General features: G+C 34.1%; 44 protein-coding genes and 3 tRNA genes (2 of these 47 only partly in view). 22 read left to right on the top strand and 25 right to left on the bottom strand.

What is annotated here, in order from left to right:
- Positions 1-1,783 carry the 5' end (the start) of a T9SS type B sorting domain-containing protein gene (locus CHB81_RS04900; protein ID WP_089350775.1) on the bottom strand. Its footprint begins 5,474 nt before the window's first position, so the window shows 1,783 of its 7,257 coding nt (coding positions 1-1,783); the start codon lies at positions 1,781-1,783; its stop codon lies beyond the left edge, outside the window.
- A gap of 164 nt (positions 1,784-1,947) precedes the next feature.
- Between CHB81_RS04900 and CHB81_RS04895 the strand changes: the two genes are divergently transcribed.
- On the top strand, positions 1,948-4,182 hold the full coding sequence (locus CHB81_RS04895; RefSeq protein ID WP_089350774.1) for a radical SAM protein: 2,235 nt from the start codon (positions 1,948-1,950) through the stop codon (positions 4,180-4,182).
- Here CHB81_RS04895 and CHB81_RS04890 read toward each other — a convergent pair whose 3' ends face one another.
- From CHB81_RS04890 to CHB81_RS04880, 3 genes are read right to left on the bottom strand one after another with little or no spacing between them, the layout of a single operon-like run.
- Positions 4,183-4,947, bottom strand: coding sequence for an MBL fold metallo-hydrolase (locus tag CHB81_RS04890; RefSeq protein ID WP_089350773.1), 765 nt, complete (start codon positions 4,945-4,947; stop codon positions 4,183-4,185).
- A 56-nt stretch (positions 4,948-5,003) separates the two neighbouring features.
- Entirely contained in the window at positions 5,004-5,687 is a 684-nt protein-coding gene (locus CHB81_RS04885) for a response regulator transcription factor (protein ID WP_089350772.1), read from the bottom strand.
- The gene (locus tag CHB81_RS04880; RefSeq protein WP_089350771.1) at positions 5,684-6,946 is read right to left on the bottom strand and encodes a sensor histidine kinase KdpD; all 1,263 of its coding nucleotides are present in this window, start codon (positions 6,944-6,946) and stop codon (positions 5,684-5,686) included. Before CHB81_RS04880 ends, CHB81_RS04885 begins: the two co-directional genes overlap by 4 nt.
- 161 nt (positions 6,947-7,107) lie before the next feature.
- Between CHB81_RS04880 and CHB81_RS04875 the strand changes: the two genes are divergently transcribed.
- The gene (locus tag CHB81_RS04875) at positions 7,108-7,521 is read left to right on the top strand and encodes a DUF1573 domain-containing protein (protein WP_089350770.1); all 414 of its coding nucleotides are present in this window, start codon (positions 7,108-7,110) and stop codon (positions 7,519-7,521) included.
- 188 nt (positions 7,522-7,709) lie between these two features.
- Complete coding sequence (locus tag CHB81_RS04870; protein ID WP_089350769.1) at positions 7,710-9,290, top strand: murein L,D-transpeptidase; 1,581 nt, start codon at positions 7,710-7,712, stop codon at positions 9,288-9,290.
- A gap of 109 nt (positions 9,291-9,399) precedes the next feature.
- Here CHB81_RS04870 and CHB81_RS04865 read toward each other — a convergent pair whose 3' ends face one another.
- Positions 9,400-9,900, bottom strand: coding sequence for a C40 family peptidase (locus tag CHB81_RS04865; protein WP_089350768.1), 501 nt, complete (start codon positions 9,898-9,900; stop codon positions 9,400-9,402).
- A 221-nt stretch (positions 9,901-10,121) separates the two neighbouring features.
- Here CHB81_RS04865 and CHB81_RS04855 point away from each other — a divergent pair, with 221 nt between their 5' ends.
- From CHB81_RS04855 to bglX, 3 genes are all read left to right on the top strand, one after another.
- On the top strand, positions 10,122-11,210 hold the full coding sequence (locus CHB81_RS04855) for an SGNH/GDSL hydrolase family protein (protein ID WP_089350766.1): 1,089 nt from the start codon (positions 10,122-10,124) through the stop codon (positions 11,208-11,210).
- Entirely contained in the window at positions 11,200-12,594 is a 1,395-nt protein-coding gene (locus CHB81_RS04850) for a sialate O-acetylesterase (RefSeq protein WP_089350765.1), read from the top strand. Before CHB81_RS04855 ends, CHB81_RS04850 begins: the two co-directional genes overlap by 11 nt.
- 557 nt (positions 12,595-13,151) lie before the next feature.
- Positions 13,152-15,467, top strand: coding sequence for a beta-glucosidase BglX (bglX, locus tag CHB81_RS04845; protein ID WP_089350764.1), 2,316 nt, complete (start codon positions 13,152-13,154; stop codon positions 15,465-15,467).
- A gap of 96 nt (positions 15,468-15,563) precedes the next feature.
- On the opposite strand, the gene CHB81_RS04840 is transcribed toward bglX, so the two are convergent.
- Positions 15,564-15,899: a DUF5615 family PIN-like protein gene (locus tag CHB81_RS04840; protein ID WP_089350763.1), complete on the bottom strand. Its 336-nt coding sequence runs from the start codon at positions 15,897-15,899 to the stop codon at positions 15,564-15,566.
- Positions 15,899-16,129, bottom strand: coding sequence for a DUF433 domain-containing protein (locus CHB81_RS04835; protein ID WP_089350762.1), 231 nt, complete (start codon positions 16,127-16,129; stop codon positions 15,899-15,901). Before CHB81_RS04835 ends, CHB81_RS04840 begins: the two co-directional genes overlap by 1 nt.
- A 112-nt stretch (positions 16,130-16,241) precedes the next feature.
- On the opposite strand from CHB81_RS04835, the gene CHB81_RS04830 reads away from it, so the two are divergent.
- On the top strand, positions 16,242-17,198 hold the full coding sequence (locus CHB81_RS04830) for an aldo/keto reductase (protein WP_089350761.1): 957 nt from the start codon (positions 16,242-16,244) through the stop codon (positions 17,196-17,198).
- 294 nt (positions 17,199-17,492) lie between these two features.
- On the opposite strand, the gene CHB81_RS04825 is transcribed toward CHB81_RS04830, so the two are convergent.
- The 7 genes from CHB81_RS04825 to CHB81_RS04795 form a co-directional block, all read right to left on the bottom strand.
- The gene (locus CHB81_RS04825) at positions 17,493-18,779 is read right to left on the bottom strand and encodes a cellulase family glycosylhydrolase (RefSeq protein ID WP_089350760.1); all 1,287 of its coding nucleotides are present in this window, start codon (positions 18,777-18,779) and stop codon (positions 17,493-17,495) included.
- Positions 18,780-19,010: 231 nt separating this feature from the next.
- The gene (locus CHB81_RS04820) at positions 19,011-20,255 is read right to left on the bottom strand and encodes a glycoside hydrolase family 26 protein (protein ID WP_089350759.1); all 1,245 of its coding nucleotides are present in this window, start codon (positions 20,253-20,255) and stop codon (positions 19,011-19,013) included.
- An 8-nt stretch (positions 20,256-20,263) separates the two neighbouring features.
- Positions 20,264-20,779 carry a hypothetical protein gene (locus tag CHB81_RS04815; RefSeq protein ID WP_141130360.1) on the bottom strand — a complete coding sequence of 172 codons (516 nt, stop codon included), beginning with the start codon at positions 20,777-20,779 and terminating at the stop codon, positions 20,264-20,266.
- Between the two features lie 50 nt (positions 20,780-20,829).
- Complete coding sequence (locus tag CHB81_RS04810; protein WP_089350757.1) at positions 20,830-22,020, bottom strand: AGE family epimerase/isomerase; 1,191 nt, start codon at positions 22,018-22,020, stop codon at positions 20,830-20,832.
- A gap of 6 nt (positions 22,021-22,026) precedes the next feature.
- On the bottom strand, positions 22,027-23,217 hold the full coding sequence (locus tag CHB81_RS04805) for a glycosidase (RefSeq protein WP_089350756.1): 1,191 nt from the start codon (positions 23,215-23,217) through the stop codon (positions 22,027-22,029).
- Positions 23,218-23,245: 28 nt separating this feature from the next.
- A complete protein-coding gene (locus CHB81_RS04800; RefSeq protein ID WP_089350755.1) occupies positions 23,246-24,637 on the bottom strand; it encodes an MFS transporter in 1,392 nt (463 codons plus the stop codon).
- A gap of 195 nt (positions 24,638-24,832) precedes the next feature.
- Complete coding sequence (locus CHB81_RS04795) at positions 24,833-25,963, bottom strand: glycoside hydrolase family 26 protein (RefSeq protein WP_089350754.1); 1,131 nt, start codon at positions 25,961-25,963, stop codon at positions 24,833-24,835.
- Positions 25,964-26,266: 303 nt separating this feature from the next.
- Between CHB81_RS04795 and CHB81_RS04790 the strand changes: the two genes are divergently transcribed.
- The 8 genes from CHB81_RS04790 to CHB81_RS04755 all read left to right on the top strand — a co-directional run bounded on the left by CHB81_RS04790 (position 26,267) and on the right by CHB81_RS04755 (position 38,587).
- On the top strand, positions 26,267-27,145 hold the full coding sequence (locus tag CHB81_RS04790; RefSeq protein WP_089350753.1) for an AraC family transcriptional regulator: 879 nt from the start codon (positions 26,267-26,269) through the stop codon (positions 27,143-27,145).
- Positions 27,146-27,462: 317 nt separating this feature from the next.
- Entirely contained in the window at positions 27,463-30,660 is a 3,198-nt protein-coding gene (locus tag CHB81_RS04785; RefSeq protein WP_089350752.1) for a TonB-dependent receptor, read from the top strand.
- Between the two features lie 11 nt (positions 30,661-30,671).
- The gene (locus CHB81_RS04780) at positions 30,672-32,270 is read left to right on the top strand and encodes a RagB/SusD family nutrient uptake outer membrane protein (RefSeq protein WP_089350751.1); all 1,599 of its coding nucleotides are present in this window, start codon (positions 30,672-30,674) and stop codon (positions 32,268-32,270) included.
- 17 nt (positions 32,271-32,287) lie between these two features.
- The gene (locus tag CHB81_RS04775) at positions 32,288-33,373 is read left to right on the top strand and encodes a hypothetical protein (protein ID WP_089350750.1); all 1,086 of its coding nucleotides are present in this window, start codon (positions 32,288-32,290) and stop codon (positions 33,371-33,373) included.
- A 184-nt stretch (positions 33,374-33,557) separates the two neighbouring features.
- Complete coding sequence (locus tag CHB81_RS04770; protein ID WP_089350749.1) at positions 33,558-34,532, top strand: T9SS type A sorting domain-containing protein; 975 nt, start codon at positions 33,558-33,560, stop codon at positions 34,530-34,532.
- Between the two features lie 132 nt (positions 34,533-34,664).
- Positions 34,665-35,903, top strand: coding sequence for a glycoside hydrolase family 27 protein (locus CHB81_RS04765; RefSeq protein WP_089350748.1), 1,239 nt, complete (start codon positions 34,665-34,667; stop codon positions 35,901-35,903).
- Positions 35,904-35,914: 11 nt separating this feature from the next.
- Positions 35,915-36,880 (top strand): glycoside hydrolase family 5 protein, encoded by a 966-nt coding sequence (locus CHB81_RS04760; protein ID WP_089350747.1) that lies wholly within the window; start codon positions 35,915-35,917, stop codon positions 36,878-36,880.
- A 612-nt stretch (positions 36,881-37,492) separates the two neighbouring features.
- Complete coding sequence (locus CHB81_RS04755) at positions 37,493-38,587, top strand: outer membrane beta-barrel protein (protein ID WP_089350746.1); 1,095 nt, start codon at positions 37,493-37,495, stop codon at positions 38,585-38,587.
- Positions 38,588-39,028: 441 nt separating this feature from the next.
- Here CHB81_RS04755 and CHB81_RS04745 read toward each other — a convergent pair whose 3' ends face one another.
- The 5 genes from CHB81_RS04745 to CHB81_RS04725 form a co-directional block, all read right to left on the bottom strand.
- The gene (locus CHB81_RS04745) at positions 39,029-39,934 is read right to left on the bottom strand and encodes an N-acetylmuramoyl-L-alanine amidase (RefSeq protein ID WP_089350744.1); all 906 of its coding nucleotides are present in this window, start codon (positions 39,932-39,934) and stop codon (positions 39,029-39,031) included.
- 34 nt (positions 39,935-39,968) lie between these two features.
- Complete coding sequence (locus CHB81_RS04740; RefSeq protein WP_089350743.1) at positions 39,969-40,535, bottom strand: hypothetical protein; 567 nt, start codon at positions 40,533-40,535, stop codon at positions 39,969-39,971.
- A gap of 42 nt (positions 40,536-40,577) precedes the next feature.
- A complete protein-coding gene (gene rimO, locus CHB81_RS04735; protein ID WP_089350742.1) occupies positions 40,578-41,891 on the bottom strand; it encodes a 30S ribosomal protein S12 methylthiotransferase RimO in 1,314 nt (437 codons plus the stop codon).
- A 224-nt stretch (positions 41,892-42,115) separates the two neighbouring features.
- Positions 42,116-43,675, bottom strand: coding sequence for an OmpP1/FadL family transporter (locus CHB81_RS04730; protein WP_089350741.1), 1,560 nt, complete (start codon positions 43,673-43,675; stop codon positions 42,116-42,118).
- Positions 43,676-43,726: 51 nt separating this feature from the next.
- The gene (locus CHB81_RS04725; RefSeq protein WP_089350740.1) at positions 43,727-44,728 is read right to left on the bottom strand and encodes a hypothetical protein; all 1,002 of its coding nucleotides are present in this window, start codon (positions 44,726-44,728) and stop codon (positions 43,727-43,729) included.
- 101 nt (positions 44,729-44,829) lie between these two features.
- On the opposite strand from CHB81_RS04725, the gene proS reads away from it, so the two are divergent.
- From proS to rpsT, 5 genes are all read left to right on the top strand, one after another.
- Positions 44,830-46,308, top strand: coding sequence for a proline--tRNA ligase (proS, locus tag CHB81_RS04720; protein WP_089350739.1), 1,479 nt, complete (start codon positions 44,830-44,832; stop codon positions 46,306-46,308).
- Positions 46,309-46,385: 77 nt separating this feature from the next.
- Positions 46,386-46,457: transfer RNA gene (locus tag CHB81_RS04715), tRNA-Glu, on the top strand.
- Between the two features lie 43 nt (positions 46,458-46,500).
- Positions 46,501-46,572: transfer RNA gene (locus CHB81_RS04710), tRNA-Glu, on the top strand.
- Between the two features lie 43 nt (positions 46,573-46,615).
- Positions 46,616-46,687: transfer RNA gene (locus tag CHB81_RS04705), tRNA-Glu, on the top strand.
- A gap of 155 nt (positions 46,688-46,842) precedes the next feature.
- Positions 46,843-47,094, top strand: a complete 252-nt coding sequence (rpsT, locus tag CHB81_RS04700) for a 30S ribosomal protein S20 (protein WP_017495211.1) — start codon at positions 46,843-46,845, stop codon at positions 47,092-47,094.
- Positions 47,095-47,285: 191 nt separating this feature from the next.
- Here the strand turns inward: rpsT and CHB81_RS04695 are convergent, their stop codons facing one another.
- The 3 genes from CHB81_RS04695 to CHB81_RS04685 all read right to left on the bottom strand — a co-directional run bounded on the left by CHB81_RS04695 (position 47,286) and on the right by CHB81_RS04685 (position 50,614).
- Complete coding sequence (locus CHB81_RS04695) at positions 47,286-48,074, bottom strand: FkbM family methyltransferase (protein ID WP_089350738.1); 789 nt, start codon at positions 48,072-48,074, stop codon at positions 47,286-47,288.
- 625 nt (positions 48,075-48,699) lie between these two features.
- The gene (locus CHB81_RS04690) at positions 48,700-49,116 is read right to left on the bottom strand and encodes a response regulator (RefSeq protein ID WP_089350737.1); all 417 of its coding nucleotides are present in this window, start codon (positions 49,114-49,116) and stop codon (positions 48,700-48,702) included.
- A gap of 4 nt (positions 49,117-49,120) precedes the next feature.
- A complete protein-coding gene (locus CHB81_RS04685; protein WP_254920965.1) occupies positions 49,121-50,614 on the bottom strand; it encodes a PAS domain-containing sensor histidine kinase in 1,494 nt (497 codons plus the stop codon).
- A 384-nt stretch (positions 50,615-50,998) separates the two neighbouring features.
- On the opposite strand from CHB81_RS04685, the gene typA reads away from it, so the two are divergent.
- The gene (gene typA, locus CHB81_RS04680) at positions 50,999-52,795 is read left to right on the top strand and encodes a translational GTPase TypA (RefSeq protein WP_089350735.1); all 1,797 of its coding nucleotides are present in this window, start codon (positions 50,999-51,001) and stop codon (positions 52,793-52,795) included.
- 110 nt (positions 52,796-52,905) lie between these two features.
- Here typA and CHB81_RS04675 read toward each other — a convergent pair whose 3' ends face one another.
- From CHB81_RS04675 to CHB81_RS04665, 3 genes are read right to left on the bottom strand one after another with little or no spacing between them, the layout of a single operon-like run.
- A complete protein-coding gene (locus tag CHB81_RS04675) occupies positions 52,906-55,242 on the bottom strand; it encodes a T9SS type B sorting domain-containing protein (protein WP_089350734.1) in 2,337 nt (778 codons plus the stop codon).
- Between the two features lie 13 nt (positions 55,243-55,255).
- Positions 55,256-56,092 carry an ABC transporter permease gene (locus CHB81_RS04670; RefSeq protein WP_089350733.1) on the bottom strand — a complete coding sequence of 279 codons (837 nt, stop codon included), beginning with the start codon at positions 56,090-56,092 and terminating at the stop codon, positions 55,256-55,258.
- Positions 56,093-56,095: 3 nt separating this feature from the next.
- Positions 56,096-57,007 carry an ABC transporter ATP-binding protein gene (locus tag CHB81_RS04665; RefSeq protein WP_089350732.1) on the bottom strand — a complete coding sequence of 304 codons (912 nt, stop codon included), beginning with the start codon at positions 57,005-57,007 and terminating at the stop codon, positions 56,096-56,098.
- Positions 57,008-57,114: 107 nt separating this feature from the next.
- Between CHB81_RS04665 and CHB81_RS04660 the strand changes: the two genes are divergently transcribed.
- A protein-coding gene (locus tag CHB81_RS04660) for a hypothetical protein (RefSeq protein WP_089350731.1) crosses the window boundary here: on the top strand, positions 57,115-57,671 show its 5' portion. 496 nt of this gene lie beyond the right edge of the window; only the first 557 of its 1,053 coding nucleotides appear in the window; its start codon is at positions 57,115-57,117; the stop codon falls past the right edge of the window.

Genomic DNA, 57,671 nt, shown 5'->3' with positions numbered 1-57,671 from the left:
TGGTGCATCCAAAAGAATCTGTTACCGTAACAGAATAAGTTCCTAATGAAGTTACCTTAATACTTTGGGTAGTTCCTCCAGTACTCCATAAATACGAAGACCCTGGAGAAGAAGTTAATACAGTGCTTCCTGAGCAAACATTTAGGATACCTGTAATATTTGCTGTGGGATTTCTTACCTCTAAATTGGCAGAAATTATTTTGAAGCAAGTTGCATCCTTGCTCACTCTGACAAAAATAGAAGCACTTGAACTTGGATAACTTTTAAAATTGGTGATCGCACTCAAGTTAGCTTGTGCCTCGTTGTAATTTTTGAAATAACTAAAATTTAAACCTGCAGTAGAAGGAACGATTAAAGAATTTAATGTAGACAAATCAAAATTTTCACTTCCGTCATGGTTTGCATCACATTGAGATATTTTGGCAGTCGTTACATTAATAGTACAACTTGAAGAGCAATTCAAAAAAGAAATATCCCAACCAGGATTTGCGTCAGAATCTGTGGCAGAATTAAATGTGGTTCCCGCGCAAGAAGTTCCAGAAATGTCATAATCTATTTGTACGCCTACATTATAATTAGCACTTGTAATATTTGGAAAATCGCTGGTTTTTAATGTAAAACAAAATTTCTTATTTGTTGTGTCTAAGCTTGAGGTAGTTGATGTACTATAAACTGACACATTACTGCTGTTGTAAACATTTAAAGTAATTTTGTTTACTGACGCAGAAATTCCTCCAGAATTAGGAATAGTATAACTGCCGCACACTGAAATAGGTAAAGTTGGACAAACTTTATTCAAAGGATCAAGTTCTATAGAACCTTGCAAGTTTTCTGTGGAATGTAAGATACAAACATCATCAATATACATATACCCGAAATGCCCACCCAATCCACATCTTGAAGCCATAAATTCAACGGTAAATTCTTCATTATTGGGGATTGATGAAATGTCCAATAATCCTGATTGCCAATTGGTAGTATATAAAGTAACAAAATCAGAAGTCTGACTCGGAACCTTGCTGAAAATGCAATTTTTTTCATCTCCTACCAAACAAAATTCACTGACAACGGTCTTATTTTTATCTAAAATCCGTGCTTTTACAAAAGCTTGATTATCAGTATGACTATTGTCGTACACACTTTGTAATACCGCTTTGTAGTTAAATTTCAGATAATTTTCATTATTTGTTTTAAACCTTTTGCCCTGAACAATAGAACCATAAGTAGAGGAGTTCTCATAATTAATTTTAAGAGCATATTGATCATATGCTTTAATGTCTCCTATGTATGGGTCAACCAAATTGGCAGAAACGCCAGTTGCCATAATGTCCATATCATTAGGATTATAGCGATTGATGTATGAATCGGCAGTATTGGTGATCGATCGACATTGCGTTGGTCCAGGAGGATCACCTATTGTGCAAAGAAAATTCTTAAGATAACTACTTCCATTTATAGTTTCATATTGCTCAAAACCTCCGTTAGTGCACATTTCCACTCCTTGAAGAGTAGCTGCTGTTTTTGAAGTCAAATTCCCATCTTTTGAATTTAAAATTACTTTTTTTAAATCCAGGATTTCTGCTTTCATCTTTTCTTCCCTAATTTTCAAAAATTGTTTTTGTTGTTCCAAATTTTGAATGAGATGTCCATTTTTATCTTCGATTAAGATTTTTTCGTTTAAAGTATATTTGGATATACTGTCTTTATTTATTTCTTGTTTTATTTTTTGTGCGAATAATGGAGTAACAAGTACTAAAAAAAGGAGGAGTAAAGTATGTTTCATAGATTAAATTAATGGCAGCCAAATGTAATTAAAATTCTATTAAATAAAGTGAAAATAAAAACGGAATAAAAGCATTTAATATGGATTTAAAATTGAAAATGAGCAATCCAAATCTTTTCATAGAAAGTCCCTAAATATCTCTTATTTTTGCAAAAACATTTCTTTTGAAAACCAAACTTTTCGTCATCACGCCTCCTTTTACCCAGTTGAATACTCCGTATCCCGCCACTGCGTATATAAAAGGATTTCTAAACACTAAAAATATCGAATCGGTTCAGGCTGATTTAGGTATTGATGTGATATTGGAATTGTTTTCGAAGAAAGGATTAATTGATTTGTTTCTTTATGCAGAGAATGTTTTTGAAGGTTTGTCCTCCGGAGCGAAGTCGAAGGATGAAGTTTCAGATAACTCCAAACGTATTTTTGCTTTGCAAGACGAGTACATCAAAACGATTGATGCCGTAATTCAGTTTTTGCAAGGAAAAAATCCAACTTTAGCATTACAAATTTGTCAGGAAGATTTTCTGCCGGAAGCTTCTCGATTTGCACAATTAGAAGAACTCGATTGGGCTTTCGGGACAATGGGAACGCAAGACAAAGCCAAACATTTAGCGACTTTATATCTCGAAGATATCTCAGATTTTATTGTAGAATGTGTAGATGAAAATTTTGGCTTTAGCCGATATGCCGAACGTTTGGGCCGAAGCGCCAATTCGTTTGATGAATTATATGAAGCTTTACAGCAAAAACCAACCTATATCGATTTGATTTTAATTTCGCTTTTAAAAGCTAAAATCGAAGCTGTAAAACCAACCTTGTTTTTAATTTCTGTTCCCTTTCCCGGGAATTTATATAGCGCTTTTAGATGTGCACAATGGGTAAAACAAAACTATCCTGAAATTAAGATTTCAATGGGTGGAGGTTTCCCAAATACCGAATTACGTTCGCTTTCTGATGCTCGTGTTTTTGAATTTTTCGATTTTATTACTTTAGATGATGGAGAAGTTCCAATAGAAGAACTTGTTGAAAACTTGTCATCCCGAGTAGAGTCGAGGGACGAGAAGCATTACAAAAGAACCTTTCTTCTGGAAAATGGAAAAGTTGTTTACAAAAACAATTCTTTAAAACACGATTACAAACAAGCGTATGTAGGAACGCCGGATTACTCAGATCTGCCATTGGATAAATATATTTCGGTTATCGAAATTGTCAATCCAATGCACAGAATGTGGAGCGACGGACGTTGGAATAAGCTTACAATGGCGCACGGTTGTTATTGGGGAAAATGTACTTTTTGTGATATTTCATTAGATTATATAAAAGTTTACGAACCTGTTGCGGCGAATTTATTGTGTGACAGAATGGAAGATATGATGCTGCAAACCGGTCAAAATGGTTTCCATTTTGTAGACGAAGCAGCTCCGCCGGCTTTGATGCGCGCTTTGGCTCTTGAAATTTTACGCCGAAAATTAGCGGTAACATGGTGGACAAACATTCGATTTGAGAAAAGTTTCTCTAAGGATTTATGTCTTTTACTAAAAGCTTCCGGTTGTATTGCAGTTTCCGGAGGTTTAGAAGTTGCTTCTGACCGTTTATTGAAATTAATCGATAAAGGTGTAACGGTTGAACAAGTTGCAAAAGTTACCCGAAATTTTACCGAAGCCGGAATCATGGTTCATGCGTATTTAATGTACGGATATCCAACACAAACGATTCAGGAAACTGTTGACAGTCTCGAAATGGTACGTCAATTGTTTGAAGCAGGAATTCTGCAATCAGGTTTTTGGCATCAATTTGCGATGACCGCTCATAGTCCGGTTGGGTTGTATCCGGAGAAATTTGGCGTTACTAAAACAACCGAAGCAATTGGAACTTTTGCAAATAATGATATCGATTATACAGATTCTACGGGAATCAATCACGATAAGTTCAGTTTCGGATTAAAGAAATCGCTTTTTAATTTCATGCATGGAATCTGCTTTGATTATGAATTGCAAGATTGGTTCGATTTCAAAATTCCGAAAACTAAAATTGATCCCGATTTTATTTTTAATGCACTTGAAGAAGGAAATGACTTTAATACAAAACCAAATGCAAAAGTTGTTTGGTTAGGAGGAAAGCCTTCAGTAGAACATTTTACAAAATCTAAAAAAGGGCAGACTTGGGAAATGATGACTTTTACTTTTCATGATAAAAAGGAAAGTTTCAACATTCAGACCAATAAGAATGAAGGCGAATGGCTCGTTGAAATCTTGACCAAAATCACGATATCAAATGCTAAAAACTACACTTTTCAAGAAGTAAAAGCTGATTTTGAAACCAATTTAGACGATTTTGAATTGTTCTGGTATTCGAAACCAATTAATACTTTACGAGAATTTGGGTTGTTGGTTCTATAATCAATATTCCACATAAGTTCCATCATTAGGAACCGCAGTTTTTGACAAAAGATCATTTTCAGCCAAAGCTGTTTTCAATTCTTCTCTGGTTGTTGGACAATGATTCAAAGCCTCCAAATGATTCGCAAAAACTTTTCCTGGTGCCAATGCTGTAAACTTCAAAATATCATTCATTCTCATTAACAAAGGCTGACCAATATCTAATCTTGCAGTACCGCAGGCGACAGTTGCAATGTCAGGTTTAAATTCGATTAGAACTTTTTCTACATGCTCTGTAAAAATAGTATCTGCGCTTATATAAATCGATTTTTCATTGGCTAATTCAATAAAAAAACCCATTACATTTCCCATTAATTTTGCGATAAATCCATAACCGTGAATGGCAGGAATTCCAGTAATTTTTCCGTCCAGAAAAGGTTGAGGTTGCCAGTAATCTAAAGTTTGGGTAATGTTTAAGCCCCTTTTGGTCAATGCCTTCTCATCTTTTACACTACAAATAACAGATACGCTTTTGCGTCTTAAAAAAATCTCTCCAGCTTTGTCAATATGATCAGGATGTAGGTGTGTGATTAAGCAATGGGTCACTCTACTTAGAATATCACGACTATTTTTTGGCAAAGAAACCATAGGATTTCTATGAGCGCTGTAACGAAAAATTGTAAAAGGCGGAATCGTTTTTCTCTTTCCTAACATAGGATCAACTAAAATTACATGTTGATCAGTTTCAATAACTAAAGTCGCGTTACGTAAATGATGCAATTTCATATCGGGGGTTTTAGATATTAAAAATACAAAATTTTAAATACTTAAAGTCAAAAAAACTACATCGTAAATCGAAATCCTATTCCGTGTAGGTTTTCTATCGAAATTCCTTTTTCGTTGACCAGAATTTTACGTAAGCGAGAAATAAAAACATCCAGACTTCTCCCCATAAAGTAATCATCAGTTCCCCAAAGTGAAGTCAGAATTTGTTCTCTTTTTAAAACCGAATTTTTATTATCAAGAAATAATTTCAGTAATTCCGCTTCACGTTGCGTAAGGCTGATTTTTTCACTTTCATTAAAAAGAATAAAATTGTTGGTGTCAAATTGATACTTCCCAATTTCGTAAACACATTTTTCTGTTGGAACATTTTTCTGCGAACGTTTTAGGAAGATTTCAATTTTGAGTAATAATTCTTCAATGCTAAAAGGTTTTACCAAATAATCATCGGCGCCAAGACGCAAACCTTTAATACGATCTTCTTTTAAAGTTTTTGCCGAAAGAAAAATAATCGGAATATCAGTATTGGTTTTTCTAATCTCCGTAGCCAACTCAAAACCATCTTTTTTAGGCATCATGATATCAAAGATGCAAATGTCAAAATTCTCTTTTTTAAAAGCTTCCAACCCTAAATTACCGTCGCAACAATGCGTAACGTGATAGTTGTTTTGTTCCAGATTATCTTTGGTCAGGAACGCCAGAGTTTCATCGTCTTCGGTATAAAGTATTTTGAATTGTTTCATTTTTTATAAGGAATTGACAAGGTTATTGTTGTGCCATTTTCTAAATTGTTTTCGGCTTTAATTTTCCAATTATGCAAGTTGCAAATTTCTTTTACATAATATAAACCAAGTCCAAAACCATTTACTTCGTTGCTTTTTTCGTTTTGAGCGCGGTAAAACTTATCAAAGATAAAAGAAATGTTTTTAGAAGCAATTCCAATTCCGTTATCAATAAATTTTAATTTTAAAGTCGAATTTTCTACTAGTATCTGAATTATTATTTCGGGTTTTTCATTACAATATTTTACTGCATTATCCAGTAGATTATAGACTAAATTAGAAAAATGAAAAAGATCCGTTTCTATGTGATATTCATTTGAAACACTTTCAATTTTAATAATTGCCTGAGGATACTTTAACTGAATGTTTTCGATAGTTTCTTCTATAATCGGAACAATCAAAACCGTTTCTTTTTTTAATTCTAAAGGCGTATAATCAGATTTGGCAATGTTTAAAATCTTCTCGATATGATGATTCAGTTTATTACTCTGATTGATAATAATATCCGTATAAGTATATAATTTTTTATCGTCCTTGATCGGATTTTGCTCAATTAAATATTTCGAAGCAATTAAAATAGAAGATAAAGGAGTCTTGAATTCATGCGTCATATTATTGATGAAATCCCGTTGCAACTCAGAGTATTTCTTTTGTTGCAAAAGAGTAAAAATCGAATAAACATAAATCAATAAAATAAAGATAAGCGCTATAGAAAGCACAAACCAAAAACGCATCGAACTGAATAAATAAGTAGTTTCATTAGGAAAGCGTACCGCAAAATAGTAGACTAAATTTTTATGTTTTGGGAAAGAAACTGTTCTTTTTGCTTTTTCCTTGTCAGAAAACGAAATATACTTTCCATACACCATTTCGTCGCTTTGACAGTTGTACATTGCGTATTCAAAATCGGTCGTAATATTCATTTTTTTGAACTCTGCTCTTAGGTAAAATTCTAAAATATCCGGTTCAAAAGCATTGTTGACATTTACGATATAATAATCGTTCGAAATTTTCTGAACAGGATTTTGGCACGAAGACTCATGATCCTTTCCTTCGTATAATTTTCTCGCCACTTCAAGTAAAGCAATATTTGCCTTCTGACTTAGTTTTTTCTGTTCTAAAGTAAAAGCTTCTTTCGTCCAAAGCAATTGCGCTACCAATATGCTGATAATGGCGACAAGTCCCAGAAGGATAATACTATTAAGTTTATTTATTTTCAAGTAAAAGATGTTTTAAAGTGTAATATTAATCAAATTTATAGTTAAAAATGACGATTAACAACTCATTAACAAAGATTTGAAAGCGGTTAACAGCAATTTGATTTTGTCCGAATTATCTTTGAATTATCAATTTGAATGATAAACCATTAAAATAAATAGATATGAAAATGATCAAAATTTCGATGTTGGCTCTAGCTTTAGGACTAATGTCTTTTTCGGCAATTGCACCGGTAGAATCTTTAACTTCTGAAACAAAAGTTGCAGTAACAGCTTCGACTATTGTTTGGAAAGCAGAAACTATTGATGTTGGACAAATTCCACAAGGAACTCCAAAAGCGATTGTTTATGAATTTAAAAACACAGGAAAAACTGCTGTTGTAATCACTAATGTTCAGGGATCTTGCGGTTGTACCGCAACAGACTATACTAAAGAGCCAATTTTACCTGGTAAAACGGCTAAAGTAACAGCAACGTATAATGCCGCTAATAAAGGTGGGTTTACAAAAACAGTTACTGTAACAACAAGTGCCGAAACGGCTCCAAAAATCCTTACTTTAAAAGGAACGGTTATTTAAATAATTAAAGGTTGGTTATAAAGCGAAAAACTCCAAATGTGCCATGTTTGGAGTTTTTTTGTGCCTTTATTTTAAATAAAAAACCAGATTAAACTGTGTTGATTTGGGAGTTTGTAAAGGCAATATTAATTTTTAAGGATATGATTTGTTATTAGTAAAACTTTTCTATTTTTATTAAAAATATTATTATGAAAATTTTGTATCCGCTTGCTGCTGTTGCCATCCTTTTTGTTGCTGTTTCTTGTAATTCTAAAGCAGAAAAAAAAGGGGAGGGATTAAAAAAGAATGCAGAAAAAGTTGTTCCCGAACTTAAAATTACAATTGACAGTTCCAGTATTGCAACTTTTTATGAGACGTATCCTAAATTACAGAAATTTCAAAATGAGGTTTTGGCTTTATACAAGAAAAATAAATCGACCCAATTATGGTTGGACAATAAAGGTGTAGGAGAATTTGGAAACACTTTATTTAATAAATACAAAGGATTAGATCAGGAAGGTTTGAAGGCGAATTTTCCGTACAATGAAAAAATCAATCCTATTTTTGATCATACGATTGATAATAAATTGTCACAAGTTGATACAGATTTGATGATCACCAATTTGTATTTTTATTACGCTCAGAAAGTATCCGGAGTAGACGAGAAAACTACAAAATCATTAGAATGGCTTTTACCTCGAAAAAAAGTAAATTATCAGGTTTTTTCAGATTCCATTTATAAAAACGCTGCGATAAATGACGACAAAAGAAAGAAAATGTTCAGTCAGTATTATAAACTTCGTGACGCACTTCATCAATACAGAGAAATAGAGAAAAAAGGGGGTTGGAAGAATATTGAAGTCGATGAAGATTTTAAAAGCTTCAAAAAAGGAGATTCGGCTGTTGCTGTGGGACAAATTAGAGAAAGGCTTTATATAACTGGAGATCTTAAAGAGGATAATAAAAGTAATTTGTGCGACTCTCTTTTGATATCGGCGGCTAAAAACTATGAAATACATCACGGTTTAACACCAAAAAATATAATCTTACCCGAACATATTGCCGAAATGAATATTCCGGTTTCAGACAGAATCAAAACGATTATTGCTAATATGGAACGTTGCAGATGGATTGACCCTGCACTCGAAAAAGGCACAGAATACATTGAGGTGAATATACCTGAGTTTAGATTGTATTTGATTCGCGACCATCAAATTGCTTTTGTTTCACCTGTTGTGGTTGGAAAAGCGATGACGCAAACCGTTATTTTTAGTGGAATGATGAACAATATTGTTTTTAACCCGTATTGGAATGTTCCAACGAGTATTATAAATAAAGAGATAAAACCCGGAATGGCAAAAAACAAGAATTATTTAGCACAGAAAAATCTGGAATGGAATAATGGTGCTGTTCGCCAATTGCCGGGAAAAAATAATTCGCTTGGTTTAGTGAAATTTTTATTTCCGAATTCAAATAATATCTATTTACACGATACACCTGCAAAAAGTTTGTTTGAAAGAGAAAACAGAGCCTTTAGCCATGGTTGCGTACGTGTAGGAAAGCCAAGAGAATTGGCAATCGAATTATTAAAACAAGATCCTTCCTGGACTCCGGCACGTATTGATAAAGCAATGCACGCAGGAAAAGAAAATTGGGTCAGTTTAAAAAAGAAAGTTCCTGTTTATATTGGATATTTTACTGCTTGGGTAGACCGAAAAGGAGAATTAAATTTTTACAAAGACGTATACCAAAGAGATGAAAGTTTAGTAAAATTATTGACGGAAGAATAGTTAAAAATAAGTTTGCCACTAATTACACGAATTTCCACAAATTGTTATTGTGAATTAGATAACCACATTTAGAAATTAGCGAAAATTCGTGTAATTGGTGGCAAAAAAATCAAGGCAATATGCTAACACATTTATAAAAGCGTTTGCTATAATGTTCAGAATCTAAATCACTAATCGTTACACTTCCGGCTTTTCCGGAAGAAGCGTGTATGAATTTTGATCGCATTCCATTTGCTTCACAAATAATCCCAACATGTCCAATTATGGTATTGTTTTTATAACCGTAGAATACTAAAACGTCTCCAACTTTAAAATCTTCAGGTGATTTTGTGATGCCTAAATTTTTAAATCCGCTGGAACTTCTTGGCACGCTTACATCAAAATGCTGAAAAACATAATTAACAAAACCAGAACAATCAAAACCTTTTTTCGGGTTGATTCCTGCATACAGATATGGAGTTCCTAAATATTGTTTGGCGTATATAACAATAGAATCACGATCTGTTTTAGTTTGAGTTTCCTCAATTTGAATACTTGTTTGATTTTTTTTTATACCGAAAGAAGAAAATAAAACAATTGAAAGGAAGGCTATATAATGGAATAATTTCATTTTTTGAGAAGTAACTGTAAGGTTTAATTTATAAAGATAAGCCGTTGCTTTTGAATATCAAAGGAATGTTTGGCAATGAACTTTTTGAAACTACTATTAAAGCAGAATAAACAATCGTACTGTTTGCTGTTTTTTTATTGCTTTTTGATGTTTTAGTATCTTTCTCTATACTATATTTCGAATATATTTGTGAATTGTATTTATATTTTAACAAATAAATTATGTTTCTCAAGAAAAGCACTTTTTTAATTTCATTTTTACTGATTTCGATTGTTTCGATTTCGCAAAGCAAAATCAATACATTTCTATATGAAGGTCGGGTTGAGAAACTTCAAAACAATAACGTTGTTCTGATCGGAACGGCTTCTTCGGTTTCGTTTAATTTTACTGGAAATGAATGTTCAATTACATTGCAAAGTGTAGATTCTTATGAGCATCATAATTATGTTTCCTTAGTTCTGGACGGGAAATATATTGGAAAAATCAGAATAGAAAAAGGTGCAGAGCAATCTTTCCCGATTAAAATTACTTCAAATAAAAAAGAACATCACCTTGAGATTTATAAAAATACGGAAGCACAAAGCGGAAATGTTTTATTTGCTGGTACAACTGCAAAACTGACTTCGATTTCTGCCAAAAAGAAAAAGAAAATCGAATTTATAGGAGATTCTATAACCTGTGCGGCAGCAAGTGATTCAGTTGATTGTGATAAAGGTGAATACATGGATCATCATAATGGCTATTATGCTTATGGGGCAGTACTTTCAAGAGAAATCGATGTTGATTATTTGATGAGTTCCGTTTCCGGAATTGGAATGTACAGAAACTGGAACGATGAGAATAAAGAAGAAGCGATTATGCCGGATGTTTATCAAAACTTGTATTTGACAAAAGACGCCTCGAAACCCAAATATGATTTTGCTTTTCAGCCCAATATTATCAGTATTGCTTTAGGAACCAATGATTTTTCTGGTGGAGACGGCAAAAAAGAACGTTTGCCATTTAATGCCGAAAAGTATGTTTCGAATTACATTAACTTTATTAAAATGCTTTACGAACACAATCCGAAAGCGCAAATTGTGATTACAAATAGTCCAATGGTTAATGGAGAAAGAGCGATTGTTTTTGAAGATTGTCTGAATAAAGTGAAGAACGCTTTCGCGGAAGATAAAAAACACAAAACGATTCAGATTTTTAAATTTAAACCAATGACGCCAAAAGGCTGTTTAGGACATCCGGATGTTGCTGACCAAAAAGTTATGGCAGATGAATATGCTCCGTTTTTAAAAAAGCTGTTAAATGAAAAATAATATATTTAAGTTTGTTTTCTTTCTGATGATTTCCAGTACTATGATGGCAAACGTTACACTTCCGAATATTTTTGGTGACAATATGGTTTTACAGCGCAACTCTGAAGTGAGAATTTGGGGTTGGGCAAATCCAAAAGAAGAAATCAAATTAGTTTCCAGCTGGAACAATCAGGAATATAAAGTGGTGGCGAATAATCAGGCGCAATGGGAACTTCACATAAAAACTCCCGAAGCCGGTGGACCTTATACCATTTCTATAAAAGGATATAACGAAGTCATACTTAAAAATATTCTGATTGGTGAAGTTTGGGTTTGTTCCGGACAATCCAATATGGAAATGTCTGCAAGTTGGGGAATCGATAATGGCGAAGAAGAAATGAAAAATGCGACAAACCCTAATATTCGTTTTTTTTTAGTTCCGAAATTAACCGCTACAAGTCCGCAGAATAATTTATTGGGAAACTGGACAGAATCGACTCCGGAAACTATGAAATACTTCAGTGCAGTTGGTTATTTCTTTGCCAAACGCTTACGCGAAGAGTTGAAAAATGTGCCAATTGGATTAATATCTTCAAACTGGGGCGGAACTCCTGCTGAAATCTGGATGCCGGAAGAAGTCGTTCAAAATGATCCTGTTTTATTAGAAAATGCCAAAAAACTGAACGAACAAGAATATGGTCCACGTCAGCCCGGGCGTGCTTACAATGCCATGATTTATCCTTTTGCAGGATTTAAAATTGCAGGAACACTTTGGTATCAAGGCGAATCGAATGTTGGATCATTGGTTTATGACAAAACATTATCGGCTTTGATTACATCCTGGAGAAAAGTTTGGCAGGACGAATTTCCTTTTTATTACGTTCAGATTGCGCCTTATAAAACGGGCAGCAATAATTTCTCTAATGTTATAGTGAGAGATTCTCAAAGAAAAATCCTAAAAGAAGTTCCTAAAACAGGAATGGTTCTTACAAGTGATATTTCGGATACAATTGATATTCATCCAAAGAATAAAAAAGATGTTGGAATTCGTTTGGCGAATTTGGCTTTAGCCGACATTTATCCCGAAGCTTCGGGACTCAATCGTAATTTGGTAAATGGACCACTTTTTAAAGGTCTTAAAATAGAAAAAAATAAAGCAATTATTTCGTTTGATTATTCGGAAGGATTGCACTTTAAGAATAAAACATCGAATCAATTTGAAGTGGCTGGAGCCGATGGAATTTTCTTTCCTGCAGAAGCTTCGATCAAAAATAATCAGATGATTTTGACGAGTAAAAAAGTAGACAATCCTGTGAAAGTTCGTTTTGCATGGGGAAATACAATTCAATCGGATTTGTTTAATAAAGCTAATTTACCAGCTTCTTGTTTTACGGAAGAATTTTAGATTTTAGAATGTAGATTTTAGATTTTTTGCCCGCGGATTGTACAGATTTAAAAGGATTGTCACTGATTTTTTTGTTGTTTTATCTTATTTTAGTCAGGCTGAGCGATCCCAAGGCTTCGGGAGAAGTCCCATAAAGTTAAGACACAAAGTTTGTCAATTTCGACCGAAGGGAGAAATCACACTAGTAGCTCGACAAAGATTGGCTACTTAGATTGTAGAGTTTCTTGTGGAGATTCCTCGTTTCTCGGAATTGACAAGATAATGGCGACTTAGATTGTGGAATTTCTAGTGTGATTTCTCCTCTGTCGAAATGACAAGATTGTGGAGTATTGAACTTCTTTTGAATATAAAAAGCTCTCATTTGCCATAAGTCGCGTGAGGGATAGAAGAGAAGAGCCCACAGCCTGACGAAGGAAGTGCGAGGACTTGAAACGAATAGCCCGACCCGCCTTTTTCGGCGGGACACGCCCAAATTACTAAACTCAGAAGCTTAGGGCCTCAGTCCCGAAGCCTCGGGATAGCACCTTTAAAATAAACTATCCGACCATTATACCACTATGAAAAACAATAAAATAATAACTATTGGGATTTTTACCCTGTTTACTGTTGGAAATATGAATGCACAGAAAAAGCCGTATTTGGATAAAAATAAAAGTATTGAAGAACGTATTGATCTTCTTTTGCCTTTGATGACTTTGGAGGAAAAAGTGGGGCAAATGAACCAATATAACGGTTTTTGGGATGTGACGGGACCGGCTCCAAAAGGCGGAACTGCCGAGTTGAAATACGAACATTTGCGAAAAGGCTGGGTTGGTTCAATGCTGACGGTTCGCGGTGTGAAAGAGGTTCGTGCGGTTCAGAAAATTGCGGTTGAAGAAACTCGTTTGGGAATTCCATTGATTATTGGTTTTGATGTTATTCACGGTTATAAAACGTTGAGTCCAATTCCGTTGGCAGAAGCGGCGAGTTGGGATTTGGAAGCGATTAAAAAATCGGCGGCCATTGCGGCTGACGAAGCTTCGGCATCTGGAATTAACTGGACTTTTGGCCCAAATGTCGATGTGGCAAACGATGCGCGTTGGGGCCGTGTAATGGAAGGTTCAGGTGAAGATCCGTATTTGGGAAGTAAAATTGGTGCTGCAAGAGTTAAAGGTTTTCAGGGCGAAACCATTGCCGATTTGGCTAAAATAAATACAATCGCAGCTTGTGCAAAACACTTTGCTGCTTATGGTTATGTTGAGGCCGGACTGGAATATAATATTGTAGATATTAGTAATTCTAAATTATACAACTCGGTTTTGCCGCCTTTTAAGGCAACTGTTGATGCAGGAGTTCGTACGTTTATGAATTCGTTTAATACCTTGAATGGCGTTCCGGCAACAGGAAATGTTTTTCTGCAAAGAGATATTCTAAAAGGGAAATGGAAGTTTGATGGTTTTGTGATTTCTGATTATGCTTCGATTCGCGAAATGATTGCGCACGGTTATGCAAAAGATGAAGCTGATGCAACTGCAAAAGCGGTAATTGCAGGTTCTGATATGGATATGGAATCGTATTTATATGTGGCAAAATTAGCTGCTTTGGTTAAGGAGGGAAAGGTAAAAGAATCTTTGGTTGATGATGCAGTTCGTAGAATTTTGCGTGTGAAATTTGAATTAGGATTGTTTGATGATCCTTATAGATATTGTGATGAAAAGCGTGAGAAAGCAGTTATTGGAAGTAAAGCTAATAATGACGTCGTTCTTGATATGGCTAAAAAATCTATTGTTTTATTGAAAAATGCTTGTCCGCCGGGGCGGAATGAGAATTTGCTTCCGCTGAAAAAATCAGGACAGAAAATTGCTTTGATTGGCGCTTTGGCAAATGATAAAAATAGTCCGCTTGGTAGCTGGAGAATTGCGTCGGATAATAATACGGCGGTTTCGGTTCTTGAAGGAATGCAGCAATATAAAGACAATCAGTTGACGTTTGAAAAAGGTGCTGATTTAATTGTTGGGAAAACGAGTTTCTTAGATGAGGTGATTTTTAATACCACTGATAAAAGCGGATTTGAAGCTGCAAAAACAGCTGCTAAAAATGCAGATGTTGTGGTAATAGTTCTTGGAGAACATGGTTTTCAAAGCGGCGAGGGCAGAAGTAGAACAGATCTTAATTTGCCTGGAGTTCAGCAAGAATTGTTAGAAGAAATTTACAAAGTAAACCCAAATATTGTTTTGGTTTTAAACAACGGACGCCCGTTAAGTATTCCGTGGGCGGCAGAGCATATTCCTGCAATTGTCGAAGCTTGGCAATTAGGAACTCAAACCGGAAACGCTGTTGCGCAGGTTTTATATGGTGATTATAACCCGAGTGGAAAATTGCCTATGTCTTTCCCCAGAAATGTGGGACAGGTTCCAATTTACTACAACAAATACAGCACGGGAAGACCAATTGACGTTGATAAAAATGTGTTTTGGTCGCATTATACAGATGTTGCAAAAACACCTCAGTTTCCGTTTGGTTTTGGTTTGAGTTATACTAGGTTTGATTATAAAAACTTGAAATTAAACAAAAGTGCTTTCGCAAAAGGTGAAAATGTACAAGTGAGTATTGAAGTTACCAATTCAGGAAATTATGACGGAAAAGAAGTCGTACAATTGTATATTCATGATGAATATGCGAGTATTGTTCGACCAATAAAAGAATTGAAAGGTTTTGAATTGGTAAACCTGAAAAAAGGAGAAACTAAAACAATTAATTTTACCTTAACGGATAAGGAACTAGGTTTTTATGATAATGAAGGAAATTATTTAGTAGAACCAGGAACTTTTAAAATCATGGTTGGAGGAAGCTCTGATAAAGGTTTAACGAGTGGTTTTGAGATAAAAGAGTAAAGTTTTTGCCACAAAGACACAAAGACGCCAATTTTTTTTCGCCACGAATTCACGAATTAATTGTTTGAAAATTTGTGAATTCGTGGCGATTTATTTTTAATAAATTTCTAAAATCATTAATTGATCATTAGAAATAAAAGATTCTATAATTTCTTTCTTTGAAATTAGAAGTTCAGCAATTTGCTTAGTGTTTTTATTGAAAGTTTTTAAAATAATAACTTTTGGAGGTGCTCCTTTTAAAAGTAACAATTTTTCAAAATCGTCATCATGAGTAAGTATTGTAAAATTATTTTGCTTGGCGAATTCCCAGATTTCAATATCTTTTGCAGGTTGAGCTACTTTGATTTCATTAGAATGCAAGCAATCTGAAAAATTATTTGCGATAAGTTTAATTATTCTCCATGAGATATTTGCATCCAAAAGTAATTTCATTACGCTGCAATTATTTTGGTAATATTTTCTCTATTTGCAGCAAAAGCCAATGCAGCAAGAATATGCTCTTTCTTTAATTCAGGAAAGTCTTCAATTATTTCGTCAAAAGACATTCCTGTAGAAAGCCATGAAAGAATATCTGCAACACAAATTCTAGTTCCGGAAATAACAGGTTTGCCAAATCTGATATCCGGATTAATTGAAATTAAATTTTGCCAGTTATTTTCCATAATTTTATTATTTAAACAAATTTACAAAAATTAAAGGGTAATTTGATTTTAATTAATTAGGATTGTTTTTACCTTTAAAACCTATTAATCTTCCAACCATTAAATCAAAAAAATGAAATATAACAGATGTGGAAAAAGCGGGTTATTATTACCTGAAATTTCTTTAGGATTATGGCACAATTTCGGCTCAGTTGATAATTTTGATAATGCAGAATGTATCGCTGTAGAAGCTTTTGATAAAGGAATTACGCATTATGATCTTGCTAATAATTACGGACCGGTTCCGGGTTCTGCAGAGACTAATTTTGGTAAAATTCTGTGGCATAATTTTCAGGGAAATTTGCGTGATGAAATCATTATTTCGACCAAAGCCGGTTACACCATGTGGGACGGACCTTATGGCGATTGGGGTTCCCGTAAATATTTATTGTCGAGTTTAGATCAGAGTTTGAAAAGGATGAAAGTTGATTATGTAGATATATTTTATTCGCATCGCCCGGATCCTGAAACGCCCATTGAAGAAACGATGCAGGCTTTAGATTATGCGGTAAGAAGCGGAAAAGCTTTGTATGTTGGAATCAGTAATTATTCGGCAGAACAAACTCGTGTTGCGGTTGATGTTTTAAAACAATTAGGAACACCTTGTTTGATTCACCAAGCAAAATATTCGATGCTGGAACGTTGGGTTGAAAATGGTTTACTGGATGTTCTCGAAGAAAAAGGAGTAGGCTGTATTGCGTTTTCGCCTTTGGCACAAGGACTTTTAACCGATAAATATCTAAACGGTATTCCGGAGAATTCAAGAGCACATAATCCAAACGGACATTTAAAAGAAGATGAGGTTACTTCTGAAAGAATCCAGAAATTAGTTCAACTGAATGAAATTGCGCAAAATCGTAATCAATCTTTAGCACAAATGGCTTTGGCGTGGCTTCAAAAAGACAAACGAATTACATCGGTTTTAATTGGTGCAAGTTCCGTGAGACAGTTAAATAATAATATTGATTGTTTGCAAAGTTTGGAATTTACACATGATGAATTGAATGCAATTGAAAAAATATTAGCATAAAATTTTTATACACATATACCGTAGGGTAATGTCATTAAGTTAAGCTTTTAGAAAATAAAATTATTGCAAATCAAATCCGTTTTTATCCGCGTTTTTACGAAGTAAATCTGTTTTATCCGCGTCAAAATTAGACGCTGATTTTACTGATTCGCTAAAGCGAAAACGCTGATAAAAGCGGATTTTTCTAATTACTTTCTTGATTAAACTGTTAAGTGATTTTATAGATTCCCCCTTAATTTAAAGACATTGACTGTAGAGACGCACAGCAGTGCATCTATGTCATGTATGTTAAAATTATTTTTTCAATTCCTGATTGTATTTTTTCACAATCTCTAATGTTGATTTATCCGAAGAAAAAACCGAGTTCAATCCTTGTGGTTCTTGCGGAGGATCAGTTGTTAAAGGATCTCCGGGATTCCATTTTCCAGTTGTGTTAACCGCTTTTCCTTCTCCACCAAAACCCCAGAAATTTGCCGCTTGCAATGGACCATTATTTTTACGGCTTTCAGCAACACGGTTAAAAATATAATTATAAAAAATATCTCTATTCGCAACAGCTGCCGTTGATAATAAACTTTCGTTTTCTCTTCCCAAACCAAATTCTTCAATAATAATAGGGCGTTTCAAATTATTGGCAACTTTGATGTGATCGTCAATATATTTTCCGGCATTTTCCAGCGTTGTTGGTATTGTTTTTTCAGCGTTATCAGCTTTAAACCAACCCCAGTTTTTGGGCCAAATGTGCATTGTCAAATAATCAATTTTCGGGTTTTGATGCGTCCTTTCGAAAATTTCCATGCTATCATTTGAACTATTTTTCCCTTCAGAACCTGTAGAAATCAAGTGGTTTTTGTCTAAACTATCAATTAAATCCACAATATTATTTAGCCAAACCGTAAATTTCGCCTCATTTTCGACTGTAAAAAGTCTTGGTTCATTTCCAACTTGCCACGCCATAATCGTGTTATCTTCCGTGTATTTTTTGTGCGAATAGGCATTTGTTCGTCCAATGATAAACTTCACATGATTCTCCAAACCTTTCATGCAAGGCTCACAGCTATAAAATTGCTCTGTATAAGCCATAAATTGTGGCCACGTATTTGGGGTAATATTCGGAATCGGAATTGGACCTTTGCCGTTCCATTCTAAATATTGTGACATTCCGCCCGACCATTCCCAATTATTGGTCAAATACAAAACCGCATACATCTTGCGTTTACTCATTTCACTGATCAGAAAATCCAAGCCATCAAGCAAATCTTCATCATACTTTCCCTGTTCGTATTGTAATGCCGGACGAACGGTAAAATCATATTTTCCGCCATCGCCGCCAACTAAAATTCTAAGGTTATCGATTCCGTATTTCTGCATCAAATCCAGTTCACGAAGCAATCTTTTTCGGTCGCCCACTTTTTTCGAAGCCAATAAACTTCCGTACCAATAATTCGTTCCAATGTATGCGTACGGTTTATTGCCTTTGTAAAATTGTGTTCCTTTCACCGTAATTCTTTCCTGCGCCTGACAAGCGATTGTAGAAAAAATCAAAGCAAATAGTAGCGTTTTTAGAAGTATGTTTTTCATTAGTTATTTTTTTACGAGCTATTTCCTGCTCCCGAAGCTTCGGGACGTTTCAATCTTTTATCCGCTGCGGCGGATAAAAGGATTTCCGCTTCTATCAGGGCTAGGTTTTTTAAGGTTTTATTCGTCTTTGCGAGGAACGAAGCAATCTTATCTCTAATGTTTTTTCCTGTCAAATCGGCTTATTGTTAGTGTGATTGCTTCGTTCCTCGCAAAGACATGCAGGACTTATTTTTACTTCGGCAATTCATACATCTTCGGCAATGAATTCAATAATGCCGATTTTGATTTTGTTGCAAATGTTTTAAAATCTGCAGCATTCGAAACAGAGCCATTTGGAACAAAATAGGCATCTTTAGAATTAGTCCAGAACATTACGTAGCTAATAGAGATCGTAGAATCATATCCCTGAATATTGTTTATTGCTCCATAGAGATAATTCGAAAACCAATCCGTAACGGGAGGTTTTGTTGCTGTAACCTGATATCCGGTTTCTGTCAATGCCGAAATTTTTACTTTATCAGCTGCAAGAGATCCAATCATTATAAGTTTTGTATTTGCTTTCGTTGCGCCAGTTTGACCTTGGTTATCAAAATCACCATAATTATCCATTCCAAGAACATCAACATATTTATCGCCGGGATATCGACTTAAGTAATTTTCGGCAGTTGTATAGGAGTTATCAGGCGAAAAAGCATATAGAATGTTGTGAACGCCTTTGGTGTTTTTTAAATAATCAACTGTAAATTGATATACTTTTTTGTAATCATCGGCAGAACAAAAATTAGCACCCCACCAAAACCAACTTCCATCAAATTCGTGAAAAGGTCTAAAGATTATCGGAATCAATTCTCCATTTGCACCTTTTAAATTCAAAAACACACTGGCAACTTTGTCTAGTTTTTTCTTGTACCATTCGTGATTTATTCCTCCAGGCAAGATACTTTTAAAAGCTGTTGCTTTTTGATCTGCCGTCATATCAGCCGCATAAAAGGAATCTTCCTTGTTAGGTTCTCTCAAATGCCATGAAAAAGTATTGATCATACCTTTCGCGTAAGCGGCTTTTACATCGCTAATTGTTTTTTGTTCTTGTTGATAAAACCAATTATCAGCCTGATTGTTATTATTTTTGTCAGTAATAAATATAAAATCAGAACCTAAAAGCGCAGGATCAGAACCTGTGTTTTTCTTAATATCTGAATCTCCGCCATTATCCTGATAAAAATTATTTAAAGCGTCTTGTTGACCAATCGCAACTTTAGTTTTGGCGAGCTTTTTTAAATTATAAAATAAAGCTACGGTTTCTTTTGTAGCATTTGCATCGACCATATATGTGGTGACATTTTGAGTGGTCAAAGGATCCGTTTCTGCCGGTGGATTAGTTATAACTTCTTCATTGTTTTCTTTATCAGAGGAACAACTTGCTAATGTCAAAACTAATAGACTTATAAATGCTATTTTAAGAAATGTAATTTTCATTTTATGTGTTATTTAGAAACTGTTATTGCTTTAGCATCATCAAAATAAATTGATCCGTTAGTTTGTGCCAACGCCAGCATGATTCTTATTTTTTGCGTATTTTCAGGGATATTTATTGTTCTTTTATACAATGTCCAAGGTGTAGTTCCTTTTACTTCTGCAATATTTTCAGAACTAATTTTCTTTTCGCTATTATCTGTAAATTCAACAATCATTGCACCGGCTTTATAAGCTTCTTTCTGTTCTTCGATACTTTCTGTCTTGATCCAGATGCTAAATTCTATAGCAAAAGTATTTTTAGGAATTGTAAGGATTTGATCGATGGCTTTCCATTCGGCTCCAACAAATTGATTAATTGCCGCGCTTTTTTGTCCAAATTTTTTGTCATAAGGAGAAATTGTAGCAATATCTTCTCCGCGCCAATTTGTAAAATCACTTTCAAATCCACCATTTTTGATCAAGTTGGTTTGAGCATTTGCTATTGTAGTTAGAAATAGTACACTAAAAAAAAGAAATCGTTTCATAATCATTATTTTTTTAATACAATAAAAATCAGTTTTTGAAATAAAAATAATTAGTCTTTTATTCTTTGAATAAGTTCCAGACAAGCGCGACTATTATGATAAGGACATTTCCAGAAACCTGCTTTGTCTTTTTCTATTAAAGAATTATCGCGATAAATTCCCCAGAACCATTCTCCGTTTTGTTTGTCCAGAATGTGTTTTTGAATGAACTTCCAGTTTTTAAAAACGATGTCCAGATATTTTTGATCGCCGGTTAATTGATACGCATTATAAAAACCAATTAAAGCTTCGGCTTGAACCCACCAATGTTTTTCGGCAATTAATTCGTTCTTTTCAGGATCAAATTCGTACCATAAACCGCTATCAGAATCCAGACCTTCTTGGGTAACTTCGGCCATTTTAATGGCGTGTTTTTTATAATTGGCGATTAAATTTTCATCTTCAGAAATTTCGGCGCATTGCAGTAAAAGCCACGCTGCTTCAATATCATGGCCGTATGAGATCACATCTGGTTTTTCGATCCAGTTTTCATCAAAAAACAAACGTAAATGTCCAGTTTCGGTATTTATGAAATGTTTTTCGATTGTTTCTAATAATTCGATTATATCGCTTTGCAGTTTTTTATCTTTCCATGCTTTAAACAAATTCGCATACGCTTCAACAATATGCAAATGCGTGTTCATGGTTTTCTTTTCGTTGGCATCTTTATCGCTCAAACGCAGATCTTCAATAGGTTGCCAATTACGGGTCAAAGCTTCAAAATAGCCTTTGTTTTCAGGATCGTAACTGTGTTCCTGAATTTTTAAATACAGATTGATGGCTATTTCTAAAGCTTTATCTTCTTTAGAAATAGCGTAATATTCAGATAATCCGTAGATCGCAAAAGCTAAAGCGTAAATTTGATTTTTAGTATCTTTTGGCGTTTTATCAGCATTGATACTCCAGAATAAACCTCCAAATTCATCGTCGTAAAAATAATCTGAAAGAAACTCAAAAGCACGTTTGGCAATTTCTTTATGACTTTCGTTTTTTGTGATTTTATAACTGGACGAAAAAGTCCATAAAATTCTGGCGTTTAATACAGAACCTTTTTCGGTATTAACAATAATATGATCGTTGAAATCAATTTGACCAACAAAACCGCCATTTCGAGTGTCGATAGTATGTTTCGACCAATATTCTAAAATTGAATCCAGTTCGGCCGATAATTCAGCTTTAAGTTGCTTTAGTTTTGTTGGCACGACGATTTAAATTGTGTTGTTTTTATCAATTTGGCTGATGATTGTTTTTACTGAACCCGCAGAAATAAAAGTATCCGATGGTGCATTGGTAACATAATCAACTAATTTTTCTACAGACGAAACTGCAACGTGCATTCTCGTGTCTGATGAGGCATAATAGATATAAACGGTTCCGTCAGTATCTTCAATCCATCCGTTTGAGAATAAAACATTCGAAACGTCGCCAACTCTTTCAATTGCTTCCGGACCCATAAAATGTCCGGCAGGAACGTGTGTTACTTTGGTAATATCATCAAGATCTGTCATAAACATATAAAGCGTGTAGCGCAATCCTGCTGCGGTATTACGAACTCCATGTGCCAGATGCAACCAGCCTTTTTCTGTCTTAATAGGAGCAGGGCCAAGACCATTTTTCAATTCATAAATGGTATGATATTGTTTTCCGAATATGATTTTCTCGTCTTTTACAACTGGATTTGTCATATCGTCAACATAGCCTAAACCAATTCCGCCGCCAGATCCAACATCAATAAAACCATCTTGCGGACGTGTGTATAAAGCATATTTTCCGTTTACGAATTCCGGATGTAAAACTACATTTCGTTGTTGACCTGTATTCGAAATTAAATCCGGCAATCTTTCCCAGTTTACTAAATCTTTCGAACGTACGATTCCTGCATTGGCTACAGCCGAACTTGTATCGCTTTTTGGAGCTTTTGGATCTTTTCTTTCAGTACAAAAAATTCCGTAAACCCAACTGTCTTCGTGATTAATCAAACGCATGTCATAAACATTTGTATCCGGTTCTGCGGTTTGTGGGATGACACATGGTTTGTCCCAAAACTTAAAGTTGTCTACGCCATTTGGACTTTCCGCTATAGCGAAAAAAGATTTTCTGTCGATTCCTTCTACGCGAACGGCAAGCAAAAATTTTCCGTTCCATTTCATTGCTCCGGCGTTAAAAGCGGCATTCATTCCAATTCTTTCCTGTAGAAACGGATTGGTTTTTTCGTTCAGATCAAAACGCCAGTTTAACGGTACATGAGCTGCTGTAACAACTGGGTTTTTATAGCGCTCGTATATACCGTTTCCAGCTTCATCCTGAGGAGCGTTTTTTTGCTCAATCAGTGTTTTATGTTGTTTTTCTAAGGCTACTTTTCTGTCTTGAAATGTAGTTGAAGAGGTTATTGTTGTCATATTAATCGATTTCTGTATCTGTATAATTTTAATTGCTCTGGTCTCGTTTTTCGTCTAAATCTTGTTCTATTATTTGAAGTTTTTCTTCGGACAAAGGATAAAACAAAATGAATAGAACTGATATTATGGCTGCAATTGCAGGAAGAATACTTAGCATTAATTGAATTCCGTTTTGAGTTACTGCCGTTTGCTCCACATTTGCCTGAAAACCATAATAACCTAAAAGCCATCCGGTTCCTGCGCCACCAATTGTCCATCCAAATTTTTGTGACATTGATGATGCTGAGAAAACTAATCCCGTTGCTCTGCGCCCTTGTTTCCATTCTGAGTAATCAGCGCTATCTGCATACATCGACCAGATTAACGGGAAGATGCAGCCGGCACAAATGCTGATTAAAACCTGAAAACTCATGATCAGGAAAACATCTTCTTTTCCGAAGAAATAGAAAATCAAACTCAGTATAGCGGCTAAAGTCATGGCGCCAAAAAAAGTTTTCTTTTTCCCGATTCTGTTCGCGATTGGCGTTGCAGCTATAACTCCAATAATATTGGCTGCTTGTCCCAGAACCAAATAAATGGAAGTTGGTGTCATATGAAAATCGGTTCCAAAAAGAGAAAAATCGAAGTTTACACTGCTGCTTACATAATATTTAAAGTAATAAACCGCGGCACCATCACGGATTGAATTGAAAACTAAAGCTCCAATTCCGGCACCTAATAAAATCCACCAGGGTTTATTTTTTAGTAGGTCATTTAAATCTTCTTTTAAGTTATTTTTTTCGTCTGAAATTGGTTTAACCCTTTCTTTAGTAAAGAAAAAACAGCCCCAGAAAAAAGCAGTTGTAATTACTCCAAAAACAGAGATTGTAGCTAACCAGCCTGTTTTAGAATTTAAGCTTCCGCCGAAGTAATTTACTAAAGGTTCTATTAGCCAAAGCGCTAGTAAACTTCCGCCAAAAGCAAAAACCATTCTATAAGAAGATAATGTGGTTCTTTCTTTTCTGTCAGATGACATAACGCCCAAAAGTGATGCATACGGCACATTGATTAACGAATATATCATCATCATAGCTGAATAGGTTACGTAAGCGTAGATTATTTTTCCTTTTTCATCAAAGTCCGGTGTATAAAAAGTCAAAACTCCAATCACGGCAAAAGGCACGGCAATCCATAATAAATAAGGTCTGAATTTTCCCCATTTACTTTTTGTTCGGTCAGCAATGATTCCAACAATTGGGTCAAAACAAGAATCCCAAATTCGGGTAATCAAAAACATGGTTCCTACTACAGCAGGCGCCAATCCGAAAACATCGGTGTAGAAAAATAGAAGATACATGCTGAAAATTTTCCAGAACATGGATGATGCGGCGTCTCCAAGGCCGTAACCTATTTTTTCTTTTAAACTAATTTTGTCGTGCATTTGGCTTTTTTTAAAGGTTGTGGTTTAGATTTTGCGTAATTAGTAAATTAATTGTTTTAACACATAGAAACATAGATTTTGCAAAATCAAAAGAGACGTTTCACTAATTTGGAATTCACATTAGCATTTCTATGGGGGAAGAAATGTATTTCTGTTAGTTTCCTTTTTTAGGTGAAAAATCTATGTTTTATGTATTTAATTTTTTTTAATATCTTTTTCAAATAGCGTTTTATCCAAATTATAAAAATCAATAAAATCTTTCTCGCTTACCTGACCGGAATATGGCGCGTAGTAATGCATCTTTTTTTCTTTTTCCTGCCAGCCGTGATTTCTCCACAATAAAATATAAGATATTTTATAATCTCCAATCGCTTTATCCAGAGTTCCTGTCCACCATTTTGGATCTGGAATTGCTTCGTAACCTGCTTCGGCAATGGCTATTAATTTGTGTTGTTTTGCTCCAAGCTCATTTATAATCTTAAGCTGGTTTTGCACTTCTTCAACAAACTTTTTACCTTCTTTATCATCATTATTCTGATAAGAATCAAAACTTAAAATATCGGCATAATCATCACCGGGATAATTAGCCAGAAAATCTTCTTTTGAGTTGAAACTGCTTGTATTATAAATGTAAATTAGGTTGTGAACGCCTTTTTTCTGCAAGTAATCAAAAGTGAATTTCCATACTTCTTTAAATTCTTCGGGAGTACAATTTCCTTTTCCCCACCAAAACCAACCTCCGGTAAGCTCGTGATAAGGTCTAAAAAGAACGGGAATATTTTTTCCTTTTTTATCTTTTAAGGATAAGAGATAATTGGCTGCTTTGTCTAACCAAATGGTAAATTTTTTATTGTTTTCTCCGCCCGGTAAAACTGTTTTAAGTGAATTAGGGACGTTATCCCAGGCACTTTTTCCGGTTGCAGGATTATCAAAATGCCAACTAATGGTTGTGATTCCGCCTCTTTCGTGGCTTTCCTCAATGTATTGCTTCATTTTTGTAAATGGAATTCCGTCTATATTAGTAGGACTGTCTTTTTCTAAACCTGCTAAATCCCAGCCATAGACACCAGGATAATCTCCAACAACATCTTTTACATCGCTGCGACCGTCTTCGTATCTCCAGTTTACACCATAAGCAAGATCATCCTGATGTCCAAATAGGTATCCTTTTTGGCTCAACTGAATCAGTTTTTTATATAAAGAAACTGTCTCGGGTGTTGCTTTTTTATCTGAAAGTGACAAATTAGTATTACTAATAATAGGCTTTGCAGAACAAGAAGTTGCTATAAATAGGGCTGTAATTAGCGTTATTATGTTTTTTTTCATTGCGAATGCGCTTGTTTATCAGTGTAATAACTACACTTTTGTAAAATGATAAGGGTTTAAAAAGGGCTGATTTGTCAATCGAAAATTCGATACCATTTTTAGATTAAAATTATCAAAACTATAAAAACATATTGTATTAAAAATGATTAATGTTTATTATCAATGCTGTTTTTATAAAATTGATAATTCTATTTTTCAAAGATAATCGGATGTTTATCGTCTAATTAATATTATTTTATCAATTATATATCATATTATTGCAAACAAAAAAATCTAATATCACTTCATAAAACCGTTTTAAAGATGAGTAGTTCTAAAATTTTTTATAGAGAAATCGCTCCGCTGTCAGCCGGAGATAGTTTTTTAGTGTTCGACAGAGTAAAAGATAGCTTTGATTTTCCGGTGCATTATCATCCGGAATTTGAGATCAATTTTATTTTAAACGGGAAAGGTGTGAAGCGTGTTGTGGGGGATAATATTGAAGAAATTGATAATGTTGAATTGGTTTTGATTGGGCCAAATTTATACCACGGTTGGGAATTGAATAAATGCACGAGCAAAAAAATCCACGAAATAACGATTCAGTTTCATAACGATTTATTTCATGAATCTTTATTGTCAAGACGTATTATGAATCCTATTCGGGATATGTTTAACAGATCTATTCACGGTGTTTTATTTTCGAAAAAAGTGGCCGAAGAATTAACTCCAAGACTTGTAAGTCTTTCTAAATTAGACGGAATGGATTATTTTTTGGAAATTACTTCTTTATTATATGATCTGGCAAATTCCAGAAACCAACGTTTGCTTTCGACTTATACGGTAGATTATGATACGTTTGATGATTATGATAAAATGAAGTTAGTTTATGAATATGTACAAAAACATTTTGCCGAAAAAATCACTTTAGAAGATGTAGCAAATGTTGCGAGTATGTCTATTATTTCTTTTAATAGGTTTATTAAAAAACGTACGGGGAAAACTTTTGTGAATTATATTAATGATATCCGTATTGGATATGCTGCCCGCTGGCTTGTAGAAAAGGATATGAGTGTGTCTGAGGTGGCTTTTAAATCTGGCTTTAATAATATTGCAAACTTCAATCGTAGTTTTAAAGCTACTAAAAACTGTACGCCTAGTCAATATAGAGAAGATTTTTCTGGGTTAAAACGTATTTTATAATGATACTTTTTTTGCACAAACAAATATTATTTTTAACGAAATCGATTGCTTTTTCGATGATTCGTTAATTTTAATTTATAATTCTTAGTGGTTTATAGGATGGTGATTGCGAATAATGTAATTTTTTATAGCTTTTATTTTTATATATGTTTTTTTAAAGTGATATAGTAAAAATATTATCATCAAATGATATAATACTATCGATTTAATGTTTTCTTGTGTTATAGATTTGTTAAATAATTTAAGAGAAATAAATGCATCCTTTTTTATGACTTGAATTATGAATAAAACAAATTTAAACTAACCAAACATTTACTATGAAAAAACTACTGACTAACTTCATTCATTGGAATGCTAACCACAGCACTGTTCCTTTGATTTTATTTTTGTTGCTGACTTGCAGTTCCATTACGGCTCAGGTTAAGGTATCAGGAACTGTTGCCGATGAAAAAGGATTATCTATTCCCGGAGCAAATATTACAGTTGTAGGACAAAAAACAACTGCTTCTACTGATTTTGACGGAAAATATACAATTGATGCTCCTGCAAATGCAACATTGGTATTCACGTTTATTGGTTTTAATTCACAAAAAATAGCCGTTGACGGAAAAAAGACTATTAATGTAGTTTTAAGATCTAATGTTGAGGACTTAAAAGATGTTGTTGTAATTGGTTACGGAACTCAAAAAAGAAAGGATGTAAATAGCGCTATTTCCAGTATTGGCTCAAAAGACATCGAGAATTTAAAGGTCGCTTCATTCGACCAGATGATGCAGGGTAAAGCTGCGGGGGTTGTTGTAAACAGCAACTCAGGTGAACCGGGAAGTAACGTTTCTGTTAGGATTAGAGGAGTTTCGTCTTTAACAGGTACGAATGAGCCTTTGTATGTAATTGATGGTGTGCCAATATCCGGAGATGCCCGTAACTCGTCTACATCTGGAAGAAATGCGCAGGGAAATAGCAATTTTTCTAACAATGGTAATATTACACAAAGCCCTTTAGCCCTTATTAATCCTAGTGATATTGAGTCTATAGATATTTTGAAAGATGCTTCGGCTACTGCAATTTATGGTTCTCGTGGAGCGAACGGGGTTGTAATTGTTACTACAAAATCTGGTAAAAAAGGAACAGGAAAATTAAGTTTCGAAAATTCTTATTCGATAAGTAATTTGCCTAAAAAATTGCCTTCTATGAATTTGCAGCAATATGCAATTCATCAAAATGCTTTGGCAGATGTTTACGATCCTTCATCAAAGCGTCCTGAATTTGCTCATCCCGAACTTTTAGGAAAAGGAACAGATTGGCAGGATGCAATTTATGAAACTGGAATTATGACTTCAAATCAGTTGTCTTTTTCAGGTGGAAAAGAAGGAATCAATTATTACATTTCCGGTGGTGTTTTAAATCAGGATGGTATTGTAATCGAATCAGGATTTAAAAGATATAATGTTAGAGCCAATATTGATGCCAGAGTAAACAAATTCATTAAAGTTGGTGTTAATATCAGTGGAGCTCTTACAGATGAGAAGTTGACTTTGAATGGTCAGTTTAATGGTGTTGTCGCTACATCTTTGTTGGCAACTCCTGATGTTGCAGTAAGAGAATTGTCCGGTGCTTTTTCGGGACCGCCTTCTGGAGGTAATACTTCGTTTGTGAATCCTGTTGCAACTTCTTTATTAGGTTCTAATACTTTGGTTAGAAAAAACTATTCAGGGAATTTCTATACTCAAGTAGATTTATTCAAAGGTCTGGAATATCGTTTTGAAGCTGGTGGATATATGTATGACAATTTAGGACAGCGATTTGATCCTATGTATTCTTTAGGAAATGCGGTAAAAAGTTATGCTAATTTGTATTACAATCCATCTTCGGGTAATTCATGGAACTTAAAAAACATGCTTACTTATAGAAATACAATTGGTAAACATAATTTTACAATTTTGGCTGTGCAAGAAGCAAACAGAGCACACTGGCAAGGGTATACAATAACTGGAGAAGGATATAAAGATAATGGCGATAAATCTCTTGCAGCATCTGATTTGCCTAAGGCGGTTACTAGTGGTGTTTATTCTGGAACTCAAACTCTTGCTTCTTATTTGGGAAGGGCAGTTTATGATTTTGGGGATAAATACAGCGTTTCTGCTTCGATAAGAACTGATGGGTCTTCAAAATTTTTCTACGGAAACAAATGGGGTGTTTTTAGTTCTGCAAGCGGTTCCTGGAAACTTTCTAATGAGGCCTTTATGGAAGGTACTAAGAAATACGTTGATAATATTAAATTAAGAGTAGGTTGGGGACAAACAGGAAACAATCAGATTGGAAACAATTTGTTTGATTCTAACCTGCATATAGTGAATAGTTCAATGGGGACTTCTTATTTGCCATCAAATACACCAAATAAAAAGTTGAAATGGGAAACTCAGGATCAGACTAACTTAGGTCTTGATTTTACAATGTTCAAGTCTAAACTTAATGCTTCAATAGATGTTTATAAAAAAGTTTCTAAAGATTTCTTGTATCAGGTTCCTTTGCCAAATTACCTTTCAGGAGGTGGCGATTATGAAGGTGGTGTAAATCCTCCTTCTTTTAATCTTGGAAGTATGCGTAATAAAGGTATTGAGTTTACAGTTGGTTATACAGAAAAATTCTCAGATAATTTTTCATGGAACAGTAGTTTGAATATTACTAAATATGTAAATGAGGTTACTAATATGGCAGGATTAAATATTGTGAAAACAATGGGTACGCTTGCTTATAATACTGTAACGGTATCCAGAACTCAGGAAGGTATGCCAATTGGTGAATTTATTGGATATGAGGCTGTAGGTATTTATAGAACTGATGCTGATTTAACAAAATACGGTCATACTGATACTGCAGGTAATAAAGTTGTCTTGAAAAACGGAACCAATTCCTTAATGCCAAATTTCGAAAAAGGAGATGTGATTTATAAAGATCAAAATAACGATGGTGTTATTGACTTAAATGACTTGAAAGCGATTGGAAATCCAAATCCAAAATTTACTTACGGATTCACAAATAATTTCAAATACAAAAATGTCGATTTATCAATTTTTGTTCAGGGAACAGCAGGAAATAAGTTAATGAATTTAACGCGTATGTCCGGAACATTAAACAGTAATATGGGGACAAATTACTTGACAGAAGCATCAGATTTTTATTCAGCATCAAATATAAATGGTTCTTTGCCTAGACCATCCTCTTATGATAATATCAATAATGCAGTATCGACGCGTTTTATAGAAGATGGGTCTTATTTAAGAATTCAAAACGTAACCTTAGGGTATTCTTTGCCATCTGATATGATTTCACAACTAAAATTATCAAGATTAAGAATTTATGCCTCGGGACAAAACCTATTCACTTTTACAAAATATACAGGTTATGATCCAGAAGTAGGTTCTTACAACCAGGATGCATTATTATCAGGAGTTGATAATGGACGTTATCCGGTGCCTAGACAAATTACTTTTGGTTTTAATGTTGAATTTTAATACGAATTAATATGAAAAATATAATAAAAAGAAGCGGTGCTATTGCTATGACACTTGTATTACTAATGTCATCTTCTTGTTCTCAGGATTTCATAGATGTGCCTGCAGAAGGGACACCTACTATTGGTAATTATTACGACTCTGATGTGAAACTTGATAATGCTACAAATGGATTGTATGGTTTGGTATGGTTTAATATGAATAAATCTGCTTTTTATGGTATTACTGATGTGATTTCCGGCAATATGTATGCGGATGTTTATAATGATTTTGGAAAATTTACAGATTTGAGTTTTACCAATTCACAGTCTTTTATTTCAGATGCCTGGAGATCTTGTTATGGCGCTGTTGCAAATTCTAACGCTTATATTAATAGTTTGCCTCAAAATGTTGGTCCAAATGTGACTAAAGAAGCTTTAAATAACGCTTTGGGAGAGTCTCATTTTATTAGAGCATTCTCTTATTTCTTCTTGGTGAGATTATGGGGAAATGTGCCAATTATTGAAAACAATGCCGATTATTCTCTGAATTATGTAATTCCAAGTAATCCTACAGAAGACGTTTATAAGTTTATAGAAAACGATTTAAAATTTGCAATTGCCAATTTAAGAACTAAAAGCAGAGGTTCAAATTATGCTGCAAATGCTCACGTTTCAAGTGGATCTGCAAAAGCGCTTTTGGCTAAAGTATATTTATATGAGAAAAAATATGAGCTTGCAAGAGCGATGGCTCAGGATGTAATCAATAGCGGAGAATTTAAATTATTGGGTGGTGATGAATTACCGACTAAATCTTTTGCTGACTTATGGCTTCAAAAAAATAATAATAATGAAGAGTCTATCTTTTCATGGCAATGGAACGGTGCTGGAGGTTATTTTGATGGAAATTTTTCAAACACATTATTTGCTCCTGAAAACAGATTGGTTGAAACAACTTATTCCGGTCAGATAGCGCCATCGCAAGATTTAATTAAAAATGTTTATGAAGATGGCGATAAAAGAAGAAAAGAAACTTTTATGCTGCCTGGAGATTTTTATCCAAATTTAACTTATGCACAAACGCTTGATGTAGATTCTCCATTGATTTTAGGATATACGTTTGCTATCGCAAATGAAGCTCAGAAATCTGGTGCAGGATTGAAAAAGTATGTAATCGGAAAAGAAAATTTACCAATTACAGGACCATTTAATCCTCCATTTAATGGAGAAAGCAGTATGAACAGTTATATGATGCGTTATGCAGAGTTATTATTGATACATGCCGAAGCAATCTTAGGTTCGCAATCCGGAAGTACCTCAGATCCAAATGCCTTAAAGTCATTTAATGCAGTTCGCAGAAGAGCTGGTGTTCCTGAAAAAGCAACAATTTCTTTTGATGATATACTTAGAGAAAGACGTGCTGAACTAGCTTGTGAAGGTGATTATTATTTTGATTTAGGACGTTTACCATTTAGTCAGGCTAAAGCAATATTAGAAGCACAAAACAGAGGAAATAGAGAAGTTGAAAAACACATTTCAATTTCTGCAACAAACCTTTTGTTGCCTTATCCTGCAGATGATTTGATTAAAAATCCAAAATTGAAAGAAGTAGCTCCGTATGCTTTTAAATAATTTTTAAAAATAAAAATATGAAAAATATAAAAATTGTTTCGTTAACAGCATGTATGACATGGATGTTGTCTTTAATGTTTTTTAGCTCCTGTTCAAATGATGATAGTGCTTCAGCTTCTGCGGGAGGACCAGTTATAGAGTCTGTAATGCCTTCTGGTTATGATATCGATGGTAATCTTAAACCATTAACACCGGTTACTTTAGTAGATCCAAAAAACTATTATGTGATTCATGGTAAAGGGTTGCTTACTACAACAAAGGTTTACTTTAACGATTTTGATACCTACTTCAAACCAGCTTTTGTAACAGATACAGATATCATTATATTAGTAGATGAAAATACTCCTTATGCAAATGTTTCAAATAAGTTAAAAGTTGTTACACAAAAAGGAACAGCTATTTTTGATTTAGTTGTAGCACCGCCAGTACCAACGATTGCTCAGTTTTTCCCTATAAATGCTACAGCGGGACAAGAAGTAACAATAACCGGAAAGTACTTTTTAAATCCGATTGTTACTCTTGCAGAAACAAAAACTCAGGCAGCAATTCCCGTTACTGTGGTTTCGTCTACATTAGAAAAAATAGTTATCAAGTTGCCTGAAAATGCAGATCTGAGATATCTTAATGTAGCCAATGTTTCTGGCGGAATAAATTCTCCTTATGGTGTAGGAACTGCAATATTTGATGATGTTTCTTATTATGGATTAGATTTTCCAGCATGGAATAATTTTACTTACGTAACTGATGGTAAAGCAGAACAAGGAACAACTTACATTGCAAAAGATATGGATGCATGGGGAAGTTTACAAGGAAACTGGGGATGGTTTGATAAGCTTGCGCCTTATTCAGGAATACGTGTAGCGATTAAAGCAAAAGCCGAAGGAAAAGTGAGATTGGTATTTAATGGAGATTGGAGTGATAAATCGCCTACATTGAGTGTAACTACAGAGTGGAAAACATTCTATCTTCCGTGGTCAATGTTCAGCAGCTCTGATCGAGTTCAAAATATTACATTTCAAAACCAAACAGCAACTGCTAAAGGAGATGGTTTACCAAATACCTTTTATATAGACAATATTGGTTTCATGTTAAAAGCAGAATAGTGAATTTTAATTAGTAATGTAAAAACTCCATTTCGGTATTTCGGAATGGAGTTTTTTATTAAAGAAAATTCTTTCTTAAATTGACGATATAGTATTGTGTTTTAATAAAATAGTATTGAATGTGTGTAAAATGGATGTTTAAATTTACATATAACTTTTATTTTAACACAAAAAAAACATAATTATGAAAAACAATTACATTTTGAATGTTGGTTCAATAAAAAGAAAATTCTTTTTATTATCTGGTTTTTTTCTTTTGATGATTTCGGTTGGACAAGCTCAAACAATTGACGGACTTAATCCTTATTGTATATCGAGTAGTCCTTATTATCGTATTCTTAATGCACCGGATGTAAATAGTTATGACTCGGTTATTTGGTCTGCCAGTTCTGGTTCCGGAATCACTTTTTCAGGAGATCCGGCTCCTAAAACGCTTAATAAAGTAGTAGTAAAACCAGGGAATTTAATTACGACTCCGGATTATATTTTTGCAACATTTTATTTAGCAGGTGTTGTTGTTGCGCAAACTCCAAATTTTTATTTTGTTACACCAACGCCACCAACTACGCCTAATTACAACGTTACAAAAACAAACGATTATTGTACAACACAATATCATATTATAACACTTAATGTTACACCAATTCCAAATCCAAGTCCTTATACCAACTATACTATTGCGCCTAGAATTGCAGATGCAAGTATTGTCATTACGCAGACTTCTAAAAATGTATTCGAATTGAAATTACCATTAAACGGAGAATCTTATTTTTTATATGACCTGACAAGTACAACATCATCATCGGGCTGTTTATCTAATTCAGTAACTGTTACAGCTTATGGAAATTCGGTTCCTTTAAATTTAACAGGATGCGCAAATAATGCTCCCGGAACAAATTATGAGTTTACAGTTTCGCCAAATCCGTATAGTAATGGTTACATAACCATAGTTTCTTCGGCGATTACTCCTGCATTTACTGGAACTTGCAAAGTTTTTAATAGTTCAGGTATTTTGATGACAACCTTTTCATTGTTAAATTCAAGTACAGCTTATTCACTTAAATCATCGGTTGGAGCATCATTAACGGCCGGAATGTATGTGGTTCAGGTAACGTATCCAAACGGAATTGTAAAAACGAAAAATTTAGTGGTGAATTAAAATTTGTTCTTTAATAAAAAAGGACTCCATGTCGAGATATCGGTATGGAGTTTTTTATAATTTTAAAAATATATTAGTTTGCTGCAGCAGATTAAAAAAAAATAATAAAGCAAAATATCAAAATAGAATAAAATGAAAAAAGCAGTACTACTATTGTTTGCAGTAAGTATATCAAGTTTTGGCTTTAGCCAAGGAAATACGCACACACAAAAAGCCGGTAAATTCGAAGGTCTTGCAATGACGCCGCCAATGGGTTGGAATTCATGGAATACTTTTGAAACCAATATTGACGAAAAGCTGGTAAAGGAAACCGCAGACATTATGGTTTCATCCGGAATGGCAGCCGCAGGATATAATTATATTGTATTGGATGATGGATGGATGACAAGAGAACGTGATGTAAACGGAGATTTAGTTCCTGATCCGGTTAAATTTCCAAACGGAATGAAAGCGGTAATAGATTATGTACACGGTAAAGGTCTTAAATTTGGTTTATACAATTGCGCCGGAACTCAAACTTGTGCCGGATATCCGGGAACACGAGGCTATGAATATCAGGATGCGAGATTTTATGCCAAACTTGGAATTGATTTCTTAAAATACGATTGGTGTAATACACAAGGAATTACCGCCAAAGAAGCTTATACTACAATGAGTAGTGCACTTAAAACAGCAGGAAAACCCATAGTTTTCAGCCTTTGCGAATGGGGCGATAATCAGCCTTGGGAATGGGGAAAACCTATCGGGAATTTATGGAGAATTTCAGGAGATATTTACCCATGTTTCGATTGTGAATTCAAACATGAAGAAGGAAATTGGTCGTCTTGGGGATTCATGAAAATTATCGAAATGCGCAAAGATATCCGCAAATATTCCGGTCCGGATCATTGGAATGATTTTGATATGATGGAAGTAGGTGACGGAATGATAAATACCGAAGATAAAGCGCATTTTACAATGTGGTCCATGATGGCATCACCATTAATTGCAGGAAATGATTTTAGAAAAATGTCAAAAGAAACGTTGGCAATTTTAACCAACAAAGAATTAATTGCAATTGATCAGGATAAACTCGGAATTCAGGGTTTTAAATATTCTGCAGAAGACGGATTGGAAGTTTGGGCAAAACCTTTGTCAGATGGAAATTGGGCAATAACATTTTTAAATAGAAGCGATGTTGCCAAGAAAATCAATTTTGATTGGAAGAAGCATATTATTAAGGATGTCGATTTTGGTTATGAAGCTGATTTCAATAAAGCAATTTTCAAATTAAAAGATCTTTGGAAAAATAAAGAGATCGGAAATACTAAAAAGAATTTTATTGCCGATATTGCTTCGCACGATGTTATCACATTACGATTAATTCCTTAAAACAGTTTGTTATGAAATTAAAAACCAGAATTTTTACGATTGGCTTATTATTTATGTTTTGTATTTCGAGTGCCCAATTTGTAAAACATCATGGACAATTACGAGTGCTTGGAACACAATTAGTAGATAAAGAAAATAATCCGGTTGTATTAAGAGGGATGAGTTTTGGCTGGCATAGTATGTGGTCCAGATTTTATAATGAGAAAGCAGTTAGCTGGCTAAAGAAAGACTTCAATTGTAATGTAGTGCGCGCTGCAATGGGTGTTGAATTAGGAGAGTGGGCTTATCTGAAAGAACCTCAATTTTCGAAAGAAAAAATCGAAGCAGTTGTAAATGGAGCAATAAAATCAGATATATATGTAATTATAGATTGGCACAGTCATGATATAAATCTGGATGAGGCAAAAGCTTTTTTTGCTGAGATGTCTAAAAAGTACAGTAAATATCCCAATATAATTTACGAAGTTTTTAATGAACCTGATTATGAATCCTGGTCAGAAGTTAAGGCTTACGCCGAAGAGGTAATAAAGGTTATCAGACAAAACGATCCAAACAATATCATTTTAGTGGGTTCGCCACATTGGGATCAGGACGTTAATCTTGCAGCAGAAGATCCAATTCGAGGATACGATAATATAATGTATACCATGCACTTTTACGCAGCCACACACGGAAAAGAATTAAGAGACAGAACAGATGATGCCATAAAAAGCGGTTTACCAATATTTGTTTCTGAATCTGCAGGAATGGAAGCTTCCGGCGATGGACCATTAAATATAAAGGCATGGCAGGAATATATCGATTGGATGGAAGCGAGAAAGCTTAGCTGGATAACCTGGTCTGTGTCTGATAAAGACGAAACGTGTTCTATCCTAAAGAAATCGGCAAAGTCAGAAGGGAAGTGGAAAGATGAAGATTTAAAAGAATCAGGAATTAAGGTTCGTGAGTTTTTAAGAAAATATAATAGGAAAGAGTAAAATTGCTGCATAATTAAAACAAAAAAACCTGTTCAGAATCTGAACAGGTTTTTTTGTTTTAATTATAAAGAGTTGATTTGAAATTAGAAAATCAACACATTAATGTATTAGTATTTTGGCGAAATGATTTTTTTATTTTTGTAGGAATTTTAACGATTTGTTTTTTGCTTTTATATAAGTGTATTTACAGGTGTTATTTTTGTGTATTTTATTTTATTTTTAAGTTACCCCTATTTTTTATAGGGGTATTTATTTTTAAAATGTTTTTTATGTGTGTTTTTTGGCAGTTTGTGTGATATATTTTGATGTATGTTGATTTTTTTTAGCAGTTTGTGTTTGAAACGTGTTGTTGAATTTTCAAAAATAAATCCGTTATAATGTCAAATCACGATTATTGTTAAAATAATTTTTGTAATCCATAATTCTCGCTGTAAAACGGCAAAAAAGTAGATTTGAATTGTTCTACTCATACAAAAGTTAATAAATTCGCTAATGAAAATGAAGAGGTTTTGAGGGGAGAATGTGAAGGTTTTAAAAGTGACTTATACTATTAGATAGATATATAAAAGATTAACTAACCAAAATCAATTAATAACTAAAAACCAATTAAAAATGAAAAAAGTATTACACATTTTTGCCGCAATGTTAACGAGTTCTTTTGCCTTTGCCCAAGATGATACTGAAACACCAGTATCGCCAGCAACCACTTGGAGCGGGTCAGCAGATGCTTATTATAAATATGATTTTTCAAAACAAATGAACGGATTAACGAGCTTTACCAACTCTCAGGATTCATTTGAATTAGGAATGGCGTCAATTCAAGCCGGTCATACTTTTGGGAAAGCTTCTGTTTTTGTAGACTTAGGATTCGGCAAAAGAGCAGGTGAGTTTTCATATAATGAAACAACAGATAAAGATATTTATTCTAAATTTTTGATAAAACAATTGTTCTTTACCTATCAAATTACAGAAGAATTTAAAGTAGTGGCAGGTAGTTTTGGGACACACATTGGGTATGAAGTATTAGACGCTATAGGAAACAAAAACTACAGTATGTCATATGCATTTTCATATGGGCCGTTCTTTAATACAGGGGTAAAAGCGCAGTACACATCAGGAAAATTTACCGCTATGTTTGGTATAACAAATCCTACTGATTTTAAATCAGCAATGGATGCAGGTTCTACTCAAAAAACATACATAGGACAAGTTGGATATGTGGGAGAAACGGGAAGTGCTTACTTGAATTTTACATCAGGAAGTACGAATCCTACTCCGGGAACTGTAGTAGTACCATCTAATGAAAATAAAACACAAATCGATTTTGTGGCATCAAAAACAATAACAGATGCTTTTGCTTTAGGATTTAATGCAACTTATGCTAAAACTAAAAATGATTTTGATAGTACTTTAGATGGGGAATGGTTTTCATTAGTAGGATATGCTAATTATACTTTCAAGCCATCTTTGAGTTTAGCATACAGAATGGAATATTTTGATGCCAAAGATGCTGCGGCAAGTTTAGGAGCAGTTGCCGGAACAAACGTTTTTGCAAACACAATTTCGTTAAATTACAAAGTTGGAAAACTAACAATAATTCCTGAGTTCAGATACGACGCAGCATCAGAAGATGTTTTTCTGGACAAAGACGCTCTTCCAACAGGAGGATCATTCTTTGGGTTAATTGCTACAACATACTCTTTCTAGAGATAAAGATTGATATTTTTTTTTTTTTTTGGAGCTGTCGAAACATACTAATGTTTTGGCAGCTTTTTTATTTGAAAGGATTGTTTTTTTGCCACAGATTATATTGATTTAAAAGATTTTTTTTGCTACGAATTACACGGATTTTCGCTAATTTTTTCTCGCTTTGCGCTATACAGCAGTATTAGTGTAAATTAGTGTGATTCGTGGTAACCTTTTATAAAATCCAGATTCTGTCTGCATAACTGTAGAGATGCACAGGTGTGCATCTTTTTCTATGTGGTTAAAAGTATTTGTTTCTTTTGTAGGGATAAACGCAAATCTCCAACCTTTTATACTTATAGACAATTGTTTATACAGAAACATAAGCAAGAATATTGTGTAAAAGAAAAACGCATTTCTGGTTTTCCGGAAATGCGTTTGTTATATCTTGTGTGAAATATTTTACTGAATTTGTTTCTTATAGATCGAGTAAATCGTGTCAATAGTTTTTCGGTCTAAAGTAGATGTTACATCAGTTTGAATATAATGTAATTTAAAAGCCATAATTGCAGCTGAGAGATTCTTAGTATTGTAGCCAATAATTCTCAAAGCCTGTTCAATTTTAAAGTCAAACGGAGCCTCTTCAAGAACCTCGTCCGGCCAGATACCAAAACCTTTTTCGGCAAGTGTTTTCCAGGGAAATAAAGCACTTGGGTCTTGTTTTCTGCCAGGAGCAATATCAGAATGTCCTAAAATATTTTGAGTTGGAATATTGTATTCTTTTTTCAATTTGGTCAAAAGAGCTACCAAACTGCTAATTTGTGCTTCTGTAAAAGGTTTGAAACCATTATTATCAATCTCAATTCCAATAGAAGAAGAATTCAAATCAGTATTTTTACCCCAAGTTGAAGCTCCGGCATGCCATGCTCTTAAATAATCATTCAGCATCTGGACCACCTTTCCGTTTTCGGAAATAATATAATGAGCACTTACTTGTGTTCTCGTTAAGGTAAAAGTTTTAATGGTTTGCTGAATAGAATCTTGCGCCGTATGGTGCAAAATAATAAAGCTAGGTTTTCTTAAATTAAAATTTACCGTACCAACCCATTCTGTATTTACGCCATTTTGCAAATAAGTAGATCCTGTTTTTGATAAAGTATCTTTTACAATCCCTAATTGTGATGCATAAGAAGTGTCTATGACAACAGGAGGAATAGGAGGAATTGCCTGTGGGTCTTTACTTGTAATTTGGTTTTCTAAAGTTTTAAGCTGTTGATCGTAAGCTTTTTCAGTGTTTTTATAAGGATTTGTAGAGCAAGAAGTAATAGTAATTGCTAAAATCAGATAACAAAAATGTTTTTTTGACATGGTTACTTAGATTTTTAAGATGAGGTTCGAACAATTATTCTTGAATTTTTGCCGCTCCTGAATCTTCTTTTATTTCTTGTGTTTCTGAATCTTTATTGTCCTTTTTCTTTTTTGATTTTGACTTTTTAACTTCTTTAAAGCTGCTCATAAAAGTGGTGTACTTTTCTATTTGATCGGGATTTAAAAAAGCTGTTATTTTTTTAGTAGTGCTTTCTCTTAAAGCTTTAATTTGCTCAATTTTTTGATCCTGACTGCTACTTTCATTTTTCAAAAGAATTCCTTGTTCTCTCAAGCTATCTGCCAAAACGTTTGTAATTGCAATTGCTTGAAGTTCATCAAGATTAACTTCCGGTTTCATTTGTTCAACAATTTTACCGGCTGTTTCTTCTGCAGGAATTTCTTTAGGTTTACTAGGCGTATTTTGTTGCTGACCAGCCATCATGCTTCGGTCCATTCCCATTCCGCCACCTCTTCCATAGCCATTATTGCCATAACCACCACCACCGTAACCATTATTATAACCATTTCCGTATTGTGCTGAAGCAGAATTGAAACAGATTATAGTAAAAACCAAAAGAAAAAAAGATTGAGTAGGTTTCATATAAATATTTTTATCTAAAATTGATAATTCTTTAGCGTAAATTTAAGCAGGTTCTCCGTATAAATCAAATTCTGTCGCCTCTATTATTCTTATATTAACAAATTCACCAGTTTTTACGTAATGTTTAGACGCATCAATCAAAACCTCGTTGTCAACATCAGGGCTATCAAACTCCGTTCTACCCACAAAATGAGCACCTTCTTTTCTGTCAATGATACATTTAAAAACCTGACCTACTTTCTCCTGATTTAAATCCCATGAAATTTGAGATTGTAATTCCATTATTTCGTTAGCTCTCGCTTGTTTAACATCATCAGGAATATCATCTTCCAATAAGTAAGCATGAGTGTTTTCTTCATGAGAATAAGCAAAACAACCCATTCTGTCAAATTTCATTTCCTGAACAAAATCTTTCAAAATCTCAAAATCTTCCTGAGTTTCACCAGGGTAACCAACGATCAAAGTAGTTCTGATTGCCATTCCCGGAACTGCAGCGCGAAAATCTTTCAATAACTGAGTTGTTTTGGCCTGAGTAGTACCACGGCGCATAGATTTCAAAATTGAATCTGAAATATGCTGCAACGGAATATCTATATAATTACAAATCTTAGGTTCACGTTTCATTACTTCCAAAACATCCATTGGGAAACCTGTAGGGAAGGCATAATGCAGACGAATCCACTCAATACCTTCAACTTTTACCAAAGCTTCAAGAAGCTCAGCAAGATTTCTCTTTTTGTAAATATCAAGTCCGTAATATGTTAAATCCTGAGCGATTAAGATCAATTCTTTAACGCCATTTTTTGCTAAACCTTCAGCTTCTTTAACCAATTTTTCAATAGATTGCGAAACGTGTTTTCCACGCATAAGCGGAATAGCACAAAAACTGCAAGGTCTGTCGCAACCTTCGGCAATTTTTAAGTAAGCATAATTTTTTGGAGTCGTAGTCAAACGTTCTCCTAATAATTCATGTTTATAGTCGGCACCTAATGCTTTCAATAATTGAGGTAACTCAGTTGTACCAAAATATTGATCTACATTCGGAATTTCTTTTTCTAAGTCTGGTCTGTAGCGTTCAGATAAACATCCAGTCACAAAAACCTTATCCACTAATCCTTTGTCTTTTTTATCAGCATATTCCAAAATCATGTTTACTGATTCCGCTTTAGCATTGTCAATAAAACCACAAGTGTTGATTACGATAATGTTTCCTTCTCTTTCTGCTGGAGCTTCATGTTCAACTTCTTTTCCGTTTGCACGAAGCTGACCCATAAGCACTTCACTGTCATACACATTTTTCGAACACCCAAGAGTGATTACGTTAATTTTGTTCTTTTTTAAAGACTTGGTTCTCATACTTTTATAAATTGGAGTGCAAAATTACACTTTTTTATTCAAACACCGCTTGTTTCCCTTTCTTTTAGATGTTTTTTATGAAGCTAATCTCCCGAAACTTCGGGATCGCTTATATCTTTTCCTTGCTAAAGAGGTAAGAAAAAGGATATCACTCCCATCGGGGCTAAAAAAAAATCCGTCAAGTAACACCTGACGGAAATTTCAATTCATCTATTTATTCTTAATTACAATTCAAATAATAAGGTCAAAGAAACATTGTTTAGTTTCGATGTAATGTTTGGGGCACCGGTAAATCCTGTGTCAAAAAATCTCTGATTTGATTTTCTTTCCAAGTAAGAATAAGCTAAGTCTATTTTTGTTGCTCCAAAATTATATCCTAAACCTCCAGAGTAGCTGTTTAAATCTCCAATTGTAGTTCCGTCTTTGTATGGACTTCCTTCAAAACGATAACCACCACGAAGGCTCAATTGTTTTATTTTGTATTCGGCACCAACTCTTAATTCTCCATTGGTAGTTAATTCATTGCTAATTTGATTGTTGACTCCTCTAAAATCTCCAGTCGGTTTGTATTTAGTGTTTCCGTAGTCTTTAATAGAATAATCAACACTAATTAAACCTGATTTTTCAAATATATAAGCTGCACTAAAAGTTGTTTTTCCAGGAGTTTGTAAGGTATAAGGTTCGTAAACGTTTACGACATCTGGAGCTACATTTTGAGGTATTTCAGGTCCGTTATTAGCTTGTCTTACTGTGTATAAGCTTTGTGAAGTTTCGTCGTAAAGATCATACCAGGTATTTGATTCGTAAGCTAAACCAAGACGAAATGATTCGGTAACTTTAGCAATAGCACCAAGTTGAAAAGAAAAACCGTTTCCGTAAGTGTATAAATTGTTGTTGAAAGTTGCGTTAGATATAGTTTCTGTTGCTACCAATGGATTAATATTGGATTCGTAAAAACTTGTAGATCGTCTGTAATCAAGAACATGAACGTTTAAATTGGCTCCAAAATAAATTCTGTCTTTATATGAAGTAGCAATATTAAAACTTACTTTACTGTTGTATCCGCTTTCAGATATTATATTATCCTGATAGTAATTTCTTCCGGCAGGAACTCTTGTTGTATAAGAATTGGTAGTGTTGTCGTAACCAATAATTTTTCCTTGATAACCTAGATATGCTTGTTGAGCACTATATCCTGAAAGATTTGGGTACTGTCCATTAGGAAAGTCGGATCCTAAATTTCTATAAGTGGTGGTATAACCGTTGTTGTTATTGTTGATTATTTGAAGCGGCACCGGCGCTCCTCCGTTACCGTAGTTTGCAAATTCTAGAAAATAGGAATCTACAGAATTTGGGTTTGTTCCTGCTGAAAAAACATTATTATCAAAGTTTTTTGTGTTTTCGTAAGTTGCTCCAATTGTAATTTTTTTCCAATTGTTGTTTGGGTTATGATCGTGGAAAACAAAAACACCTCCGGCTTGGTTTAATATAAATGAATTGTCTTTGTCGCTGGTTTGTGTTTCAAAATAGTTAGAGTTATTCTTAGTGTTTTGATTGCTAAAAGTTACTCCAACCTGATTATTGTTGAATATGGCAGATCCTGCAGGATTGACAGTTATAGCAGATAAGTCTCCTCCAACAGCTCCAAATGCACCACTCATGGCTCTAAAACGTGCTGTTCCGGTTATGTTGTCTTGTGCATAACGAATAGCATCAGATACTTCTTGAGAATGTGAGACGCTAACAGTTAGTCCTGTAATAAGTAGGAAGAATATTTTTTTCATTTTAGGTAGATTAAGTTTGATTTTTCGATTTGTGAAACGTGGTAGAAGAAATTATCTTCTTCCGCCACCACCACCACCGTACGATCTTCCGCCACCGCCACCGCCGCCAGATGATCTCATACTTCCGCCGCCGCTATTCATAGAGCGTGATGGGCTAGGAGAGTAGCTTCTGGATGGGCTGCTGTTACCATTATTGTAATTGTAGCTTCTGTTTGAGTTAGTTGTGCTACTTGATCTTCTGTTGCTGTAATCACCGCCATTATACTGAGCGCTTGAACCTCTTCTGTTGTTTGTAAAAGTAGGACTGGATGAATTGTATGTTCTTCCGTTTACGGATGAGCTTCTTCTGTAATCAGTAAAGCTGTTTGATCTGTTTGTTGTATAATTTCTGTTCGTTGTATAGTTTCTATTAGTAGTGTAGCTTCTGTTTGTGTTATAGCTTCCTCTATTAGTATAATTTCTGTTGTAGCCATAATTTCTTCCGCCATAATAAGCAGCAGATCCTCTTCTTCCGTAATTATAAGAGTAGTTATTATATCCATAATAAGGTCTGTAGTAACCTGGGTAGCCCCATCCGCCTCCCCAGTATCCTGGGTATCCCCAAGCATATCCAGGGTAGCCCCAGTAACCTCCGTAACCTCCATAGCCCCATCCGTAATAAGGATATCCAAATCCAAAACCAAATCCTAATGACCAGGTTGGATCAGAATAAACGTTAACGGATACTTCAGAGTTGCTGCTTCCCCAAGCCGGGTAAGCTGTAGCGGTAGTTTGTGTGCTGTCGGTATCTGCATAATTACCATAACTGTCAACGTCTGTAAAAATTTCAGTTGGCTGGTTATCGTCTTGCAATGATTTAAAGTAATCTTTATATTGATTATTTGTATTGGCAGTGTTATTTTGAGCATACGTTCTTTGTGAGCTACCATATACACCGTCGTTGTCAGCGTATGATGTATTTTGGTAAGAACCACACGATGCTAGTAGAAAACTCAATAATCCAATTAAGTAAAAATGACTTGAGTTTTGACGAAGAGTAATAGAAGTTTTCATATCTGTCGTGTTTTTTATTGTTGCACATTACAAAAATAGTTAGTTTTGTCAAACTATTTAGTTAAAATTAATAAAACAAAATTTGTGCCAAACTATTCAATATGAGTAAGAACCTCACTACAAGATCAGAAGATTATTCGAAATGGTATAATGAACTGGTTGTAAAAGCAGATCTAGCCGAAAACTCAGGAGTTAGAGGATGTATGGTTATTAAACCTTACGGATATGCTATTTGGGAAAAAATGCAGGCGGAGTTAGATAGAATGTTTAAAGAAACAGGACATCAAAATGCATACTTTCCTTTATTCGTGCCGAAAAGCATGTTTGAGGCGGAAGAGAAAAATGCAGAAGGATTTGCAAAAGAATGTGCTATTGTAACGCATTATAGATTAAAAAATGATCCGGATAGACCCGGAAAGCTTATGGTTGACCCAAACGCTAAGTTGGAGGAAGAGCTTATTGTTCGACCAACAAGTGAAGCAATTATTTGGTCTACCTATAAAGGGTGGGTGCAATCGTATAGAGATTTACCTTTATTAATTAATCAATGGGCAAATGTGGTGCGTTGGGAAATGCGTACGCGTTTGTTTTTGAGAACTGCTGAGTTTTTATGGCAGGAAGGGCATACAGCTCACGCTACAAAAGCTGAAGCAATTGAGGAGTCTGAAAAAATGATGAATGTTTATGCTGATTTCGTTCAGGACTTTATGGCAATTCCGGTTGTAAAAGGGATTAAGACAGAGACAGAACGTTTTGCCGGTGCTGACGAAACTTATTGTATTGAAGCTTTAATGCAGGACGGAAAAGCATTGCAAGCGGGAACGTCTCACTTTTTAGGACAAAACTTTGCAAAAGCATTTGATGTGAAATTTGCAAATGCCGAAGGAAAGCAAGAGCATGTTTGGGGGACTTCTTGGGGAGTTTCTACTCGTTTGATGGGTGCATTGGTTATGACGCACTCAGATGATCAGGGATTAGTGTTGCCTCCTAATTTGGCGCCAATACAAGTTGTAATTGTACCTATTTACAAAACAGAGGAACAATTGGCAGAGATTACGGCTGCGGTTAATGATTTGACAGTAAAACTTAGAAAACTGAAAATTTCGGTTAAATATGATGACAGAACAACTCAAAAACCAGGATTCAAGTTTGCTGAATGGGAATTGAAAGGAGTTCCTGTTAGAATTGCTGTTGGTCCAAAAGATTTAGAAAACGGAACTTTTGAAGTTGCCAGACGCGATACATTGACAAAAGAAGTTGTTTCTGCTGAAGGAATAGTAAATTATATTAATGACTTATTAGAGCAGATTCAGGCAGATTTATTTAATAAAGCATTAGACTATCGTAATACTCATATTACGGAAGTGAATAGCTTTGAGGAATTTAAAGAAATTTTAGACGGTAAAGGAGGGTTTGTATCTGCACATTGGGATGGAACTGCTGCTACCGAAGAAAAGATAAAAGATTTGACAAAAGCTACGATTCGTTGCATTCCTTTGGATGCAGTTGAAGAGGCTGGAACCTGTGTATTTACTGGTAATCCGTCTTCAAAAAGAGTGCTTTTTGCGAAGGCATATTAAAATTTTTTATTTTTTTTTGCATCAGGTATTGTACATCTTAAAAATAGTTGTATTTTTGCATCCGCATTAGAGAAGCAGGCCCGTTCGTCTATCGGTTAGGACGCATGGTTTTCATCCATGTAAGAGCGGTTCGATTCCGCTACGGGCTACTCTTTTTTTCTGCGATTCAAGTTATTTAACTTAATGTAAAATGGCCCGTTCGTCTATCGGTTAGGACGCATGGTTTTCATCCATGTAAGAGCGGTTCGATTCCGCTACGGGCTACAATTTCAATTTCATATAAATTGAAGAAAACTTAGAGGGATATGGTCTGTTCGTCTAGGGGTTAGGACTCCAGGCTTTCGTCCTGGTAACAGGGGTTCGATTCCCTTACAGACTACTAAAATTAGTTGTGAATAAGTTTTATAAAATAAAAATTGGTGTCTCGATTTTTGTTTTATTAGTTAAAACCAAAGTGATTGTTTTGCAATTGTGGGAGGTTTTTCTTTTTTAACTAGTACATATAATAATTATTACATCTAAAATTAAGAAAAAATGGCAAATCATAAGTCAGCATTAAAAAGAATCAGAAGTAACGAAAAAAGAAGAGTTCTTAACAGATATCAACATAAAACTACTCGTAACGCTATTAAAGCATTAAGATTAGCTACTGATAAAGCTGATGCTTCTTCAAAATTATCAACTGTTATTTCTATGATTGATAAATTAGCTAAAAAGAACATCATTCATGATAATAAAGCTTCTAACTTGAAGTCTAAATTAACTAAGCATGTTGCTAAATTGTAATTAACTACAATTTCCTAAAAATATAAAAGTCCTCTTTTGAGGACTTTTTTTTTGTTTTGATCTTAAAGGTTTAATTCCGGATAAAAAAAACTTTGTTGAATTTGTCTGCTGGAGATCCTATGGTTCTGCTAGTTGATATATTGATATGTGCCTTTTTCGATTACAGAGCGTTTTTCTAGTTCTTTAATAGCCTATCCTGCAAGATCGACTGATTTATAAACATGATGTGCGATCATAGCCATGTGCATTAATTGGTTGTCGGTAAGTTTTTCAGGATAGGCGATATCTTTGATGTAAACGATATCGGCTTCTAGTAGTTGGTTAAATTGTTGATCCCCATATTCGTTCCACGAAGCTTTAATGGGCCAGTTTTTAATAGCTGTAAAGGTGTGAGGGATGAAACCTTGTAATCGCATTTCTAAATCGATATCGCCAAATGAAGCCTGATCTTCGTATAGGTTGACGAAGGAAACTTCGGTTTGTATAAACACGGCTTCCTTTAGTTTTTCCCGACCATGTTGAAATACCATTAATTCTGCACCTTGAATGTCGATTTTAAGTAAATCTATATGCTTAATTGCTACAAGATCATCAAGTCGTTTTGTTTGGATAGGTTCCTGTGTTATTACTTTTCCCCATTCTGAGAAGTCTTTAAATAAATCGAGCTGTCGCTGATTGGGCTTTAATAAGCTGACCATACCGCTTGCATTGGTGATGTTCAACGTGTGTTGGTTTCCGTCTCCTACTGCATCAGAAAGATAAGTTTCGTTTGCGCTTTTTAGGTTTAATAGTTGGGCTAAAGCATGTGGTTGTGGTTCAAATCCATAAACATGGCAAAGATCTTGCTGTAGCATGGATTTATAAGGAGGGTCGCCATCAATTGGGTTTGCGCCAATATCTACAATACTTGTTAGTCTTGCTGTAATAAAAATTTCTTCGGGTTTGGTATAGAAGTGGGCTTTTATTGGATTGTTTTCCATGTTTATAATTTATTTATTGAATACATGTTTCAGGGTTAGGGTATTAGAAGTTGACTTGAAAGTTTTCTTTGTATTTGTTTGAAGTTTACAATTGTAGGGGATTCATTTTTTATTTATTTTATTTTTTATGCTGTACTGATTTTTAATGAAAGTTGTCCCGTGTATATGTTTTTTTAAAAAAAAAAGTATAAGCTTTTTGATAAAAAACTACCTTAAGATTAGAAGTTTTTTTGCAGAAGCTTTTCCTGTTTTAGGTATTTTGAAGTTTATCTTTGTTGGTGCGCTAAGATTGGGGTAATTTATTCTTGAGTATTGATAATGTATCAAATTTACTTAAAAAGCTAAATGCATTGTGGGCTTAATGAGGTAAATAAATATAAGATTAAGGCAAAAAGATTCTTTGTGGAATTTAGAATCAAGAATTTTTTGAATAGGAAATTTAGTTGTGTCTCGTTATGGAGTGAATCTGCTGTAAGTTTTTGTTGGGGATTAAATAATAGTATTCTTTTGTAGTAGAAGTGGGGTCAGGTTTGTATTGAAAAGATCTGGAATAAAATATTTAACAGGTAGTTCGGACCAGAGGGAAGCGTCTAAATTAGCCTGTAATTAAAAAGGTGTTATTATATTATATGTCAATTTTCTTCTTTAGGTATTCCAGCATTGGCTGTGTAATTGGCTTTGAAAGGAAATCAATTATTATTGGGTATTTTTTTGCCTTAGTTAAATCGTCCGGATCAATTGTAGAGGATAAAACAATAACGTTGGCGGTTTTGTTAAATTCGGAATAATCTGAAGAGGTAAAATGATCAAGAAACTCCCAACCACCCATAACTGGCATGTTTAAGTCTAGAAAAATCAGTTCAGGTTTTTTGTTGACTTTGTTTTTGTTGTTGGTGTATTTTAAGGTGTTGAAGTGATGAAGTGCTTCTTCTCCATTTTGAGCAGTAATAATTTCATTTGAAAATTCGGATTTTGCAATTACTTTTTTGCATAACATCAACGTGATAGGGTCATCGTCAATGCACAGAATTTGCTCCAGCATGATTTTAATTTTTAAATGTTATTGTAAAGGTGGTGCCTTTGTTGACTTCACTGTCAATACTGATTGTTCCTCCCATGGTTTCAACCTGTGACTTTACAAGATACAAACCAAGTCCTTTGCTGTCTGGGTAATTGTGAAATCTTTGATATAGTCCAAAAACTTTATCGCGATTTCTTTCTAAATCAATTCCAATTCCGTTATCCTTAAAAGTTAATATTGCTTTGTGATCTATTTGTTCAGCTGTAATAGAAATTTTTAATTTTCGATTCTCCGATTTATATTTTATTGAATTAGTGAGTAAATTTAGTAAAATGCTTTCAATATAAGCTTTGTTTGTATTTAATAATGGAACCCGGTCAAATTTAAGTTTGATGATTGGTTTGTGTAATTCGATTTGAAATGACAATTGACTAAATACGTTTTCGAAAACTTCTTTCAAAGAAACTTCTTCTTTTTGCATAGAAGGATTGTCTTTAATGATGATTACTTTTACGAGATCATTTATGGTTTCATTTAATAAATGTGTAGATTTAGTAAATCCGGCTAAGATTTCTTCAAGTTCTTCATTTTCTATAGGAATATCTTCAATAAGATTCAAAAGTCCAATCAAATTAGATAATGGGGCTCTTAAGTTGTGTGATGTAATATAGGAGAATTGTTTTAAGTCTTTATTGTTTTGAGTCAATTCTCTAATTAAATGTTCTTTTTCTGTTTCTAGTTTCTTTTCGTCTGTAATGTCTCTTTGTATGGAGATCCAGTGTGAAATAATGCCTTCGTTATTGAAAATGGGAATCATAGAAAATCTAACCCAATATTCTTCTTTAGTTTTAGTATATGTAATGGTTTCTATCAGGCATTCTTCTTCGTTTTTTATTGCTCTTAATAGTTTTTTAAGTTCGTCAGAGTCTGATTTCGGGCCTTTGAAAATATTTGGAGACTTTCCAATTATTTCATTTGATAAATATCCTGACATTTGTGAAAATGCCGGATTGACGTAGACAATTTTTGGAATTCTGCGATTTACTGAATTAGCTTCTGTGATTAATATAGAATCTTTAGATTGTGTAATTACTGTTTCTAAAAGTTTTAATCGTTGTTCTTCTTCTTTTTGTTTTGTAATATCCTGGATAGCCCCAATCATTCTGATGGCTCTTCCGTTTTCGTCTTTTAATAGAAAACCACGGTCCAAAACATATTTATAACTTCCGTCTGCACATCTAAAACGATATTGATCTTGCCACTTCTCTGTTTTTTGCTCTATAAAAGAGTATAATTTAATAGACATTCGGATGCTGTCTTCCGGGTGAATTTTATCAAACCACCATTTAGAGGTCTTTCCAACTTCGGATGGATTGTAACCAAAAATCCCTTCAATTCCTTTGTTCCAGTTTATGCTGTCTTCCTGAATTTTCCAATCCCAAATTGTGTCACTTGTTGCTTTTGCTACAATGTCATATTTTTCATTTGATTCTTTGATTTCTTCATTTGTTTCTTTCAATTTCTTGAAAACTGCGATATTTTTTTTCTCGTTTTGCGATAGTATGTAATTGAAAAATAGTGCTGTAGTTATAATGAAAAAAACATCTTTAAAGAAAAAAACTAAATAATAATCGGTCCTTGAAAAGTAAGTAGTAAGTATTTTATGACAGACAATTGCCATAAATAACGATATGATAATATAGACTAGAGTAATTTGGAGAGTTTTACTTTTCATTACTCAAATATAGTTAAATTAAGTATAATTAAACAATAACAAAAGTTCAAATTACGCTTAAATAAATGCTGTTTTTGATGAACTAATTACTTGTATATACGCAAACTATCTAAGAAACGTTTTTTATATCAAAATAAAGTGTACCTTTGCACCCATTAAAAATCACAGATGGAATCTATTAGAAACATTGCAATTATTGCCCACGTCGATCACGGTAAAACCACTTTGGTTGATAAAATTATGTATCACTGTCAATTATTTCGTGACAACGAAAATACAGGTGATTTAATTCTTGATAATAACGATTTAGAGCGTGAGAGAGGTATTACTATTACTTCTAAAAACGTATCAGTTCAATATAAAGGAACAAAAATCAATATTATTGACACTCCTGGCCACGCGGATTTTGGAGGTGAAGTAGAACGTGTATTGAACATGGCCGATGGTGTATGTTTGCTAGTCGATGCTTTTGAGGGGCCAATGCCACAAACTCGTTTTGTATTACAAAAAGCTATTGACTTAGGTCTTAAGCCATGTGTAGTTATCAATAAAGTTGATAAAGAAAACTGTACTCCTGAAGAAGTTCACGAAAAAGTTTTTGACTTAATGTTTGAATTAGGTGCTGAAGAATGGCAGTTGGACTTTCCAACAGTTTATGGTTCTGCTAAAAATAACTGGATGTCTGATCATTGGGAAAACGTAACTGATAATGTTGAAGCATTATTGGATATGGTTGTAGAAAATGTACCTGCTCCTAAAGTTTCTGAAGGAACACCACAAATGTTGATTACTTCTTTAGATTTCTCAGCATTTACTGGTCGTATTGCTATTGGTCGTTTAGAAAGAGGTGTTCTTAACGAAGGTATGCCAATCTCATTAGTAAAAAGAGATGGTACTATATCTAAATCTCGTATCAAAGAACTTCATACTTTTGAAGGACTTGGTCGTAAAAAAGTACAACAAGTTATTGCTGGAGATATTTGTGCAATTATTGGAGTTGAAGGTTTTGAAATTGGTGATACTATTGCTGATTTTGAAAATCCTGAAGGTTTAAAAACAATTGATATCGACGAACCTACAATGAGTATGTTGTTTACTATCAACGACTCTCCTTTCTTTGGTAAAGAGGGTAAATTTGTAACTTCTCGCCATATTAGAGAAAGATTGACAAAAGAATTAGAGAAAAACTTAGCGATGAAGTTAGGTGAAACTGATTCTGCTGATAAATTCATGGTTTTTGGTCGTGGAGTACTTCACTTATCTGTTCTTATTGAAACAATGAGAAGAGAAGGGTATGAGTTGCAAATTGGTCAGCCACAAGTTATCATCAAAGAAATTGATGGTAAAAAATGTGAGCCAATTGAAGAATTGACAATCGATTTACCAGAAAATCTTTCCGGTAGAGCTGTAGAGTTTGTTACTTTACGTAAAGGTGAAATGCTTTCTATGGAAACTAAAGGGGAACGTATGATTGTAAAATTTAATATTCCATCACGTGGAATTATTGGATTACGTAACCAATTACTTACTGCAACAGCTGGTGAAGCTATTATGGCTCACCGTTTTATTGGATATGAGCCTTACAAAGGAGAAATTGCCGGACGTAACAAAGGTTCATTGATTTCTATGGAAAAAGGAAAAGCTATTCCTTATTCTATCGATAAATTACAAGATCGTGGTAAGTTTTTTGTTGAACCAAATGCTGAGATCTACGAAGGTCAGGTAATTGGAGAAAACTCTCGTGGTGATGATATGTGTGTAAACGTAACTAAAGAGAAAAAACAGTCTAACGTTCGTTCTTCTGGAAATGATGAAAAAGCGAGAATTATTCCTCCAATCATTTTCTCTCTTGAAGAAGCTTTAGAGTACATTCAAAAAGATGAATATGTAGAGGTTACACCAAAATCTATTCGTTTGAGAAAAATCTATTTGACAGAAACTGATAGAAAAAGATTTAAAATCTAATTCTACAATTTTTATATAAAAAAAATCCCAAATCCAATTTATTGGAATTTGGGATTTTTTTGTTTTTAATTATTTGATTTTCTAATCTCTGGTTCGGGATTTCAGAGAGATTATCTTTTTAGGCTAAAGTGTCCTTTAATGCCTGTTCCGTTTACGAGAATTAAAGTAAACCAATAATCATCTGATGGAAGTTGCTGTCCGTTATAAGTTCCGTTCCATCCTAAGCTGGTTTGGTCCATTTGTTTTAATAATTTCCCGTAGCGGTCAAAAATAGATACTTTGTAGGCAGGAAGCTGATCGAAATCTTTTATAAACCATAAATCATTATATCCGTCTCCGTTTGGAGTAAAAAATCTTGGGTAATCTAAGACATAAAAAAGGAATGCGTTAGAAATACCACATCCGTTTTTGTCTCTTGCCGTGGCGTTATATATTCCTGGTTTTACTCCCATAAATAAAGGATTGTCCTGATAAGCGATGCCATCTAAAGAGAATTCATAATTTCCAACCCCGGTAAATTTTATTAAAGCAGAATTGTCAGTTCCTGAAAAATCTTTAGTAACAACATCCGTTATTTTTGCGGGTTCAGATGAAATTATCTTGAATTTTTTAGTTTTGTCACAACCATTTGCATCTGTCACAATTACAGAATAATCGCCGGCATCATAAACGACTAATGAATTAGTGGTATTTGTAGGATCAGTATTCCAAGAATAGCTGCTGAAACCCGTTGCAACAGTCAATGTTGTGAAATCTCCTTTGCATAGGATATCAGATTCATCTTGAAAATTAGGCGGATCAAAAGTATTTACAACAAGTGGTACAGCAGTAATATCATAACAATCTGCTCCGTTAATGATACGGGCATAAATGGTTTGATTATTGGCAGTGGTATTTTTAAAGATATTTGGTAATTTATTTATTTGTGCTAAAGCATCATTTTCAGATAAGTAATATTCAGGAACTAAACCACTTGGTAAGCCTGTGAGGACTTGTGGAGTAACTTCTGTATCAAGATTGAATTCATAAAAACCATCTTGTTTATCATCTGCATCACAGATTGCAATTGGGCTTTGATTAGGCATTGTTGCAGCCGAAATTTGTAATGTAACCTGAGCAATATTGTAGCAGCCATATTTGTTTTCAAGTCTGGCAAAAACAATTTGGTTAGGAGCTTTGTTAGTATATTTTTCAGGATTTAAAATAGGGTGTGTCTTATTTTGAGCATCTGCTAATAATTCGTAATAACCATTATTTGTAATGTCGGCAACATTGTTTTTTACAATATTATCAACTTTTGTTAGGTCAAAAATGCCAATTCCGTCTGTATTATCATCGCATTGAACTAAAGGAGTATCAGTTGATAGAATTTCTGCGGCGAAGTCAAGTTGAATTTGTCCTGTTAGCATACAAATTGAAGGAGTCAGGATACATTCAACTTTATAAGTTCCCGATACCGTTGGAGTATATGTCGGACCATTGGCGCCGCTAATTAATACACCATCTTTGTACCATTTGTAATTATAAGTGCTTGCTAATTTTGTGTCTAAGACTTTGGTTTGTCCATAGCACACAGGATCATTGTTTAAAGTGGTCTGATCTGGTCCAAAATCAATTTTAGACGTAAAACTACCAGCTTGCAAAAAAACAGCCGAATCATAATATTGGTTATTATCATCGGCAATAACAAGTTTTATATGGTATTTTTTTCCTGCGACAACTTGTGTCTGTGCATTCATAACAATGGTTTGACCTGCGTAGTTTATTGGGCTTGATACCGAATTTAAACCATTAAAGTAGTTTTGGTTTTCAGCAGGACAGCCATCATATTTATCTCCGTTGATTGCTGTTCCGGGTTCAATTTTTGGACGAACATTTGTTGAGGAAACTGGTGTCGTCGTATTGGGTAAAACTGCGAGATTTTTATAAGGGTCACTAGTTCCGGCCTCTTTAATTAAAAAAGCAAATCCATCAGAATATTGACAAGGAAAAAAATATTGATACTCATTAGAAGCAAAAATATAATTGAAACTTAGAAAATCAGTCAAGGGAACAAAATCGAATTCTAAAGATGTCGCATTTATAGAACTAATTCCCAGAACCTGATTTAAATCTGCATCACCTTTCCAGTCTGTACTTCCTCCTCCCGGACTAGTTATATAAGGTCCAACAGCATTTCCGCTTGTAGAGGTCGTTAAAACAACTCCATCTGCAAATGGAAAACTAGTGCCAGCTGCATTAAAATAGGCAAAGCTGTTTTTTCCGGGAGTAAAAGTATCTCCTTTTCCTGATGAGTTTGTGATAGAAACGCAAGAACTATTGACTAATATATTTTCAATTAATTCTTGCGGTGTTTTTTGATCATCTATACTTATATATTGTGCATTTACCTTAAAAGATAAGCAACATAGAAAGAGTGCAGCTAAAAGACATTTAAAATGATCCATAGTCACAAATATACTATAAATCTCGATTTTTTAATAGTTTATAAGAAAAGTATGTAAATAAAAAGGTCCAGACTAAAACTATGAGAATTGAAAGGTAGTGAACACCATAATCTTTAATGTTATTAACACCTATCTGAGTTCCTATACTTCTTACTACAGAAAGTCTTGAAAATGGTTCAATGATCAAATTAGACATAGCTTCTAATGGAAGAAATTGCATGATATAATCACCTGTATTGCTGTCTGGGAAAATTTTAAAGGTTAAAAGGCCTTTTAGAATTCCTTCAATTATACTCCAAACCAAAAGAAAACCTAAAGCAAAAGCAGAACGTTTTACTAAAATTCCCAGAAATAAACAGAAAGAAAAGAAACCAATTAGTTTTACAAAAAAGGCTAATAAATAATCTAAATGCATAAAAACAACATCTAGTTCTGTATAAGATGAAAAGCTAAAACCTAATAATAAACTCATCACAAATACAAAAACTGTTGAGCATAATGCAAAAAGAACTACAGTAAGAAACTTTGATAAAATGAATTCTTTTTTACTTAAACCGTCAATTAAATTTTGTTTTAAAGTACCATAACTATATTCGTTTGCCATCATGGAAACGATAACAATGGCGAGGAAAAATTTTAACCATGCTGCGATATAAGTATTAAAATGCCAGATATATGGAAAGTTGAAAATCCCCATTTCAGCCAAATGAAATTTAAAAGGGCCAATGTCAAATTTTATCGATGCAATTAATGCAATAAACGAAAGTAAAATGAAATAGGTTAACGTAAGTACTTTACTGGCTTTGTTTTTCCAGATTTTTTGTAATTCTATAGATATAAGTCTGTTCATGGCTTAGTTGGATTTGATAGTAGCGTTTTTGGTTAATTCTAAAAATTGTGCTTCAAGACTGTTTTTGCGTTTTACTAAATGACTTAAAGCGATATTTTTAGAAAATAAAAACAAATTCAGTTCTGAAGCTGATAAATCTGATTTTAAATAAACCAATATTTTTCCGTCTTCTTCCGTGATTCTGTCAACAGCTTCATGATTTTGTAAAATCAATTTTAATGCTAAATTATCATTAGCCTGAAGTTCAAAGAAACCTTCATTGGCAGACATACCGTCAACCGAACCTGAATATAGGATTTCGCCTTTTCTTAAAACAATAACATGCGAACATACTTTTTCGACTTCGTCTAATAAATGTGAAGCCAATAAAATTGTAGTTCCTTGCGAGGCAATTTTTTTAATAATATCTCTAATCTGATGAATTCCCTGCGGATCTAAACCATTCGTTGGTTCATCCAAAATCAAAATTTCAGGATCATTTAAAAGCGCCGAAGCAATGGCCAGACGTTGTTTCATTCCTAACGAAAAAGTGCTGAATTTGCTGTCTTTTCTTTCCGTTAAACCAACAAGATCCAGTTTTTCGGTGATCTTAGAATAATTGATGCTTTTTATTTTACAAACCAATTTTAAGTTTTCCTCGGCAGTCATGTACGGGTAAAAGTTAGGTCTTTCGATAATCGCACCTACTTTTTTTAAGGCTTCATGAGTTTGAATCTTCCCATCAAACCAGCTGTAATTGCCCGAAGTTCTGTTTACAACATTCAATACAATTCCTAAAGTGGTAGATTTTCCACTTCCGTTTGGTCCTAAAATACCGTAAACACGGCCTTTTTGTATTTTAAAAGACACATCTTTTAAGGCTTGAATGCGCCCGTATCTTTTACTAAGATTCTCAATGGTAAGTATGGTTTCCAAATTTATTTCGGTTTTAGTTTTAAGTATGACGACTCAACTTGTTTATTGTTACGCTAAATTCTAACTTTAAAATGAATTAATGTAAATTTGTATTAAAGATATTCAAAATGAGTGAACCTTTAATGGTCTTAAAAAAACCTTCTTATCCTTTAACGCAATCCCTTTTAAGTTATTTAGAGCGATACGAACGTATTTCGAAAGTATCTGTGTTCTATGATGATCTATTGCGTTTTTCGGGCTCTATAAATGTATATGATAAAAATGAAACAGATACTTTATGGATTAGGGTTTATTACAGCGAATTTGAAAGAAATGAAATCGATTTGAATCTGAAAAAAATATATTCACTTTTGCATTCTGATGGAAATAGCGAAATTATTCAGTTTCTGAATATTGATGCAATTGATTATTGCACTTTCGGAAATTCGAAACCTTTCAGAATTAAAGTCCGAAATATTCTCAATGATAACTACGTTCACTTTTATATTAAAAAAGCAGATGCTTCCAGAATTTATGGTTTAGAATTAGAAGATATTCTTTCGCCCGACAAAATCAACTTTTTGGTCTATAAAGACACGCTTATAGAAGAACATATTATCGGAATTCCGGGGGATGTTTTTATGGATACATTATTGGATAATTGTACCGAAATGGAAAAATCGCA

This window comes from Flavobacterium sp. ov086 (assembly GCF_900187965.1).
In the GTDB taxonomy this organism is placed as follows: Bacteria; Bacteroidota; Bacteroidia; order Flavobacteriales; family Flavobacteriaceae; genus Flavobacterium.
The sequence above is the reverse complement of the archived record's forward strand: the minus strand, read 5'-3'. Positions and strand labels throughout refer to the sequence as shown.

What these genes read in the sequence shown, in the direction of transcription:
- rimO (WP_089350742.1), bottom strand. Translation starts at nt 41,891, where the DNA reads ATGAGAACCAAGTCTTTAAAAAAGAACAAAATTAACGTAATCACTCTT.
- CHB81_RS04755 (WP_089350746.1), top strand. Translation starts at nt 37,493, where the DNA reads ATGAAAAAAGTATTACACATTTTTGCCGCAATGTTAACGAGTTCTTTT.
- CHB81_RS04835 (WP_089350762.1), bottom strand. Translation starts at nt 16,129, where the DNA reads ATGGAAAATAACTGGCAAAATTTAATTTCAATTAATCCGGATATCAGA.
- CHB81_RS04855 (WP_089350766.1), top strand. Translation starts at nt 10,122, where the DNA reads ATGTTTCTCAAGAAAAGCACTTTTTTAATTTCATTTTTACTGATTTCG.
- CHB81_RS04695 (WP_089350738.1), bottom strand. Translation starts at nt 48,074, where the DNA reads ATGGAAAACAATCCAATAAAAGCCCACTTCTATACCAAACCCGAAGAA.
- CHB81_RS04830 (WP_089350761.1), top strand. Translation starts at nt 16,242, where the DNA reads ATGAAATATAACAGATGTGGAAAAAGCGGGTTATTATTACCTGAAATT.
- CHB81_RS04770 (WP_089350749.1), top strand. Translation starts at nt 33,558, where the DNA reads ATGAAAAACAATTACATTTTGAATGTTGGTTCAATAAAAAGAAAATTC.
- CHB81_RS04790 (WP_089350753.1), top strand. Translation starts at nt 26,267, where the DNA reads ATGAGTAGTTCTAAAATTTTTTATAGAGAAATCGCTCCGCTGTCAGCC.
- CHB81_RS04785 (WP_089350752.1), top strand. Translation starts at nt 27,463, where the DNA reads ATGAAAAAACTACTGACTAACTTCATTCATTGGAATGCTAACCACAGC.
- typA (WP_089350735.1), top strand. Translation starts at nt 50,999, where the DNA reads ATGGAATCTATTAGAAACATTGCAATTATTGCCCACGTCGATCACGGT.
- CHB81_RS04800 (WP_089350755.1), bottom strand. Translation starts at nt 24,637, where the DNA reads ATGCACGACAAAATTAGTTTAAAAGAAAAAATAGGTTACGGCCTTGGA.
- CHB81_RS04730 (WP_089350741.1), bottom strand. Translation starts at nt 43,675, where the DNA reads ATGAAAAAAATATTCTTCCTACTTATTACAGGACTAACTGTTAGCGTC.
- CHB81_RS04780 (WP_089350751.1), top strand. Translation starts at nt 30,672, where the DNA reads ATGAAAAATATAATAAAAAGAAGCGGTGCTATTGCTATGACACTTGTA.
- bglX (WP_089350764.1), top strand. Translation starts at nt 13,152, where the DNA reads ATGAAAAACAATAAAATAATAACTATTGGGATTTTTACCCTGTTTACT.
- CHB81_RS04775 (WP_089350750.1), top strand. Translation starts at nt 32,288, where the DNA reads ATGAAAAATATAAAAATTGTTTCGTTAACAGCATGTATGACATGGATG.
- CHB81_RS04765 (WP_089350748.1), top strand. Translation starts at nt 34,665, where the DNA reads ATGAAAAAAGCAGTACTACTATTGTTTGCAGTAAGTATATCAAGTTTT.
- CHB81_RS04725 (WP_089350740.1), bottom strand. Translation starts at nt 44,728, where the DNA reads ATGAAAACTTCTATTACTCTTCGTCAAAACTCAAGTCATTTTTACTTA.
- CHB81_RS04885 (WP_089350772.1), bottom strand. Translation starts at nt 5,687, where the DNA reads ATGAAACAATTCAAAATACTTTATACCGAAGACGATGAAACTCTGGCG.
- CHB81_RS04675 (WP_089350734.1), bottom strand. Translation starts at nt 55,242, where the DNA reads ATGGATCATTTTAAATGTCTTTTAGCTGCACTCTTTCTATGTTGCTTA.
- CHB81_RS04870 (WP_089350769.1), top strand. Translation starts at nt 7,710, where the DNA reads ATGAAAATTTTGTATCCGCTTGCTGCTGTTGCCATCCTTTTTGTTGCT.
- CHB81_RS04795 (WP_089350754.1), bottom strand. Translation starts at nt 25,963, where the DNA reads ATGAAAAAAAACATAATAACGCTAATTACAGCCCTATTTATAGCAACT.
- CHB81_RS04740 (WP_089350743.1), bottom strand. Translation starts at nt 40,535, where the DNA reads ATGAAACCTACTCAATCTTTTTTTCTTTTGGTTTTTACTATAATCTGT.
- CHB81_RS04865 (WP_089350768.1), bottom strand. Translation starts at nt 9,900, where the DNA reads ATGAAATTATTCCATTATATAGCCTTCCTTTCAATTGTTTTATTTTCT.
- CHB81_RS04815 (WP_141130360.1), bottom strand. Translation starts at nt 20,779, where the DNA reads ATGAAACGATTTCTTTTTTTTAGTGTACTATTTCTAACTACAATAGCA.
- CHB81_RS04805 (WP_089350756.1), bottom strand. Translation starts at nt 23,217, where the DNA reads ATGACAACAATAACCTCTTCAACTACATTTCAAGACAGAAAAGTAGCC.
- CHB81_RS04825 (WP_089350760.1), bottom strand. Translation starts at nt 18,779, where the DNA reads ATGAAAAACATACTTCTAAAAACGCTACTATTTGCTTTGATTTTTTCT.
- proS (WP_089350739.1), top strand. Translation starts at nt 44,830, where the DNA reads ATGAGTAAGAACCTCACTACAAGATCAGAAGATTATTCGAAATGGTAT.
- CHB81_RS04690 (WP_089350737.1), bottom strand. Translation starts at nt 49,116, where the DNA reads ATGCTGGAGCAAATTCTGTGCATTGACGATGACCCTATCACGTTGATG.
- CHB81_RS04890 (WP_089350773.1), bottom strand. Translation starts at nt 4,947, where the DNA reads ATGAAATTGCATCATTTACGTAACGCGACTTTAGTTATTGAAACTGAT.
- CHB81_RS04760 (WP_089350747.1), top strand. Translation starts at nt 35,915, where the DNA reads ATGAAATTAAAAACCAGAATTTTTACGATTGGCTTATTATTTATGTTT.
- rpsT (WP_017495211.1), top strand. Translation starts at nt 46,843, where the DNA reads ATGGCAAATCATAAGTCAGCATTAAAAAGAATCAGAAGTAACGAAAAA.
- CHB81_RS04840 (WP_089350763.1), bottom strand. Translation starts at nt 15,899, where the DNA reads ATGAAATTACTTTTGGATGCAAATATCTCATGGAGAATAATTAAACTT.
- CHB81_RS04875 (WP_089350770.1), top strand. Translation starts at nt 7,108, where the DNA reads ATGAAAATGATCAAAATTTCGATGTTGGCTCTAGCTTTAGGACTAATG.
- CHB81_RS04820 (WP_089350759.1), bottom strand. Translation starts at nt 20,255, where the DNA reads ATGAAAATTACATTTCTTAAAATAGCATTTATAAGTCTATTAGTTTTG.
- CHB81_RS04745 (WP_089350744.1), bottom strand. Translation starts at nt 39,934, where the DNA reads ATGTCAAAAAAACATTTTTGTTATCTGATTTTAGCAATTACTATTACT.
- CHB81_RS04670 (WP_089350733.1), bottom strand. Translation starts at nt 56,092, where the DNA reads ATGAACAGACTTATATCTATAGAATTACAAAAAATCTGGAAAAACAAA.
- CHB81_RS04850 (WP_089350765.1), top strand. Translation starts at nt 11,200, where the DNA reads ATGAAAAATAATATATTTAAGTTTGTTTTCTTTCTGATGATTTCCAGT.